The organism is Kitasatospora sp. NPDC048298, assembly GCF_043201465.1.
Lineage (GTDB): Bacteria > Actinomycetota > Actinomycetes > Streptomycetales > Streptomycetaceae > Kitasatospora.
In genome coordinates, this window is record NZ_JBICYZ010000074.1 from 1 (window position 1) to 47946 (window position 47946).

The 47946-nt window shown below is 72.6% G+C and carries 41 protein-coding genes and 4 pseudogenes; 23 read left to right on the forward strand and 22 right to left on the reverse strand.

Annotation, left to right across the window (positions count from 1 at the left end; translation table 11 throughout):
- Positions 1-176 precede the first annotated feature (176 nt).
- From ACGF0D_RS36355 to ACGF0D_RS36370, 4 genes are all read left to right on the forward strand, one after another.
- Complete coding sequence (locus ACGF0D_RS36355; protein ID WP_392923745.1) at positions 177-641, forward strand: SsgA family sporulation/cell division regulator; 465 nt, start codon at positions 177-179, stop codon at positions 639-641.
- Between the two features lie 26 nt (positions 642-667).
- Positions 668-1873, forward strand: coding sequence for an aromatic acid exporter family protein (locus ACGF0D_RS36360; protein ID WP_392884521.1), 1206 nt, complete (start codon positions 668-670; stop codon positions 1871-1873).
- Positions 1874-2116: 243 nt separating this feature from the next.
- A complete protein-coding gene (locus ACGF0D_RS36365) occupies positions 2117-2683 on the forward strand; it encodes a hypothetical protein (RefSeq protein WP_392923748.1) in 567 nt (188 codons plus the stop codon).
- Between the two features lie 141 nt (positions 2684-2824).
- A complete protein-coding gene (locus tag ACGF0D_RS36370) occupies positions 2825-3241 on the forward strand; it encodes a GNAT family N-acetyltransferase (RefSeq protein ID WP_392884523.1) in 417 nt (138 codons plus the stop codon).
- A 96-nt stretch (positions 3242-3337) separates the two neighbouring features.
- Here the strand turns inward: ACGF0D_RS36370 and ACGF0D_RS36375 are convergent, their stop codons facing one another.
- A complete protein-coding gene (locus ACGF0D_RS36375) occupies positions 3338-3688 on the reverse strand; it encodes a hypothetical protein (RefSeq protein ID WP_392923751.1) in 351 nt (116 codons plus the stop codon).
- 465 nt (positions 3689-4153) lie between these two features.
- Between ACGF0D_RS36375 and ACGF0D_RS36380 the strand changes: the two genes are divergently transcribed.
- From ACGF0D_RS36380 to ACGF0D_RS36400, 5 genes and pseudogenes are all read left to right on the forward strand, one after another.
- Positions 4154-4420: a hypothetical protein gene (locus ACGF0D_RS36380; RefSeq protein WP_392923754.1), complete on the forward strand. Its 267-nt coding sequence runs from the start codon at positions 4154-4156 to the stop codon at positions 4418-4420.
- The gene (locus ACGF0D_RS36385; protein WP_392923756.1) at positions 4375-4725 is read left to right on the forward strand and encodes an FAD-binding oxidoreductase; all 351 of its coding nucleotides are present in this window, start codon (positions 4375-4377) and stop codon (positions 4723-4725) included. Before ACGF0D_RS36380 ends, ACGF0D_RS36385 begins: the two co-directional genes overlap by 46 nt.
- Positions 4726-4888: 163 nt before the next feature.
- Complete coding sequence (locus ACGF0D_RS36390) at positions 4889-7063, forward strand: SdrD B-like domain-containing protein (protein WP_392923758.1); 2175 nt, start codon at positions 4889-4891, stop codon at positions 7061-7063.
- Between the two features lie 158 nt (positions 7064-7221).
- Positions 7222-7344 carry a hypothetical protein gene (locus tag ACGF0D_RS36395; RefSeq protein ID WP_392884527.1) on the forward strand — a complete coding sequence of 41 codons (123 nt, stop codon included), beginning with the start codon at positions 7222-7224 and terminating at the stop codon, positions 7342-7344.
- A gap of 13 nt (positions 7345-7357) precedes the next feature.
- Positions 7358-7606 (forward strand): annotated as a pseudogene (locus ACGF0D_RS36400) (SDR family NAD(P)-dependent oxidoreductase); the annotation flags it as partial.
- Positions 7607-7744: 138 nt separating this feature from the next.
- Here the strand turns inward: ACGF0D_RS36400 and ACGF0D_RS36405 are convergent.
- Both ACGF0D_RS36405 and ACGF0D_RS36410 read right to left on the reverse strand, forming a co-directional pair.
- Positions 7745-9811, reverse strand: a complete 2067-nt coding sequence (locus ACGF0D_RS36405; RefSeq protein WP_392923761.1) for a multicopper oxidase family protein — start codon at positions 9809-9811, stop codon at positions 7745-7747.
- A gap of 339 nt (positions 9812-10150) precedes the next feature.
- Complete coding sequence (locus ACGF0D_RS36410) at positions 10151-10525, reverse strand: transglycosylase SLT domain-containing protein (RefSeq protein WP_392923764.1); 375 nt, start codon at positions 10523-10525, stop codon at positions 10151-10153.
- 539 nt (positions 10526-11064) lie between these two features.
- Between ACGF0D_RS36410 and ACGF0D_RS36415 the strand changes: the two are divergent.
- The 4 genes and pseudogenes from ACGF0D_RS36415 to ACGF0D_RS36430 all read left to right on the forward strand — a co-directional run.
- Positions 11065-11184 (forward strand): annotated as a pseudogene (locus ACGF0D_RS36415) (hypothetical protein); the annotation flags it as partial.
- Positions 11185-11199: 15 nt separating this feature from the next.
- Positions 11200-11366, forward strand: a pseudogene (locus ACGF0D_RS36420) (cytochrome P450); the annotation flags it as partial.
- 201 nt (positions 11367-11567) lie between these two features.
- Complete coding sequence (locus tag ACGF0D_RS36425) at positions 11568-14150, forward strand: SpoIIE family protein phosphatase (protein ID WP_392923767.1); 2583 nt, start codon at positions 11568-11570, stop codon at positions 14148-14150.
- A gap of 274 nt (positions 14151-14424) precedes the next feature.
- A complete protein-coding gene (locus ACGF0D_RS36430; protein WP_392923770.1) occupies positions 14425-15432 on the forward strand; it encodes a PP2C family protein-serine/threonine phosphatase in 1008 nt (335 codons plus the stop codon).
- Between the two features lie 81 nt (positions 15433-15513).
- Here the strand turns inward: ACGF0D_RS36430 and ACGF0D_RS36435 are convergent, their stop codons facing one another.
- On the reverse strand, positions 15514-15819 hold the full coding sequence (locus tag ACGF0D_RS36435) for a YciI family protein (RefSeq protein WP_392884590.1): 306 nt from the start codon (positions 15817-15819) through the stop codon (positions 15514-15516).
- 101 nt (positions 15820-15920) lie between these two features.
- A pseudogene (locus tag ACGF0D_RS36440) lies at positions 15921-16310 on the reverse strand (alcohol dehydrogenase); the annotation flags it as partial.
- Positions 16311-16639: 329 nt separating this feature from the next.
- Between ACGF0D_RS36440 and ACGF0D_RS36445 the strand changes: the two are divergent.
- The gene (locus tag ACGF0D_RS36445) at positions 16640-17158 is read left to right on the forward strand and encodes an SgcJ/EcaC family oxidoreductase (protein ID WP_392884592.1); all 519 of its coding nucleotides are present in this window, start codon (positions 16640-16642) and stop codon (positions 17156-17158) included.
- A gap of 214 nt (positions 17159-17372) precedes the next feature.
- Here the strand turns inward: ACGF0D_RS36445 and ACGF0D_RS36450 are convergent, their stop codons facing one another.
- The 6 genes from ACGF0D_RS36450 to ACGF0D_RS36475 form a co-directional block, all read right to left on the reverse strand.
- Positions 17373-17747, reverse strand: a complete 375-nt coding sequence (locus tag ACGF0D_RS36450; protein ID WP_392923764.1) for a transglycosylase SLT domain-containing protein — start codon at positions 17745-17747, stop codon at positions 17373-17375.
- A 671-nt stretch (positions 17748-18418) separates the two neighbouring features.
- The gene (locus tag ACGF0D_RS36455) at positions 18419-19786 is read right to left on the reverse strand and encodes a Helicase associated domain protein (protein WP_392923773.1); all 1368 of its coding nucleotides are present in this window, start codon (positions 19784-19786) and stop codon (positions 18419-18421) included.
- Between the two features lie 388 nt (positions 19787-20174).
- Positions 20175-20912, reverse strand: a complete 738-nt coding sequence (locus ACGF0D_RS36460) for a VOC family protein (protein WP_392923776.1) — start codon at positions 20910-20912, stop codon at positions 20175-20177.
- 368 nt (positions 20913-21280) lie between these two features.
- On the reverse strand, positions 21281-21544 hold the full coding sequence (locus tag ACGF0D_RS36465; RefSeq protein ID WP_392883187.1) for a hypothetical protein: 264 nt from the start codon (positions 21542-21544) through the stop codon (positions 21281-21283).
- A 41-nt stretch (positions 21545-21585) separates the two neighbouring features.
- Positions 21586-22329 (reverse strand): response regulator, encoded by a 744-nt coding sequence (locus ACGF0D_RS36470; RefSeq protein ID WP_392923779.1) that lies wholly within the window; start codon positions 22327-22329, stop codon positions 21586-21588.
- On the reverse strand, positions 22326-23465 hold the full coding sequence (locus ACGF0D_RS36475) for a sensor histidine kinase (RefSeq protein ID WP_392923782.1): 1140 nt from the start codon (positions 23463-23465) through the stop codon (positions 22326-22328). The genes ACGF0D_RS36470 and ACGF0D_RS36475 overlap by 4 nt, the downstream gene beginning before the upstream one ends.
- A 167-nt stretch (positions 23466-23632) precedes the next feature.
- On the opposite strand from ACGF0D_RS36475, the gene ACGF0D_RS36480 reads away from it, so the two are divergent.
- From ACGF0D_RS36480 to ACGF0D_RS36505, 6 genes are all read left to right on the forward strand, one after another.
- Positions 23633-24823 carry an alpha/beta hydrolase family protein gene (locus ACGF0D_RS36480; RefSeq protein WP_392923785.1) on the forward strand — a complete coding sequence of 397 codons (1191 nt, stop codon included), beginning with the start codon at positions 23633-23635 and terminating at the stop codon, positions 24821-24823.
- A gap of 208 nt (positions 24824-25031) precedes the next feature.
- Positions 25032-25226: a hypothetical protein gene (locus ACGF0D_RS36485; protein WP_392923788.1), complete on the forward strand. Its 195-nt coding sequence runs from the start codon at positions 25032-25034 to the stop codon at positions 25224-25226.
- A 166-nt stretch (positions 25227-25392) separates the two neighbouring features.
- Positions 25393-25719: a hypothetical protein gene (locus ACGF0D_RS36490; protein ID WP_392923791.1), complete on the forward strand. Its 327-nt coding sequence runs from the start codon at positions 25393-25395 to the stop codon at positions 25717-25719.
- On the forward strand, positions 25716-27644 hold the full coding sequence (locus tag ACGF0D_RS36495) for a TOMM precursor leader peptide-binding protein (RefSeq protein WP_392923794.1): 1929 nt from the start codon (positions 25716-25718) through the stop codon (positions 27642-27644). The genes ACGF0D_RS36490 and ACGF0D_RS36495 overlap by 4 nt, the downstream gene beginning before the upstream one ends.
- 55 nt (positions 27645-27699) lie before the next feature.
- On the forward strand, positions 27700-29328 hold the full coding sequence (locus ACGF0D_RS36500; RefSeq protein ID WP_392923797.1) for a thiopeptide-type bacteriocin biosynthesis protein: 1629 nt from the start codon (positions 27700-27702) through the stop codon (positions 29326-29328).
- A 285-nt stretch (positions 29329-29613) separates the two neighbouring features.
- On the forward strand, positions 29614-32886 hold the full coding sequence (locus ACGF0D_RS36505) for a BTAD domain-containing putative transcriptional regulator (RefSeq protein ID WP_392923799.1): 3273 nt from the start codon (positions 29614-29616) through the stop codon (positions 32884-32886).
- Between the two features lie 64 nt (positions 32887-32950).
- Here the strand turns inward: ACGF0D_RS36505 and ACGF0D_RS36510 are convergent, their stop codons facing one another.
- From ACGF0D_RS36510 to ACGF0D_RS36535, 6 genes are all read right to left on the reverse strand, one after another.
- A complete protein-coding gene (locus ACGF0D_RS36510) occupies positions 32951-34582 on the reverse strand; it encodes an alpha/beta hydrolase (protein ID WP_392923802.1) in 1632 nt (543 codons plus the stop codon).
- A gap of 837 nt (positions 34583-35419) precedes the next feature.
- Entirely contained in the window at positions 35420-37777 is a 2358-nt protein-coding gene (locus tag ACGF0D_RS36515) for a Helicase associated domain protein (RefSeq protein ID WP_392923805.1), read from the reverse strand.
- Positions 37778-37815: 38 nt separating this feature from the next.
- Positions 37816-38253 carry a helix-turn-helix domain-containing protein gene (locus ACGF0D_RS36520; RefSeq protein WP_392883216.1) on the reverse strand — a complete coding sequence of 146 codons (438 nt, stop codon included), beginning with the start codon at positions 38251-38253 and terminating at the stop codon, positions 37816-37818.
- Entirely contained in the window at positions 38250-38957 is a 708-nt protein-coding gene (locus ACGF0D_RS36525) for a helix-turn-helix domain containing protein (RefSeq protein ID WP_392923808.1), read from the reverse strand. The genes ACGF0D_RS36520 and ACGF0D_RS36525 overlap by 4 nt, the downstream gene beginning before the upstream one ends.
- Positions 38954-41146, reverse strand: coding sequence for a hypothetical protein (locus tag ACGF0D_RS36530; protein WP_392923811.1), 2193 nt, complete (start codon positions 41144-41146; stop codon positions 38954-38956). The genes ACGF0D_RS36525 and ACGF0D_RS36530 overlap by 4 nt, the downstream gene beginning before the upstream one ends.
- 7 nt (positions 41147-41153) lie before the next feature.
- Entirely contained in the window at positions 41154-41489 is a 336-nt protein-coding gene (locus tag ACGF0D_RS36535) for a helix-turn-helix domain-containing protein (protein ID WP_392923814.1), read from the reverse strand.
- 222 nt (positions 41490-41711) lie between these two features.
- Between ACGF0D_RS36535 and ACGF0D_RS36540 the strand changes: the two genes are divergently transcribed.
- The gene (locus ACGF0D_RS36540) at positions 41712-42281 is read left to right on the forward strand and encodes a hypothetical protein (RefSeq protein ID WP_392923816.1); all 570 of its coding nucleotides are present in this window, start codon (positions 41712-41714) and stop codon (positions 42279-42281) included.
- A gap of 29 nt (positions 42282-42310) precedes the next feature.
- Positions 42311-42814 (forward strand): hypothetical protein, encoded by a 504-nt coding sequence (locus ACGF0D_RS36545; RefSeq protein ID WP_392923819.1) that lies wholly within the window; start codon positions 42311-42313, stop codon positions 42812-42814.
- A 325-nt stretch (positions 42815-43139) separates the two neighbouring features.
- On the opposite strand, the gene ACGF0D_RS36550 is transcribed toward ACGF0D_RS36545, so the two are convergent.
- The 4 genes from ACGF0D_RS36550 to ACGF0D_RS36565 are packed head-to-tail and all read right to left on the reverse strand — an operon-like array spanning position 43140 to position 46180.
- Positions 43140-44012 (reverse strand): glycosyltransferase, encoded by an 873-nt coding sequence (locus ACGF0D_RS36550; RefSeq protein ID WP_392923822.1) that lies wholly within the window; start codon positions 44010-44012, stop codon positions 43140-43142.
- 7 nt (positions 44013-44019) lie between these two features.
- Complete coding sequence (locus ACGF0D_RS36555) at positions 44020-44781, reverse strand: hypothetical protein (RefSeq protein ID WP_392923824.1); 762 nt, start codon at positions 44779-44781, stop codon at positions 44020-44022.
- Positions 44778-45536, reverse strand: a complete 759-nt coding sequence (locus ACGF0D_RS36560; protein ID WP_392923827.1) for a hypothetical protein — start codon at positions 45534-45536, stop codon at positions 44778-44780. Before ACGF0D_RS36560 ends, ACGF0D_RS36555 begins: the two co-directional genes overlap by 4 nt.
- The gene (locus ACGF0D_RS36565; protein ID WP_392923830.1) at positions 45533-46180 is read right to left on the reverse strand and encodes a 2OG-Fe(II) oxygenase; all 648 of its coding nucleotides are present in this window, start codon (positions 46178-46180) and stop codon (positions 45533-45535) included. Before ACGF0D_RS36565 ends, ACGF0D_RS36560 begins: the two co-directional genes overlap by 4 nt.
- 231 nt (positions 46181-46411) lie before the next feature.
- On the opposite strand from ACGF0D_RS36565, the gene ACGF0D_RS36570 reads away from it, so the two are divergent.
- Positions 46412-47176, forward strand: coding sequence for a sporulation protein (locus ACGF0D_RS36570; RefSeq protein ID WP_392883235.1), 765 nt, complete (start codon positions 46412-46414; stop codon positions 47174-47176).
- A gap of 148 nt (positions 47177-47324) precedes the next feature.
- On the opposite strand, the gene ACGF0D_RS36575 is transcribed toward ACGF0D_RS36570, so the two are convergent.
- On the reverse strand, positions 47325-47946 hold a 622-nt coding region (locus ACGF0D_RS36575; protein WP_392923832.1), incomplete at its 5' end, for an FG-GAP repeat domain-containing protein.

Genomic DNA, 47946 nt, shown 5'->3' on the forward strand with positions numbered 1-47946 from the left:
GCCCCCCCCCCCCCCCCCCCCCCCCCCCGCGCGCGGGCGGCCGGCCGCGCCCCCCCCCCGGCCCCCCCCCCCCCCCCCCCCACGCCCACGGCCGGGGCGCTCGCACCCGCCACCCAGGGGGCACTACCCACACAGGGAGTCATGCCGTGAACGGCTGTGCAGATCAAATGCTCGACATGGAACTCCTGCTTCCCTCGGGAGAACCGGTCACACTGCCGACCCTCCTGTCCTACCGCTCCTACGACCCGCTCGCCGTGCGCATCGTCTTCCACACCGACGCGGACGGCCGGGTCCCCTGGGTCTTCGCCCGCGACCTGTTGGCACAGGGCCTGCACAGACCGAGCGGGCAAGGGGACGTACAGGTCTGGCCGGGAGCAGTCGGCCATGAGGAGGTACTGAACCTCGCCCTCTCCTCGCCGGAGGGGACCGCCTGGCTCCGGGCCCCGCTCCACGTGGTGGCCGAGTGGCTGGAGCGCACCCACCGACTGGTACCCGCCGGGCGGGAAGCCGACGGGTACGACCTGGACGCCGAACTGTCGTACCTGCTGCCGGGCACCCGCCCAAGGCCCCTGCCCCGGCCTCGGCCGCTTCCGTTCAGCGGCCCGGCCGACCCCGGCGGGGCACACCGCCGCAGCAAGTGAGCAGCAGACGGAGCAGGAGCACAGAGATGAGAGCCCTGGCCTTCGCGCCGCGTCCGGCCGCCATCGTCCGGTGGCGGGAAGCACCGAGCCGCGCCCTGCGGCTGCCGCGCGTGCCCCGGTTGTCGCTCCCGGGATGGTCGACCACCGTCCTCACGCGCAGCGTCAAGGGACTCGTCGCGGCCCTCCTGGCCTGGCAGGCCGCCTCGTGGTGGCTCCCCGGGCAACAGCAGTACCTCGCCGTGGCCACCGCCCTGGTCATGGTCAACGCCCCGACCATCTACCGATCGGTGACGCAGGCCCTGCGCAGCGTGGCCGCCCGGGCCGGGGGGCTGTCACTGGCCGTGGCCGTCGTGTGGCTGCTCGGCCCGGCCGCGGGAAGCGTCGCCGCGATCCCTGCCATCGCACTGGTCGCCGGAGGCCGCAGGGGCTCCGACAGCCGCCTGCAGATCGCCTCGACGGCGACGCTCACCCTGGCGGCGGCGACGGCCGTCCCCGTGGGCCACGTCGTCACCCTGACCCTGGCCACCCTCACCGGTGCGGCCGCCGGCATCGCGGTCAACGCCCTCATCCTCCCGCCCGTGCACCTCCGCGCCTCCGACACCTCGGTACGCGAACTCGCCTCGGCCATGGGAGAACTGCTCGGCGACATGGGCCGCGGACTGCGTGAGCGGCAGCACACCGACCGCGCCCACCAGTGGCTGGAGCGGAGCAGGCACCTCGACGACCTGGCACTCCAGGCACAGGAGGACGTACGCCAGAGCCAGGAGAGCCTGCGCTGGAACACGCGGTGCATCGTCCACGGACAACAGAAGCCGACGGACCACGGCGAGGCGCTGCGCGCCCTGCACCGGGTCTCCTTCCAGGTCCGGGGCATCGCACGGACACTGGCCGACAGCGTCGACGACCACGCCGGTCACGGCCTGAACCGGCTCTTCCTCGACCGGTACGCGGCGACCCTGGAAACGGCGGAGCGGGCGATGGAGTCGTTCGCCGCCCCTGGGCATGCCGCCGGCCCCGATCTCGACAGCCTCTGCGGGCCGCTGCGCCGCGCGATCGACGACGCCACGACCTGGCACAGGACGATGACCGACGAGATCAGGCACGGCACGCTGGCCGAACCGGGTGCCTGGCACGTCTACGGATCACTGATCACCGACATCGAACGCCTGCTCGCCGATCTGGAACGCGCGAACCGACTCACCCCGACCACGCCCGGGCCCCGCCCGTCGTGAAGCGCCCGGCTTCCAAGCCGGTTCGCAGGCCGTCCGACCCATCGACACGGGCAGACCGGCGCGGATTCGTTCGTGCCCGTCCTGGCCCATCGCGACGACTTCGCTCCATCGCTTGACGCTCGAATCCGCGGCCCGTACGGTGGATTGTGTTGGTTGAAGGTTAAACAAAATGCGGCGGAGAGCTCCCTTTCTCCGGCCTGCGCCGAAAGCAGCCAGGCATCCGATAACCCCGAAGGAAGAAACATGAACCGCACGACCATGCGACGGACCGCCACCGCGACGATCTCCCTCTTCCTCGCCGGCGCCGCCGCCCTCGGCGTCTCCGGCCAGGCCATGGCCGCCACCGCCCCCGCCCCCGCGGCGGCCGCGGCCTCGCACTCGTCGTCGTCATCGGCCACCACCGTCGACAGCAGCCTGCGGATCGACTCCCTGCCCGCCCACCAAATCGGCACCGACCACCGCTCGTACGAGTTCACCGTCCGCTACGCCGACGACACCCGCCTCGCCCAGGCCCAGCAGATCCTCGTCCTCTCCCCCGAACACGGCCCCTACCTCCAGAGCGACGACATCCGCCTGGAGTGGTTCGACAACGCGACCCGGCGCTGGGAGCCCATGGACCTGGACTCGCAGACCGGCACCCTCTACACCCGGATCCCGCTCCCCGGCCGCATCCTCACCCACGACGGCGACACGGTCATCCGCTACCGGATCACCGTCCAGCGCGACCTGCCCACCGCACTGCGGCACCTGACCGTACAGCCCCGCGCCATCCTCTACACCGCACCGCAGACCACCGGGACCCAGGCATAACCGCAGGCGGCACCACACCCGCACGCCCACCACACCGACGCCCACGCCGCGAGCCCGCCGGCTCCGCTCGCGGACGCCGCCGACGCCGTGGCCGGTACGGCACCGGAGCCGGCGAGCCCGCCCGGCCGAGCAGCGGAGCCGGTGGAAATCGTCTTCACCGACACCCCGCACCGCACCGAGAGGGCGGCCATCTCGGACGCGCTGGACCGCTTCAACGTCGGCATCACGGGAATCGACGACCGGCGCCCCCTCGCCGTCCTGGTCCGCGAGCCCGGCGGCCACCGGATCCTCGGGGACCTGTCCGGCCGTACATCCCTCGGACTCCTGTTCATCGACCTCTTCTACCTGCCACCCGAGCTGCGCGGCCAAGGACTGGGCAGCCGGATCCTGCGCCGGGCCGAGGAGGAAGGGAGGGCGCGTGGGTGCAAGGCCGCCGTCCTGTACACCATCAGCTTCCAAGCCCCGGAGTTCTATCAGCGGCACGGCTGGCACCACCTGGGAGAAGTACCCTGCATTCCCTCCGGCACCAGCCGCATCCTCATGACCAAGGAACTCTGAGCCAGGGGCACTGGCCTTCGGCAAAGGCGCCGCCACCACCGGCCGTGCTGCCGGTGCTCTGCGGCCCGGCCCGGCGCCTTCGTGGCGGAGCCGGGATCAGGCGGGCGGGACGGTCCCGGCGGCAGGCAAGGCCAGGCCGTGCAGGCAGCTGCGGGCGTGTGACAGGGCCACAGCGGCGCAGCGCAGGTGGTGGTTGACGACGGGGATCAGGGTGCCGCGCAGGCGGTCGGCGGTGTGCAGTGCGGTAGCTGCCTGTTGCAGCAGGCCGCCGGTGCGGTGGACGGTGTGACCGCGGTCGCTGGTGCGGTACTCCTCGGCGAGGGCCTCGGCGGCGTGGGCGAGTTCGCCGACGCCGGGGTCGTCAACCGGTTCGGCGCCGAGAAACTCCAGCATGGACGCCAGTTCTGCCAGCCGGGCGTTGCGGCGTGTGTCCCACCACGTACTCACGTTGCGATCATGCACCACGAGGCGCCGCGGCAGGTGAGGAACGGGCCAATTTCCCCGCACCGGTGTGGAATCGGCCTGCGGAAGGTGCGTGACCGGTATCCCGCTTCCGGCGGCGGTTCGACCCGGGCCCTTGCGTTGTGAGGCGCGGCGCCGTCCGAAGGCCCGGGGACGTACGACGTGGGGCTGGGGGGTCAGGCGCAGGGTCGGCCGGCGGGGTTCGGGGCGGACGGCGACGATGCCCAGCGGGCGGGCGGCCCGGATTCCGAGGCGACAGAATTGCAGGAGGACGGCCGCTACGAGGTCGGTCCGGCCGGGCCGGTGCGCCCGTCCTCCGAATGGCCACGGGGGCGTGCCCCCGTGGCCCGGCACGGGCAGCGTGGCCGAGGAGCCCGGGTGGGGCGGCGACCGCCGAGCACCCGCGCCCACGAACCACGTTCCACCGCTCGCTTCCCACAGGAGTGTCCCGTGCTTTCGGACAAATCCCGGCCCGTCATCGCCGTCACGCTGCCGGTCGTCGCCGAGCACATCGGCGAGATCGCCAAGCGCTTCTACACCCACATGTTCGGCGAGCATCCCGAGCTCCTGGACGGCGTCTTCAACCGCGGCAACCCAGGTTCACGGCCACCAGCAGCAGGCACTGGCCGGCTCGGTGGCCTCGTTCGCCACGACGCTGGTGGAGACAGCGGATGCGGATGCCCGACGGGAAGCTCCAGCCGCGCCAGTACAGCCTGACCCGGGCCGACGACGGGGAGCACCGCCAGTTCTCGGTCAAGCGGGTGCGCGGCGAGGGCGCCGACCCCGATGGCGAAATGTCGACGCTGCTGCACGACTCGGTGAAGGTCGGCGACACCCTGACGCTGTCGCCGCCCTACGGCGACGTGGTGCTGGACGACGCAGGGCGACCGGTGGTGTTCGCCAGCGCGGGCATCGGGATCGCCCCGATGGCTGAACCCCGGATCCTGCCGGGACGGCCGGGCGGGCAAGCGAGTCGGGTGTCAGGGGCATCGCGCCATCTGGGATCGCATGCGAACTTGTGAGGCCGTCTCCGAACTTGATGCGATTTCCGGCCCGCTTTCCGTCACACACACCAGTGAACGTGCCCCGGATCGGGGGCGTGAACGAACCGGTTGCCGCTCTCCTGGGGGCTCTGTCCGGGTCGGGCATCTGCCCGCTGATCACGAGAGTGGGGCCCTGGTGGGGATGAGAACACGAAGGACGTGCGTCGCGCGGGCCGCGGTGCTCGCCGTCGCGCTGGCCGGCAGCGGGTTGCTGACGGCGCCGGCGGCGTTCCCGCAGAGCGGGGACGGGACGGTGACGGTCCGGGTGATCCGGGCCGTGGACGCCTCGGGTGCGTGGACGCCCGCGCTGGAACCGGGGCTGGCGGGCGTGAAGGTGACGCTCACCGGCGGGGACCGGGTCCACGTCGAGGGCACCACGGCGGCCGACGGGACGGTGACGCTGATACCACCACCGAGTCGGGAACACAGCGGCAAGTACCGGGTGCGGGTGGTGAATCCGAAGCCGGGCGTGCTGTTCCCCGCCTTCGCCTCGCGGCAGGGGCTGGAGGGCGCGCCGAACCAGCTGAGCTCGAACGAGGAGTTCGTCGACCTCTCCGACGGCAGGAACATCTCGTACACCACGGGGCTGTGGAGCCCCGGCGACTACTGCCAGAAGAACGCACCCCTGGTGACGACCTGCCAGAACACCACGTGGGGGGGCGGTGCGCAGCGCACGCTGGTGTCGTTCCCGTACGGTGCGCGCGGCCAGGACGGCGTGGACGTGAACGTCACGAACATCGCCACCGACGCGCAGACCGGCACGCTGTACGGCATCGCGTGGAACAAGGCCGACAGGCGGGTGTTCTCCTCGGCGGCGGCCAAGCGCACCACGGACTACGGCCCGGGTGGCTCCGGCGGGATCTACGTGACCGACCTGGCGCAGAAGAGGACCACGCTGTTCACCACCGTCCCGGACGCCGGAAGCACGGCACACGGGCCGGGGACGGACGACGCGTTCCTGGCGGTGCCGGGGAAGGAGAGTCTCGGCGGGCTCAAGGTGACGGACGACGGCAGGGACCTGTTCGTCGTCAACCTCAACGACCGTCAGCTGTACCGCTACGACGCCTCCGTGTCGACCGCGTCGGCGCCGAAGGCCGTCTACCCGATCCCGGACCCGGGCTGCCCCTCGGCGGGTGACTGGCGCCCCTTCGGTCTGGGCCTCCAGGACGGGACCGGCTACCTCGGCGGTGTCTGTTCGGGCGAGTCGACGGGCAAGGTGTCGGACCTGCGGGCGATCGTGCTGCCCTTCGACCTGGCCACCGGCGCGTTCCGCCGGGCCGTGCTGGACCAGCCGCTGGACTACCCGCGCCAGTCGACCGTCGGCTCGGGCCCGTGCGACGGCGCGGGCTGGTTTCCGTGGACGAACACCTACCCGACCACGCAGAACGGCCAGACCTGCTCCGGCTACCGTGCCCAGCCGGAGCCGGAGCTGGGCGAGGTCGGCTTCGAGACGGACGGCACGATGCTGCTGTCCTTTCGCGACCGCCTCGCCGACCGGGCGACGGGCCAGGCGGCGGCGGGCGCCGCGGTCGGTGAGGTGCTGTCGGGCGGTGACCTGAACAAGGCCTGCCTCGCGAACGGCACCTTCGTGATGGACACCGACAACGGTTGCGGGCTCTCCCCCAGGGGCACCCGCTTCTTCGACACCAGTCGGTTCGGCTTCCACCACAACGCGGACTACGCCGGGATGGCGCTGTCCAAGGTCGAGACCACCATCGGGACCTCCGGGTACGACCCCGACAACACGGCCTTCGGCTACGGGACGTCGTTCCTCCAGCGGGCGGACGGCAGGCCGGACCCGAAGCCCGGACTGCGGCTCAACCCGGCGGACGTGCCCGCGCCGTTCGGCAAGGGCGCCTCGATGGGCGATCTGGAGGTGCTCTGCGACCGGGCGCCGCTGCAGATCGGCAACCGGGTCTGGTACGACCCCGAGCGCACGGGCATCCAGAAGCCCGGCCAGCGCCCCGCGGCGGGCGTCACCGTCCACCTCTACGACGGGTCGGGCAAGCTCGTCGGAACGGAGAGGACGACCGCACGCGGCGAGTACTACTTCGACGACTCGAACGTGGACGGCGGCCTCAAGCCGCACACCAGGTACACGATCCGGCTGGACAACCCGTCCGACTACGCCGAGGGCGGCCCGCTGTACCGGTGGGTGCCCACCAGGCACGACGTCGGTGACGATCCCTTCATCAACTCCAAGGGCATCGCCCCGCCGGGGAAAAGGTATCCCGAGCGGGTGCTGACCACCGGCGGGCCGGGCGAGAACGACCACACCCTCGACTTCGGTTTCCGGCACTGCGGGTGTGGGCACTGACGCAGGTCGAGCACGACCGGGGCGGCAGGCTGCCGGCGGGCGTGACGCCCGGCGGCGGCCTGCGGCGCGCTGCCGGGGCCCGGCGCGGTCACCCTGCTGCCGATCGGGGTGGTCGCCGTCGCGGATTCGTCGACATCATGCCTGGTCGAGCAGTTCCGTTGTCCACTCTCTCTGCTCGGCGGTGTCAGCTGGTCCCCGGCATGGTCGACAAGGGCGGCGGCGCGATCGTCAACGTGAGTTCCGTCGCGGCCGACAAGGCCGTGGTCGGGGCCACCGCCTAACGGTTCGAGCAAGTCCGCGGTCAACCAGCTCACCCGGATCCGGGCGGCCGAGTACGGCCCGGCCGGCGTACGGGTCAACGCCGTCCTTCCGGGCGTGAGCGAGACCGAAGGCGTGCGGGCCTCGCTCGCCGATGAGGATCGCAGCGACCTCCTCGCCATGACCCCCGCCGGCCGGGGCGGCCTGCCCGGCGAGGTCGCCGAGGCCGTGGCCTTCCTCGTGTCCGACGCGGCCTCCTACGTCAACGGCGCCTTGCTCACCGTGGACGGCGGAGCGTCCGTCCGCTGGCCGTGTCCGCGTCTGACGGGTGCTCAGGAAACGCGCACCGCAGTCACCAGGGCAGCCGGTCGCAGGCTCCCGCTTCCTTCACCCCGCCGCCGAGTGATCACTACTGAAAGGACCTCAACGGCTGCGCTGATCAAGTACTTGCAACGGCCGCATCATTTCATTGTCCTCATGGTCGATGATGTGACAGTGCCAGACGTACCGTCCCGCAATGCCGAAGCGAACCTTGACGCGGGTGATATTTCCCGGCAATGCGATCACGGTGTCCTTGTATCCGCCTTCCCCCGGTTGCGGGGGTGACAGTTCTCCGCCCGTGATGGCTTGGCGGTCGAGGACCTGGAATCCGATCTGATGGATGTGGACAGGGTGCGCGTCGGGGGTGAAGTTGTACACTTCCCAGATTTCGGTGTCGTCCTTCACCGGTGTCTCGGTGACCGGGTCCGACCACAGGAGCGGGGTGGCCGAGCCACTTGGCGTAACTGTTCCGAGCGTGGCCATCGTGGGCGCTCCGGTGAAGTACGCGGAGTCCTCTTCGTTGAGTGACAGCTTCCGGACCGTCCGGCTCTCGGGAAGCGCCGGGATCGGAGGGAGCACGATCCGTGACGGCGGGACACTGGTGTCGGTGGACGTGAGGGGGACGACAGTGAATTTCATGACCTGCCCCGTGGTCGTGATATCCGCCGGCGTGAAGTCGGTGACCGGCGCGCCGCCGCCGTACGCCTCGTCCGGGCCTTCATTGATCAGGTAGAGCCCGGTGCCGACCGGGGTGCCGGTGAAGTCGACCACCACGTCGGCGCGTTCTGCGGGGGCCAACAGGAGTCGATCCGACTGGACCGGGGCCGGCAGGAATCCCTGGTCGTTTCCGATCTGCCAGAAGGGCAATGCGGGGCTGACGGGGCGGGGGGCTGTGGCGTCAGCCGCGATCTTCAGGATAAGAGTACGGGCGTTGCTCGCGTTGAGGATGCGCAGGCGGTACCGCCGCGGTTCCACGTCGAGTACCGGCCAGGTGTTCCCGTTGACGACCATCGTGGTGCCGAAGAACTCCGGGTTCCAGATCGGCGGAATATCGGTGTCGGGGATCCAGGGACCATCCGGCGGGGTGTCCCCGAAGTATCCGCGATTGCTGGGGAAGAAGATCGACCCGTCCGTATTGAAGGACTTGTCCTGAACCACCAGGGGGATTTCGTAGGGGTGAGCACCGTGCGCACCGCCTTGCCCCGGGGCCGGCCCGGGAAGTACTCCCGAGGGGAGATCGGCAGGTCCGCCTCGCAGCAGGTAGAAACCGGCAAGGCCCGCGTAGACATTCACCCGAGTCATGCCCAGGGTGTGGTCGTGGTACCAGAAAGTTGCGGGGCGCTGGTCATTGTCGTACGCGAATGTTGCCGACCCGGGGCGCCAGCGGACGCCGCAACGGTCGCGGAACTGCTCGGCAAACCGGTCGTAATAGGTGCCTACGCGGGCATAGTCGCGAGGGATGTCACGAGATGCCGGCAGGTACCAGGCTTCGGGGTATCCGTCACTCTCTTCTCGGCTGTACCCGCCGTGCAGATGGGTCACGATGGGCACCGGTCCCGTGTACGGCCCGGGAGTGGTCGAGAAGGTGGGCCGCGAATCACGTCCGGCCCTTCCGCCGGGAGGGTTCGCCCAGTGCAACGTGGGGTCCACAGCGCACAGATGGGGCAGATAGAGGCCGCGCGAGGTGACGAGGTCGTTGACCCATGTCACGGAGATCGGCCGATCCACACGGGCTTCGATGGTCAGGCCCGGCGTGTGGAACGACTGCTGGTGGCCCACGGCTCCGTAACCCCAGACCGTGGTGGCCGGCATCCCGCTCGGCAGCATTTGCTGTCGGAACTGACGGATCGCGATGCGGTAGGAGTCCCGGCCCTCGCTGGGCATTTCACCGAGAAGAAACAGCGGCATCCGGTACTTCGGTACGGACGACGGATCGAGCGCGCCTCCCGACGGCCGCGAAGGATGCGGATGGTGCCGACCGACTCGAAGAGCCCCCGGACCGGACGGAGAATTGACCGCGTAGGAATGCCCGTTCGCAAGTGCGCCGGCAAAACCCACGGCACCGACTGCCGCGACCGTGGTTCTGAGCAGCTTGCGTCGACTCGGCAGAGAATTCTCGGCGACATCAGCAGCCTGCGAATTCTCCAGAGGACCGGCATCCTTGATCACGCCCGAATGATATGCGCGGATATGGAGCACGGTGCCATTTCTGCCGGTCGACATGCCACACCCCTTAAAGTCCGATCATTGGACTATTGCCGCAGCGGCAGATCTTCCCTCCAGTGAAGGAACCTGATCTCCCCGCGCTTCGCGGAGCTATCAGCAGCGAGGGAAGCCGGTCTCGGGGATCCACTCGGAGGGTCCGTACGACCGCGAGAGGGCCCGTGCCACGCGGATCGCGCGGGCACGGGCCCTCTCGGATCATCCCAGTGGTCCCTGTCCGGCCCCCGGGGTGAGGGGGAGGGTGGTCAAGGTCGCGGGTGTGTTGCCGACGGCCGAGGGGTCGGCTTAGTACCAGTGGTGGGACTGCCAGAAGTTCCAGGCGGCGTTCGGGCTGCCGTACCGGGTGTTCATGTAGTCCAGCGCCCACTTGATCTGGGTGGTCGGGTTGGTCTTCCAGTCCGCACCCGCGGAGGCCATCTTGGAGGCCGGCAGCGCCTGGCCCAGTCCGTACGAACCCGAGCTCGGGTTGGTCGCCGTCACGTTCCAGCCCGACTCGTGGGAGATGATCTGGCTGAACGAGGCCAGCTGGTCCGCCGGCACGATCTGGGCGGCGAGGGCCTGCGGGGAGGCGTCCGCGGCCGAGGCGACCGCGGGGACCACGGCGGCACCCAGGGCCGTCACACCGGCGGCACCGGCAAGAATCGCGGCAGAGGTACGCATACGGAGCTTGAAAGCGGGCATGTAGAACCAGACCTCAATCGGGTTGGGCCGAGTCACTCCCCGTTTTCGGACCATGGCCGGACAGGGGCCGAACGGTCGCGGGGCGTGGCTTGGCGGTAGGCCGTTCACCGGCGGGACAGGTGCCGGTGTGGCTTGATGCAGCAATTGTTGCCAGGCGGGGCCGGTCACCGACAAGACCCCCTCGCTACGACCCACCGTCGTAGCCATGGGCGGACGGCACTGGTCCGCGGGGCGGGTTGCGCGGCCGGCCAACGTGCTGAGCTGCGCAGATGTCGCGGTCGGGCTCGCGGGCGGCGGCGGTGCACGGCCACTATCGTCCGTCGTGGACCTTTTCCGGCGTGAGCGGGCTCACGGTTTATGTCATGGTTTGTCCGGTTTGCCGGTCACTGACCGAACTGCCGCCGACGCTCTGAGTGCGGACGATCCCCCTCCGACCGAGACCGGCGTCACACGCGCGACCACTCCCCCGGCACAGCCGGCTCGATGCGCTCGCGCCCGGGCCGGAAGCCGGCGCCGACGCCGCACTGGTGCAGGGACAGCGGGACTTCTTCGGCGCGCACACCTACCGCCGGGTCGACCGGGACGGAATCCTCCACACCCGCTGGGAGGCCGAGGGCCGCCCGGAGGAACAGCGCTGATACGCCCCTCGACTGGTCCAGAAGATCGTCGACGATCTGATCGGCGCCATGCTCGCCGGCCCCGGGCCGGTGGACCCCGTCCCGGCGTTCGCGCTGCCCGTGCCGTCACTGGTGACTGCGCGCTGCTCGGTGTCCCGTACGCCGACCACGACTTCTTCCAGACCAACAGCAGGATCCTGGTCAGGCTCCTCCGGCTCCCTGCCCGGGTCCACGGCCTTCTCGGCTCGGCCCCACCCGGTGCGCGGCCCGGCCCGGGAATCGCGTATCCGGGCCATGGCCGCCCGCCGCGCCGCGTGTCGAGCCCGTCTGGCGGCCCTCCCGGCGGGCGGGGAGAATGGTGATCGCAAGGCTTGCCGCCGCGAGACGCGGAGTGGGTAACTGGTGTGAAGAGCTCCCCTCGCCCCGCCGAGTCCGCCACACCGCTCGCACCCGGGCCCGGCCCCGGTGAGAAGGGGCTCAGATCGGGCGCCCTGGGGCTGTTCTCCTCGGTGGCGATCGGGATCTCCTCGACCGCGCCCGCATACAGCCTGGCGGCGACGCTCGGAGTGATCGTGGCCGGGGTGGGACTGCAGGCCCCCATCATCACCATGCTGGCGTTCGTGCCGATGCTGCTGATCGCGTACGCCTACCGGGAACTGAACGCCGTCGACGCCGACTGCGGGACGACCTTCACCTGGGCCACCCGCGCATTCGGCCCACGAGCCGGCTGGATGGGCGGCTGGGGCCTGATCGTCGCCGACGTGATCGCGATGGCGAACCTGGCCGAGATCGCCGGCATCTACGGCTTCCGGCTGGTCGGGCTGGAGTCGCTGGCGACCAGCCGGATATGGACCACCGTGGCCGGGGTGGTCTGGATCGCCCTGATGACGGCGGTCTGCTACGTCGGCATCGAGGTGTCGGCGGCCGTGCAGCGCTGGCTGCTCTGCCTGGAGGTCGCGGTCCTGCTGCTTCTCGCCGTCACCGCCCTGGTCAAGGTCTACACCGACGGCCCGCCGACCGCGGCGCACGTCTCCGCCTCCTGGTTCAATCCGCTGAACGTCCCCTCCCCTCAGGCGCTGACCACCGGGGTGCTCGCCGCGGTGTTCATCTACTGGGGGTGGGACACCGCGCTCACCGTCAACGAGGAGACCGCGGACAGCCGGCACACCCCCGGGCGGGCCGCCGTGCTGTCCACCGTGCTGCTGCTGGGCATCTACGGTCTGGTCGCCACCTCGGCGCAGGCCTTCGCCGGAGTCGGCACCACGGGCATCGGGCTGGCCAACCCGGACAACTCCGGAGACGTTCTCTCCGGCCTCGGCGGGGCGGTGTTCGGCACCGCCGGGCTCGGCCACGCACTCACCAAACTGCTGATCCTGATGGTGCTGACCTCGGCGGTCGCCTCCACCCAGACCACCATCCTGCCGACCGCCCGCACCGTCTTCTCGATGGCCGCGCACAAGACCGTGCCGTCCGGCTTCGCCCGGCTGCACCGCCGGTTCCTGACCCCGACCTGGTCGACCGTCGGCATGGGGCTGGTGTCGATCGCCTTCCTGGTGCTGCTCACCTCGGTCAGCCGCAACGTGCTGGCCGACTCCATCGGCTCGGTGGGCCTGGCGATCGCCTTCTACTACGGTCTGACCGGCTTCGCCTGCGTCTGGTACTACCGCCGGGTACTCACCCGCAGCCGCCGGGACCTGCTGTTCAAGGGCGTGCTGCCCGGGATCGGCGGGCTGATCATGCTGTTCCTGTTCTGCTACGCCGCCTTCCACGTCTACGCCGCCTCTGGCTACGGCGCGACCTCCCTCCGGCTGCCGCTGTTCGGCCAGGTCGGCGGGGTGACCGTACTGGGGCTGGGCGCGCTGCTGATCGGCGCGGCGCTGATGCCGGTGGTCACCCGGGAGCACACCGCGGCGCTGCGGCTGCAACGCAGCCTTCTGCCGCATCGGCTGCCGGCGCTGAGCGCGGTCGAGTCGGCCAGCCGCTACCTGCCGGCCGACACCCGCTCCGGGGTGGGCGGGGACTGGTACGACGTCATCCCGCTGTCCGGCAGCCGGGTCGGCCTGGTGGTCGGCGAGGTACTCGGCCACGGTCTGCGGGCCGCCGCCGCGATGGGCCGGCTGCGCGTCGGCGTCCGGGTGCTGGCCCGGATGGACCTGGATCCGGACGAACTGCTCGCCCGCCTGGACGACGTGGTGCGCGAGGAGAACGGCCAGGGCAGCCCGCGCGGCGGCGGCGTGACCTGCCTGTACGCGGTGTACGACCCGGTCGACGGCCGGTGCAGCCTGGCCCGGGCAGGCCACGCGCCGCCCGTCGTGGCCGACCCGGCAGGCGGCGTCCGCTACGCGGAGCTGCCGGCCGGGCGGCCGCTGGGGCAGGGCGGCCCGCCGTTCCAGCACGCCGAGCTGAACCTGCCGGCCGGCAGCCTGATCGCCCTGTACACGGACGGCCTGGTGGAGGCCGTCGACGGCCGGCGCGGGCTCGCCGAGACGCTGGCCGGGCTGCACCGGCCGCTGGAGAGCCTGTGCGACGAGGCGCTGGCGACCCTGCTGCCCGGGCCGGTGGACGACGACGCCGTCCTGCTGCTGGTCCGCACCCGCCGGCTCGACGCCGGGCAAATCGCCGACTGGGAGCTGGTGCCCGACCCGGCGGCGGTCGCCCGGGCGCGTCGCCTGGCCACCGACCGGCTGGACGAATGGGGCCTGGCGGAGCTCGCGTTCACCACCGAGCTGATCGTCAGCGAGCTGGTCACCAACGCGATCCGGTACGCCCCCGGGCCGGTCCGGGTCCGGCTGATCCGGGACCGCAGCCTGATCTGCGAGGTCTCCGACACCGGGCACACCTCGCCGCACCTGCGTCAGGCCGCCCGGGACGACGAGGGCGGGCGCGGCCTGTACATCATCGCCCAGATCACCGAGCGCTGGGGCACCCGCTACACCGAGGACGGCAAGACCATCTGGACCGAGCAGGCCCTGCCCGACGAGGGCTGACGACCACGACCGGCCATCGGCGCTCCCCGGATCACGCCGAGCGCGTCCGGCTCCGGGGCGCGGGCCGCATCGGGCGGGCCGGAGGTGTCGACGCGGCACTGCCGGTCGATCCGGGAGAGGAGAGACGTTTAACTGTGGGGTGGGGGAAACGACGCGGCTGTGGGGACGAGTGGGACAGAAGGGCAGTCCGATGGCTGATGTCTCGAACACGAGGGCGTGGCGTTCGCCGCGGTTCCTGCCCAGGTGGTCGCGCCGGGTCACGATCGGTGGTTATGTGCTGATCGCGATCACGGTGACGCTGGATTTCGTCAGCGGGCCCGATGTCACGTTCGCCCCGATACTCGCCGCCCTCCCCGTCCTGGCCGGTGTGGGCACCCGCCGGGCCACCGTCCCGCTGACGGCCGGGGTGGTCGCCAGCGCGCTCGTCGTCGCCATGGCGGCCTACGACGCCGCCGTGCCCGCGGTCGTGATGGCGACCGTGGCGGCCGCAGTGGTCATGGTCACCTTCTTCAGCTGCGCCAACGTCGTGGTGGTGATGACCCAGGAGCGGGAACTGGCCAGGGTCCACACGGTCGCCGAGGCCGCGCAGCGTGCCCTGCTGCGCCTGGCGCCCCGGCGGATGGGGCCGCTGGCGGTCGCGGTGCGCTATGTGGCGGCGGAGGCCGAGGCACGGATCGGCGGGGATCTGTACGAGGTGATGCCGACCCCGTACGGGGTGCGGTTGTTCCTCGGCGACGTGTGCGGCAAGGGCTTGGCCGCGGTGGAGACTGCGGCCGACGTGCTGGGGGTGTTCCGTGAGGCCGCGCGGGCCGAGCCGGATCTGGCGGAGGTGGCCAGGCGGCTGGACTCGGCGCTCGTTCGTCGTCCGGCGAGCGAGGAGTTCGTCACGGCGGTTCTGGTCAGCATCCCCGACACGCCGGGACCGGCGGTCGTGGTCAACTGCGGACACCCGCCGCCGCTGCTCTGCCATGACGGTCAGGTCAGCACGGTCGAGCCGTCCGTCGACGCACCGCCGCTGGCGCTGCTCGGCCTGGTCGGCGGGGACTACCACGCCGAGTCGCTCGCCTTCGACCGCGGCGACCTGCTGCTGCTCTACACGGACGGCGTGTCCGAGGCCCGGGACGCGGCGAACCGGTTCTACCCGCTCGCCGAGCGCCTGGCCGCCCTGCCGCACGAGGAGCCGGACGCCCTGCTGGACGAACTGCTCCTGGACGTGCGGACGTACGTCGGCTCCGGGCTGACGGACGACGCGGCCCTGCTCGCCGTCCGCCGGGAGCGGTGACCGGTTCATCGACTCCATCGGAGCGAGCCCGCACACCCCCTCTCCCGGGTGCTGCCGCCACGAGGAGCACGGGCCGAGCGACTACCGGGACGGCGGCGGTTGGTGCCGGTACTCCTCCAGCGCCGGCGAAGTCCTCATCGCGAGGAAGTTCGTGACCGTGTACTCGGCCAGCCCTGCCACCGAGTACGGGTCGCTCCTGGTGATGTCCTCGATCTGCGTCCGGTCGACACCGACCGCCACGATGACCGCACCATCGCGGGGGTCCTTGGGGCCCGATGCGATGAAGACGCCGGATTCGTAGTTCGAGTCGAGCCAGGCGACGTGCTCGGGGTGGGCCGCTTCGATGCGCTCGAGCGGCGCGATGTAGGTCAGCTCAAGAATGAACATGATCAACATCATAGCGCTGGGTAACCAATCGGTCGCACAGAGGAAGATTGGGAGACGCGTCGACCAAGCCCTGTGACCCGGGGCGGCCTGACGGTCTCCCGTCACCCCGTTCCGGTGATGAGCACCATGCGGAAGCGGGCGGCACCGCGGAGCATCCTGTGGTACGCCTCGCCGACCCGGTCGAGCGGCACGGTCTCGATCATCGGGCGAACTCCCTGCAGGGCGCTGAACGCCATGGCGTCCCGGATGTCCCGCGCGCTGCCGGCCGGGTGGCCGCGGACGGTCCGGGCGCGCATGAGCAGCTGGACCGGGACGATCCCCAACGGCTCGGTGTCCGCGCCGATGACCACCGGTTCGCCCCGGTGGGACAGCCCGCCCACGGTCGCCGTGATGGCGGCGGAGTTCGAGGCGGTGGCCAGGACGACCCTGGCGCCGCCGAGGAACTGCAGCGCGTCCGCGACGGGCGGGCCGGCCGTGCCGTCGATGCGGTGTCTTCGCGACGGGCTGGGAGGGGTGGGCGTGCACGGCGAACGCGCGCAGCGCCTACCGGGCTTGGCGAACCTGACGCTCCGTCGGATCCACAACACCTCCGGCGCGGCCGCCTACGGCGCACGGGCTGCCGCCGGACGTCCTGGAGATGGCCGTGTGACGGCAGAAGAGCGACGACGGGCTTCGGCCTTCTCGTCTCCGAAGACGAGCGGATCGCAGAAGTCGATCAACGCGTGGCCGCTCCCCCGTCGCTTCGAGGTGCATGGGCAGCTCCGCCGAGAGACGCTGGGCGAGTCCGTCTGATGGACCACCGACGACACAGGAGGCGTTCATGAGACGCAAGTACTGTGCAGCGGTCGCCCTCACCGCCGCCGCTCTGTTCACGGGAACGGGGACGACGTACGGGACCGCAAGCGGCGCCCAGCCTCCCGCTACGCGCAGCGTCGTGGTGAGTGCCACCCAACTCCCCACCGAACAACAGATCGCCGCCCTGTTCGACAAGTGGAACGCGGCTCTGGCCACCGGCGACCCGAACCGTGTCGCGGACCTCTACGCTCCCGATGCCGTGTTGCTGCCGACCGTCTCCGACATCCGTACCAGTCGCGCCGGGATCGTCGACTACTTCACGAAGTTCCTGGCGAGCAAGCCCGTCGGAAAGATCCAGGAGCGGTTCATCACCGTCCTGGACGCCACGAGCGCCGTCGACACGGGTCTCTACCAGTTCACGCTGACCGACAAGAACGGCGACAAGTCCACGGTCGACGCCCGGTACACCTTCGTCTACGAGCTGCGTGGAGGCAGGTGGCTGATCCTCAACCACCACTCCTCGGCCCTGCCCTCTCCGGGCTGATCCGGCTGCCCGTCGAGCCCCCGGTCGGCCGCGAGGTCGGCCGGCCGCCCTTGCGGACGGTGTCGTCACCGATGCGCAGCGCCGCCACGCTGTCCGGACGTTCGGGAAACGGCACGAGGGCCTGTGGTCGCGCTCTCGCGCGGGCACAGGCCCTCGTGGGTCACTCCGGTGGTCCCTGTCCGGCCCCGGGGTGAGGGGAAGCCGACGGGTCGGCTTAGTACCAGTGGTGGGACTGCCAGAAGTTCCAGGCGGCGTTCGGGCTGCCGTACCGGGTGTTCATGTAGTCCAGCGCCCACTTGATCTGGGTGGTCGGATTGGTCTTCCAGTCCGCACCCGCGGAGGCCATCTTGGAGGCCGGCAGCGCCTGGCCCAGTCCGTACGAGCCCGAGCTCGGGTTGGTCGCCGTCACGTTCCAGCCCGACTCGTGGGAGATGATCTGGCTGAACGAGGCCAGCTGGTCCGCCGGCACGATCTGGGCGGCGAGGGCCTGCGGGGAGGCGTCCGCGGCCGAGGCGACCGCGGGGACCACGGCGGCACCCAGGGCCGTCACACCGGCGGCACCGGCAAGAATCGCGGCAGAGGTACGCATACGGAGCTTGAAAGCGGGCATGTAGAACCAGACCTCAATCGGGTTGGGCCGAGCCACTCCCCGTTTTCGGACCATGGCCGGACAGGGGCCGAACGGTCGCGGGGCGTGGCTTGGCGGTAGGCCGTTCACCGGCGGGACAGGTGCCGGTGTGGCTTGATGCAGCAATTGTTGCCAGGCGGGGCCGGTCACCGACAAGACCCCCTCGCTACGACCCACCGTCGTGGCCATGGGCGGACGGCGTTGACCCGAGGAGTGGACGCCCGCAGCGCGCCGGCCCCCGCCGACCCCTCGCAGCCTGAGCAAACACTCTCCGACCACTCGCTAAATAGTCCCAAAGTGGCGCAAAACGGACACCACTATCCGTCGTCGTACACCGCATTCCCGTGTGAGCGCACTCACCACACCGGCCCCGGCAACATGACCGACCGGCCCACCGCCACCACGCTGAGTCAACACCGGGCGGCCGCCATTGAGACCGCCACCACACCCGGCAGACACGACGGCAGGCGGTTGTCCCGCGCGCTGACCAGCACGGATGCGGGACAACCGGCACTGTCCCGAAGCAACCTCCGGGGCAATGCCCGGGGCAACGTCCGGAGCAACTCCCGGGGCAACCCCAGGCCCGGCCCGGCTGCGGCCAGGACGGCAGCGTCGATGCGGTGCGGTGCGGGTCAGCCGGTGACGGTCTCGGCGTGCCGGGTGAGCGCGTCCAGGAGCGCGGTCTGCTGCTCGGTCAGCTTGCCGCCGGTGCGGGCCGTCGCCTGCTTGCGCAGCCAGGTGCCGGGGCGGAAGGCGGGGTCGTCGCCGAGGCCGGTGCGGTTGGCGGGGCCGGTGAGGGTGCCGCCGGCGGCGAGGTAGGCGAGCAGGCGGCGGTAGGAGCGGTTCCAGTCCGGCTCCAGGCGCCACAGCTCATCGAGGGCGTCGAGCTTGGCGGCCTGGTCGGGGCTGAGGTTGTCGGCCTTGCGCTGGCGGCGCATCCACGCGCCGACCGCGTAGCCGTCGAGCTTCTCGGTGGCGGGGATCGCGAGGTGGCCGTGCTGGGTGGCGAAGGCCTTCGCGTAGGCGTGGCCGCGTTCCCAGGCATTGGCGTGCTTGGACCAGATCATGCCGAGCGCGTCCAGCTCGCTGACGCGGGCGGCGTCGAGCAGGTGCTGGCCGTTCAGGTGGCGCTGGCGGTCGAGCCAGGAGATCAGGGCCGCTTGCGCCGTCGTGTCGGTGGGGTCGAGGTGGCCGTGCTGGAGGTGGAAGGCGGCGGCGACGGCGTGCATGCGCTGCCACTCGACCGCGCGCGGGTTGAACGCGCGCAGCTTCACCGTCTGCAGGATCCGCGCCGCGTGGCGGCGGGCATCGATCCGCAGCCAGTCCACCGGCGACTCCACCACCGGCTGCTCCCCCTCGCCTCCGGCCTCGCCAGCCTCGGCGGCCGCGCCGTCCTCCGAGACCGTGGTGGTGAGCAGGGCCGGCTGGGCGCGGTGGGCGCGCAGCTCGGTGATCCGGCCGACCACCCGGGCGTCATGCGCCGCCAGGGCCCGCAGGACGCGCCAGATCGTGCGGAAGGAGGAGGCCTCGATCTCGGCGTCCGCCTCGGCCTTCACCGCCTCGCCTGCGTCGTGGACCTCGGCCGGGTCCGCGGCCGCCGTGTCGTCACCGACCACCGGGGTCGGCAGGTAGACCGGGATGACGACCCAGGAGACCTTGCCCTGCCGGTAGGACTGGCGCAGCGCCCGCCCGACCGCCTGCACGATGTCGATGACGGAGGACTTGGGGTCGGCGAAGCAGACGGCGTCGACGGCGGCGACGTCGATGCCCTCGGTCAGCAGCCGGCTGTTGCAGATGATGCAGCACTGCTCGCCGTCCTCGCCGGTGGAGGCCTTGAACTCGGCGAACGCGGCCCGGCGGTCCTTGAGCCGGTCGGTGCCGGCCACGGCGAGCGCCGTCAACCGCTCGGGCCGGTCCGCGTCCTTCAGCAGGGCGGCCGCCGCCGGCAGACCGTCGGCGAACTCCCGCGCCCCCGACACCCGGGAATGGAACGTGATCACCTGGCGCAGCTCCACGCCGCCACAGGCCTCGCTCGTCCAGCTCGCGACCGATCGCGAGAACGGCGTCGCGCAGGCGCAGCAGCGCGGCGCTCGTGCGGGCCGGCTCCCGGACCGGGGCGGGGTTGACCCGTCTCAACATTGTTTGACGAGTCTCAGCGAAGTTTGACCGTCCGGGCGGCCCGGCAGGTGATCTTGACGGGTGATGGGACGCGGGCCCTGGAGAGATCCTTGACGCTGGGCTCCGGCGCTTTCGGCCCGCTCGTGACCTTCCTGGCGTCCGACGAGGCGCGTTGGATCACCGGGGACGCCACCCCGTCTCTGGCGGCATTGCGCTGACCCCACGCCGTCTTCGCCGCTGACCCGAGCCGGACGGAGTCGTCGCTCGGGCTCAGCGAGGGCTGAGGAGGCAGAACTCGTTGCCCTCCGGGTCGACCAGAATCTTCCACGAGATCGAGGACTGGTCGATGCCAGGGTCGGTGGCGCCCAGGGCGCGCAGCCGGGATTCCTCTCCCGCCAGGTCGTCATCGAGGTAGGGAGCGACATCGAGGTGGACGCGATTCCACCCGCTCTTGATATCGGGAGTGCACACGAACTCCAGGTAGGGGCCGACGCCTTGGGTGGAGCGCAGGGAGGCGTGGTCGCCGGCGACCTCGTGCACCGTCCAGTCCGTCGCCTCGCCCCAGAACCGGGCCATCGCGCGCGGGTCGGCGCAGTCAACCACCACCGCGGCGATCGGCCCGGTGTCCCGGTAGATGGGGCGGGGTTCCAGGACGCAGAACTCGTTGCCCTCCGGGTCGGCCATGACCGTCCAGGGGACATCGCCCTGGCCCACATCAGCGAGGGTCGCGCCGAGGTCCTTCAGATGCGCGACCAACTCCGCCTGGTGGGCGGCCGAGGTGGTGGCCAGGTCGATGTGCACCCGGTTCTTCACCGTCTTGGGTTCGGGGCGGGTGATGATGTCGATGCAGACGGCCGTGGGGTCGGGGTAGTCGAAGCCCACGGGTTCGAGGTTCGTCACGCCGGGTGCCTCGCTGTCGACACCCCAGCCGAGTGCCTCCGCCCAGAACCGGCCGAGCACGGAGTCGTCCTGGGCCTTCATATTGATCTGCACGAGTCTTGTTGCCATGCCGCAAATCCTAGAACCGGGCCCAGAGCCAGAAGTACGCGGTCAAACTTCGCCGAGACGCCGTCAAAGTTCGGTGAGACAACCGAGCCGCCGTCAAACTTCGCTGAGACTGGTCAAACTTCGATGAGACGGGCCACACCGGACTCCTTCGCTCTTCGTTCTCGCTGTCCCAGGTCCAGACGCGATACGCCGTGACCTGGGGAAACGGGCTGGTACCGTCCTAGCGAACCGGACATAGCGGGCACGCTGGGACGGTGCTGGGACAGCGGTGTCCCAGGTCTGTCCCAGCCCCCGGGCGGCCAGGGGCCGGCCCGCCGCTGCCGACGGTATCCGCCCGCACCGCGGCCCGTGGGCCGTTCTGGTCGACATCACCCCGCCGCCCCGGCCCCGGCGACGAGCAGACCGCGGCGCAGCTGGCGGCCTGCGCCCGGGTGTGGGAGCAAGGCGGGCGAGGACGGGTCGGGCCGGGCGTGGGAGCGGTGCTGGAGGGCGTTCCCGCGGCTGCTGGTGGTCCTGGTCGGCACGGCGGCCGCCGGGGTGCGGTCGGCGGTGGCGGATCTGCGGCTGGCCGCCGAGGAGAACCCGGTCGTCGCCCCGCCCACCGGGTTCTCGGTGCCGTCGACGAAGCCCAACAGGTCGCGGTCGTCGAAGTAGCGGAAGCCGTGCGCGGAGTCTACGTACCGCCGGGGGTGTCCCCTTCGGGTCTGCCGTCCCCGCCGGTGGGGCGCCGGCCTGTGGACGGGAGGTTCCCACCTGCGGTGACCATGCCTGTCTCGTAGGCGATGACGACCATCTGGGCCCGGTCATGGGCGTGGAGCTTGGCCAGCAGCCGCCGGACATGTGTCTTGACGGTCGCGATGCTCAGCCCCAGGTGCTCGGCGATCGCGAGGTTGGGCAGTCCCCTGGCCACCAGGCGGAGGACTTCCCGTTCCCGTGGGGTCACGCCCGCCAGCTCCCGGGTGAGTCGCGGGCGCGGCTCGTGGCGTCCGGCGAACTCGCGGATCAGGCGGCGGGTGACCGCGGGCGCGAGCAGGGCGTCGCCGGAGGCGACCACCCGCAGGGCTGTCAGCAGGTCGGCGGGGAGGATGTCCTTCAGGAGGAACCCGCTGGCTCCGCCGCGCAGTGCCGCGTACACGTACTCGTCCAGGTCGAACGTGGTGAGGACCAGCACGCGGGTGCCGACGGCGTCCGGATCCGCGCAGATGCGCCGGGTGGCCTCCAGGCCGTCCATGCCCGGCATCCGGATGTCCATCAGCACGATGTCGGGCCGCAGCCGCAGGGCGAGTTCGACGGCCTGCTCGCCGCTGACGGCCTCGCCCGCGACGGTGAGGTCCGGCACGCTCTCGATGAGCAGGCGGAAGCCCGCCCGCAACAGCGCCTGGTCGTCGGCGATGAGAACCCGGACCGGCCGGTTCACCGTGCTGTCTCCGGTCCGCAGGGCAGCCGCGCATGTACCCGGAATCCGCCCGTCGCCAGGGGGCCGGCGGAGAGGGTCCCTCCGCACATGGCCGCCCGCTCCCGCATCCCGATGAGTCCGTGCCCGCCGCCAGGACGCCGGGACGGGATCCGGAACGGGATCCGTGACTGCGCGGCGTTGACGACCTCGATCTCGACCGCCTCGGGACCCGTCCGGGACAGGTTCACCCGGCAGTCCGCCGATCCCGCGTGCCTGACGGCATTGGTGAGGGCTTCCTGAACGATCCGGTAGACCGCCAGTTCCACACCCGGGGGGAGCGGTGGACCCGGGTCGACGGACAACTCCACGCGCGGGCCTGCGCCGTCCGCGAGCGCGGGCAGGTCCGCCAGGCCGGGGGCGGACCCCAACTCGGCTCCGTCACCGGGTGATCGCAGAACGCCGAGCATGCGGCGCATCTCGGTGAGCGCCGTCCGGCCCGCGGTCCCGACCAGTGCGAGGGTGTGCTCGGCCTCCTGCGGGTTGGTGGAGGCCACCGCACGGGCCACCTCGGCCCGTACCGCGATGACCGTCAGATGATGGGCCACCACGTCGTGGAGCTCGCGGGCGATCCGCAGGCGCTCGTCCGTCACGGCCTGCCGGGCGGCGAGTTCCGCGTACGACCGCTGCTCTCTCAGTGCGGTGCCCACCAGCCAGGGCAGGGTCATCATCAACGACGCGAAGACGACGCCCCCCGCGGCCCCGGAGACCGGGACCGGTCGCGGTACGAGGACCATGGCCGCCGCGACGGCGCCCAGCGAGCAGCCGAGCGCCGTCGCGGACCGGCGCCGCGGTTCCCGCGCCGCCACCGTGTACAGGGCGGCCCCGATGGGGACCCAGGACTCCTCCCATCCGGTGAACGCCAGGGCGAAGACCGCTCCGGCCAGGACCGTGTACAGAACCCGGACGGGCCATCTACGCCGTACCGCGACCGGCAGCCAGACCACCGCCGCCACGGCTCCCGCGCCCCAGCCACCGCTGCGCGTCTCGCTCGCGCCGAACGCCAGGGCGAGGAGCACGGCCGCGACCGTGTCCACGCCGTGCCACTGTCCGTCCCGCAGACGTCCGGCCACCAGCGGCCGTGACTGCCCATCGCCCATGCCGGCCACGCTATCCGAGCGGGGCCCGGGGCCTGTCAGCCCGGAGGACGTCATCTCGCAGGCTGAGTCATCCGCGCGGCCGATGCCCGTCGTACCCTCCTGGGCTGACACCGGGTTCCTCCCCGGGGGCGAAGCCGTCGGGCTCGTCGGGCGGAACAGTGGAACGCATGAATCGGAGAACACTGCTGTCCTCGTGCGCCGGACTGACCGCCGCCATGGCCCTGGGTCCGCTCGCGCCGCCGGCCGTCGCGCGCCCGGGGCAGGAGGAACCCGTGCGGTTCCGGCTGCCCGCCCCGAACGGGCCGTACCCGGTGGGTACGGTCGCGCTGCACCTGGCCGACACCACGCGGCCGGACCCCTGGGTGCCCTCCCGCCCCTGCCGTGAGCTGATGATCAGCATCTGGTACCCCGCCCGCGGCGGCGCGGCCCGCCCCACTGCTCCCTGGATGCCTCCGGCGGCGGCCGACCGGTACCTGGGCCTCCTCGGCCTGCCCGCCGGCCGGGTACGGCTGGGAGGCACCCACGGCCACGAGGGCGCTCCCGTCGGCGGCCCACCAGGCCCCCTGCCGGTCGTGCTCTACTCTCCCGGCGCCAACGCGTCACGGTCGTTCGGCACCGGCATCGTGGAAGACCTCGCCAGTCACGGCTTTCTGGTGGTCACCGTCGACCACACCCACGACGCGGCGGCGGTCGCCTTCCCCGGTGGACGCGTCGAGACGAATCCGCTGGGCGGGGTCAGCGACTACGCCAAGGCCCTCGCGGTCCGTACCGCCGACATCCGCTTCGTCCTGGACCGGCTCGCCGTCCTCCGCTCGGGCGGTCACCCCGGCGTCTGCCGCACCCCGCCGCCCACAGGCATGCGCGGGGCGCTCGACCTGCGGCGCGTCGGAATGTTCGGCCACTCCCTGGGCGGCGCCACCACCGCCGCGACGATGCTCACCGACGGGCGGATCACGGCGGGAGCGAGCCTCGACGGGGGCGCGGCGGGCCCGGTGGTGGACGCCGGCCTCGACCGTCCCTTCCTGGTCGTGGACACCCCGGGCAAGGGCAGCATGGAAAGCAACCCCGCCCTGCGTGCGTTCTGGTCTCATCTGCGCGGCTGGCGCCTGCATCTGACCGTACGGGGAGCCGCGCACCAGTCGTTCGGCGACGACGTGCTGATCCTGCCGCTGATCGCCCCTCTCCTGGGCATGTCACCGCCCGATCTGGAGGAAGAGGTCGGGACGATTCCCGGGCACCGGGCACAGGCGTTCCAACGCGCCTACCCGCGGGCCTTCTTCGACCTCCACCTCCGCGGCCAGGGGCGGCTGCTCGACGGTCCCTCCCCCGGCTTCCCCGAGGTCGACTACGCCCGGTGAACGCCTTTGGCGCCGGTCCCGGCCAGCGTCGCGGTCGCCGACCGAGGCCGCGGAACCGCTGCAGGCCTGCCAGCAGCCTGCCCGGTGTCTTGATCAGGTGATTCGGGAACGCTGAACATTCGGGTGACGGAGGCCGGTGCTCCGGAGATACTGCGGTCACGGGGGCCTGCCGGAATTCGGGCCGCAGACTCGCAGGGGAATCACGGGGATGAGGAAGAAGCTGCGCGTGAAGGGTGCCGCGCTGGCCGTCCTGGCCGGTGTGTTGGCGGCGGCCGCCGCCAACGCGGCGGGGCAAGAGCACTGGCCGAGCACCGGGGGCGTCGTGCAGGCGACGAACAACACCTGGACGAGTGAGGCGTTCTGGCCGGACTTTGAGGCGGGCACCCTGGACCTGCGGGCCTGACGTCGTCCTGGTGGGAAGGCGATCGCGCCCGGGATGTGGTGGTGACGGAAGCCCTCGACCACCCGGGTGTCGCGGGGACCGAGTTCGGCGTACGCAGTCGGGCCCGGCCAGTCGCCGTAGGCAGGGGTAAGGAGCCCGGGCCGTCGAGGCCGGGCCCGCCGACGCGGTGTCCGTCGCCGCCCTGGGCTCCCTCACCCGGCTGACGGTCCGTGACCTCGGCCTGTCCGCCGCCCACCACACCACTGCCGGCGGCGCCGTCGCCCCGCTGGCCGCCGCCGGGCAGCAGCTCCCCGCCTGGGTGGAGGAGGGCTGGACGATCCGCTGGCTCGCCGAACTCGCCGACCGGGAAGCGGACTTGCGGGCCGCACTGGAGTGCCTGACCGGTCTGCGCACCGCGCCCTGGAGGCCCGGCACCTGCGCCGCCCGCCCCCTGGCCGACGCCCTGGAGGGCTGCGGCTTCACCGTCCTCGTGCCCGCGGGACACGACCGATGACCGACCTGCCCGTCCTCGACCCCGACCAGGCCCTGGCGCACACGAGCGGCACCGCCGTCGTCCACCTCACCAGCTGGACCCTCGGCCTGGCCGAACGCCTCAGCCGCCACGCGCTGGCGCACCCCGTCCGCCTGGTGCCCGTGCGCGAGGACGGCGCGCTGACCGTCATCGGGCCTGTCCTCCACCGTGGTTCGCCCGCCTGCCTCAGCTGCACCGAGTACCAGCGCCTCGCCACCGCCGGCGGCCGGGTGCCCTGGCAGAGCCCGGTCCTGGCCCTCGCGGGCACCGGCACCCCGGCCTTCTCCGAGGCGGTGGTCGCCCTCGCGGCCGACCTGGCCGAGGCCGCCGCCGGGCCGGGCAGCAACGGGCCGGGCGGCGCCGGGCCGGGAAGCGACGGGTCCCCCGAGGCCGCGAGCCACGCCACCGTCCACCTGGTCCACGGCGACCGCGCCACCTGGTCCACCCACCGGGTCCGCCCGGTCGGCGGCTGCCCCGTCTGCCACCCGCTGCCCGAGGACACGCCCGACGCCGCCCGCCTGCCCCGCGAGCCCCTCCCCCTACCCGACCCCGCGGTACTGCGCGGCGCCAACGGCCGTACGACCGCCGAGCGGCTGCGGGCCGAACTCCACGACGAACGCTTCGGCCCGGTCCGCAGCCTCTACCGCACCGAGGACTCGGCCTTCGCCCTCACCACCGCCCTGGTCACCGACGGCCGCCTGGAGGACGACGGCGGATACGGGCGGGCGGTGGACTTCCGCTCCAGCGAGCGCGTGGCCCTGTTCGAGAGCGTGGAGCGCCTCGCGGGGATGCGGCCGCTCGGCCGCCGCGGCGCCCTGCGGTCCTCCTACGCCGACCTGGTGGCCGAGCACGGGACCGGAGCCGTCCTCGACCCCGTCCGGCTCGGCCTGCCCGACCCCGGCGACCACCCCGCACGCACCACCGTCCCGTACACCCCGGACCTGGTGCTCGACTGGGTGCACGGGTGGTCCCTCACCCACGACCGCCCGATCGCCGTCCCCGAGCACCTCGCCTACTGGGACCCGCCGGGCCGCGACCGCCCCCGCGTGGCGCACGAGACCTCCAACGGCTGCGGGCTGGGCAACAGCCCTCAGGAAGCCGCGCTCTACGGCCTGTTCGAGGTCGCCGAACGCGACGCCTTCCTGATGGCCTGGTACGCGCGCACCCCACTGCCCGCCGTCGCCGTCCCCACCGAGGACCGGGAGACGGCCGACCTCGCCGACCGCGCCCACCTGCTCGGCTACCGGCTCACCCTGCTCGACGCCACCGACGACCTCGGCATCCCCGCCGTGATCGCCGTCTGCCGCTACCGGGGCACGCACCCCGACGCCCCGCGCGTCCTGCTCGCCGCCGGCGCCCACCACGACCCGAGGACGGCGATCCGCTCCGCCGTCGCCGAGGTGGTCACCAACGTCCAGGACGCCCCCCGCCGCTCCACCGCCCCCGGCGGCGCACGCGACCCGCAGCGCCTGCGGGCGATGCTGGAGCGGCCGGAGCTGGTGGCCGTGCTGGACGACCACGTCGGCCTCAACACCCTGCCCGAGGCCCAGCCGCGCCTGGACTTCCTGTTCGCGGGCCCGCCCCCCGTGCCCTGGCAGGAGCGCTGGCCCGCCGCCCCCGAGCCGGTGAGCGACCTCACGGGGCTGCTGGAGCGGACGGTCGACCGACTCGCCGGGGAGGGCCTGGAAGTGGTGGTGGTCCGCCAGGACGAACCGGGGGTACGCGACCGGCTCGGACTGTACTGCGTCAAGGTGATCGTTCCCGGAACGCTCCCGATGACCTTCGGCGAGGCCAACCGGCGCACCCACGGCCTGCCGCGCCTGCTGGACGTCCCGTACCGCCTCGGCCGCACCCCGCGCCCGCTGCGCCACGACGAACTGCCGCTGCACCCGCACCCGTTCCCGTAGCCCCTCGGCCCGCCCTGTTCCGCCCCATTCCCCCCTGCCGTCCGGGAAGGACGCGATGACGACCCGACAGCCACCGGCCGCCCACTGGCACAGCCTGCACCTCACCCTGCCGCTGCCCGCGCACGGGACCGACGCCTTCGTCACGGCGGACCTCGCGCCGCTGATGGACGAACTCGCGGGCGAGGACTGGTTCTTCATCCGCTACGGCGAGGGCGGGCCGCACCTGCGCGTCCGCTTCCGGGGGGCGCACGCGCACCCCGGCGCCCTGGCCGGCGAGCTCACCCGGCTCGCGTCCCTGCACACTCCGCCCGACGGCCCGTGGACGGCCCGCCACGGGGAGGTCACCGCCGTCCCGTACGAACCCGAGACCGAACGCTACGGCGGTCCCGCGCTGCTGCCGATCGCCGAGGAACTCTTCACCCGCTCCACCCGCACGGCCGTCCACGCCCTGCGCTCCCTCGACGCCTCCCCCGGCGCCCGGCTGCCCCTCGCCCTGGACCTGGCGCACACCACCGCCCACGCCCTGGGACTCGACGAGTTGGCCGCCGCCCGCTGGCTGCGGCGCCACTCCGCCTCCTGGCGCTGGGTGACGGACTTCCGGCCGCTGCCCGGGCTCGCGGTGCACAGCAAGGTGAACGCGGTGTTCGCCCGGCAGCGGCAGGCCCTCGCGCGCAGGGCCGGGGCCCTGCGGAAGGCACTCGACGCCGGGACGGCCACGTCCTGGCTCGCCGACTGGTCGGCCGCCGTCGCCGACGCCGACGCCCGGATGCGGGCCACCGCGCCGGACGGGGCCGAGGAGCGGCTGCGCTGGGTGTGGGCCTCACAGCTGCACATGCTGTTCAACCGCCTGGGGATCGGGCCCGACGAGGAACGGGCCGTCTGCCGGCTCGCCGGCCGAACGCTCCTGGAGACCGACCGGCCCTTCACCTTCTTCCCCGACGACCGGCACGCCCCGGACCTCCAGTACCTGGAGGACAGCAAGTTCCAGGTCGGACGCCCCGAGGACACCGCGCTGCCGGACGTGCCGCCCGCCGAGCCCCCGCGGCCGTGGCCCGGCGACCTGCCCCTGCCCGCCGACCCGCTGCCGCCCGTCACCCTCGCCGACGCGCTGCGCACGCGCCGCTCCACGCGGGGCCGGCTGACCGGTCCGCTCACCGCCGGTCAACTGGGCGGCCTGCTCTGGGCCGCGTACGCGCCGGACGGCGGTTCGGGCCACCGCCCCTACCCCAGCTTGGGCGCCATGCACGCCGTCCGGGTCCGGCTGGTCGCCCTCGCCGTCGACGGCCTGCCCTCCGGCACCTACCAGTGCGTCCCGGCGCTGCGCTCCCTGCGCCCGATCGGCCCGGCGCCCGAACCGGACCAGCTCCGAGCGCTGTCCTACTACCTCACCCTCCCCGACTCGGACCCGCAGCACATCGCCGTCGACGAGGCCCCCGCCGTCCTCGCCCTGCACCTGGACCTCGCCCACCTGCGCCGCCGCTACGGCCTGCGTGCGCTGCGCCTCGGGCTCGTCGAGACCGGGCACCTGGCCCAGAACCTCCTCCTCACCGCCGCCGCCTTCGGCCTCGGCACCACCCCCCTCGGCGGCCTCTACGACGACCTCGCCCACGAACTCCTCGGCCTCGACGACCTGGACGAGCCGATCCAGTACCTGCTGCCGCTGGGCCGCCCGGCGACGGCCTGACGCGCCCTCGGGCGCGGCGTCGCCGTCGGGCGCCGCCCGGGACGCACCGGCACCGAGAAGATCACCAAGGACGACTTGGACGCCGTCCCCCCTCGACGAGTAGAACTGCCTGATCGGAACATGGGCCCACGCGTCGCCTGGCAGGTAGTGGAAGGCGTCGTCCATGGCGTCGGCAGGCGTCCTTCAGAACATGACCGGTCGCTTGGGCGCCCCGCGCTCGGTGCCGCCCGGACATCGGGATAATGATCTTGATTGATCGGTGGTGCTGAGCGAGGAGCGGGCGGGGTGCGGATCAAGGTTCTGGGGCCGCTGCAGGTCGTACGGGGTGGGGACAGGACGGCCTTCGAGATCGGCGGGGCCCGGCTCCGGCTGCTGCTGGTCCGGCTGGCGCTCGACCCCGGGCGCGTGGTCACCCGGGAGCGTCTGGTGGACGACCTCTGGGAGGACACCCCGCCGGAGGAACCGGCCGGCGCCCTGCAGTCCCTGGTCTCCCGGCTCCGCCGGGCTTTGGGCACCGACCGCCCCGTCATCGGCTCGCACCCTGCCGGGTACCTGCTCGACCTGCCCCGGGCGAGCGTGGACGCCTGGGACTTCGAGCGTCGGGCGGCGGCGGGGCGGACGGCGCTGGCGGCGGGCGGGTTCACCGAGGCGGTCGCGCTGCTGGGCGGGGCGCTGGAACTATGGCGCGGGGCACCGTTCGCGGACGCCGGGGGCGCCGGATTCACCGCCGCGCCGGCGGCCCGGCTGGCGGAGCTGCGGCTGTCGGCTGTCGAGGACTGGGCCGACGCCCTGCTCGCCCTCGGCGAGGCCGGCACTCTGCCGCGGCTGGTTGCCGAGCTCACCGGACTGTGCGTCACCCACCCGCTGCGCGAGCGGGCCGCCGTCCGGCTGATGCGCGCGCTCCACGCGGACGGGCAGCAGGCGGCGGCGCTGGAGGTGTTCGAGCGGACCCGGCGGGCGCTGGCCGAGGAACTGGGCGCCGACCCGTGCGCCGAACTGCGGGACGTCCACCTGTGGGTGTTGTCCGGCGCGCAGCCGCCGACGCCGGCTCCGGCCCCGGTTCTGCGCGGGTTCCCGACCGGGTGGGCAGCGCTGCCCACCTGGCTCACCGCTCTGGTCGGCCGCGACAAGGCCCTGACAGTGGTCCAGGAGCGTCTGCGTCGCTCCCGTCTGGTGACGCTGACCGGGCCGGGCGGCGTCGGCAAGACCCGGCTGGCGGTCGCGCTCGCGGCAGCCGCGCCGCCCGCGACGGACGTGCGGCTCGCCGAGCTCGCGGGTGCCGACGGCCCGGACGCGGCGGCCCGGGTCGTGCTGGCCGCCGTCTGCCACCCGGCGGAGGCCGGGGCGCTGGCGGGCGGCCTGCCCGCCGGCGATCAGTCCGGGGACCCCGTCGAGCGGATCGTCCGAGCCCTGGAGGGACGTGACGTCCTGCTCGTCCTGGACAACTGCGAGCACCTGATCGAGGACGCGGCCCTGCTGGCGCACCGCCTGCTGGCCGCCGCACCCCGGCTCACCGTGCTGGCCACCAGCCGCGAACCGCTCGGTGTCCCCGGCGAGGAGCTCTGGCCTGTGGCGCCGCTCGCCGTACCGGCGCCCGGCGCCACCGTGCAGGAGGCGCTCGCGCACCCGGCCGTCGCCCTGTTCGCCGAGCGGGCCGCCGCGGCCCGTCCCGGATTCGCGTTGGACCACGACACCGTCGAGCCGGTCGTCCGGATCTGCCGGGAACTGGACGGCCTGCCGCTGGCCCTCGAACTGGCGGCCGCCCGGCTGCGGGCCCTGAGCCCCGGCCAGGTCGCGGCCCGGCTGCACGACCGGCTCCGGCTGCTCGACCGGGGCCCCCGCACCGGCCCCGACCGCCACCGCACGCTGCGCGCCGTCGTCGCCTGGAGCTGGGAGCTGCTCGACGAGGACGAGCGAGTGCTGCTGCGACGGCTCTCGGTGTTCGCCGGCGGGATGACCCTCTCCGACGCGCACCTGGTCTGCGCGGGCGACTGGCCGCACGGGCCGGCGCCCGACCCGGTGACCGTCGAGGACCTGCTGACCTCCCTGGTCGACAAGTCCCTGGTCGACACGCCCCTGCTCGCATCCGCCGGCCGGGAGCCCGGGGCGGTGCGGTACCGACTGCTGGAGACGGTTCGCGCGTACGCCGCGGAACGGCTCGTCGAAGCCGGCGAGGACGGCCGAACCGGTGCCGCCCACCTGCGCTGTTTCGTCGGGCTCGCCGAGAACGTCGAACCCCTGCTGCGGACGGACGGCCAGATCGGCTGGCTGACCCGGCTGGACGCGGAGCAGGGCAACCTGAACGCGGCACTGGGCCGGGCGGTCGCCGTCGGCCCGCCGGAGCACGCGCTGCGACTGGCGGCCGCCCGGGCCTGGCCCTGGCTGATGCGCGGCCAGGGCCGTGAGGCCGGTGAGCGGACGGCGGCCGTTCTCGCCGCCCACGGCTTCACTCCGCCGCCCGGTCTGGAGCAGGCGCACGCCCGGTGCGTGATCCTGGCCCAGCTCACCTCCCCGCTCCGGGAGACCGGTGACGCCGTGATCCCGCCCGAGGCGATGGGCGCGGCACTGGTCACGGCACAGCAGGCCGATCACCCGGTCGCCCTGGCCGCCGCGCTGCTGCTCGCCATGGCGGGGCCGCCGGACGCGGTGGGTGCGACGGCGCAGCAGTACGCCGAGCACCCCGATCGATGGATGCGGGCCGCCGCCCGTCTGGTGCTCGGCCGGGTCGAGTTGAGCGCGGGCCGGATCGGGCACGCCGAGCGCTTCCTGCGGACCTCGGTCGACGGCTTCCGCGCCGTGGGCGACCGCTGGGGGCTGGCCCTGGCGCTGGTCACGCTCGCCGCACTGCTGTCCGTCACCGGCGCCGCCGAGGAGGCCCTCGCGGCGCTGACGGAGGCCGGTGAACGGGACGCCGAGATGGGCGGCTCCGGCGAGGCGCCGCTGTCGCTGCTGCTGTCGGGCCGGCTGCGGGCACGCTGCGGCGAACCGGCCGCGGCCCGGGCCGACCTGGAGCGCGCGCTGGCCACCGCCGAACACGCCAAGGACCCGCAACAGCAGGCCGCCGCCCACTACGCGCTCGGCGAACTCGCGCGGCGCGAGGGGGACTTGGAGGCGGCGCTGCACGGCCAGCATGAGGTGCTTCGGCGGCTGGAGCAGCTGCCCGCGACCGGGCCCGGCGCCCCGGCGCGGCTGCACCTGCTGGCCCTGCTGCATACCGGCCTGGCCCGCACCCAGCAGCGGCGCGGCGCGCCTGACGCGGCCGGCCCGCTGCACCGCCGTGCCCTGCAACTGGCCGCGGACAGCGGCGACCAGCCGGTGCGGGCGGACGTCCTGGAGGGGTTCGCCGAGTACTGCCTCGCGCGCGGCGAGGCAGCGCGCGGTGCGGCGGCGCTGGGCGCGGCATACGGCCTGCGCGGGGCCCACGACGCGGGCGACCCGGAACTGCGGGCCGTCCTGGAGGGCTGCTCCGAGGCCCTCGGGGAGGCCGGCTTCCGGGCCGCCTGGGAGCGTGGCAGGGCGCTGTCGCAGCCGGAGTCGCTGGCCCTGGAGGCGGGCTGACCAGCCCTTCGGAGGGCATCCGGCGCGCCGCCCCGGGTGGGTGGCGCGCCGAGCGGATGCGCGATCAGCCGGTGAACGGCGGTTTGGTCGGTACACAGACCGTACCGGGGGCGGGCAGAATGCCGTCGATCAGGTATCGGGTCTCGTACCGGGCGGCGCAGTCACTGGGGTTGGCCAGCACGGTGTGGCCGTAGCCGTCGACGGTCAGCAGCTGCGCGCGGGCGAGCGAGCGGGCCATCGCGCGGGACCCTTCGTACGGCATGGCCGGGTCACCGGTGTTGGCGACCACCAGCACCGGCCGGGCGGTCGGGTGGTTCCAGGGGCCGTCGTAGCGGTCGCGGTCCCGGGCGGGCCAGTCGGCGCAGCGCTCGTCGGTCCAGGCGAAGTACGGGCCGGCCTCGCCGGAGCGGGCCCGGGCGGACACGGCCAGGGCCGGGTAGTCGGCCCTGGCGGGTGGGTTGGCGCTGTCCGAGCAGACCACCGCGAGCGCCTGGTCCGGCGACTGGCGCAGGACGGGCGGCAGCGGAGTGCCCGGCGTGGAGGGGGCCTCGGTGGCGGCCCACAGCGTCTGGAGCCTGGTGCCGAGGTGGCTCCAGCCGGTGTCGGGAATGCCCGGGGCGGGGTTGGTGGCGTAGAGCGAGATGATCGTCGCTTCCAGGGCCGAGCCGGCGGTGTAGGTCATGCCGTCGACCGCGACCGGCCGGGTGTGCAGCCGCTGGAGCAGCTCGCCGTACCTGGCCCGGGTGGCCGCGGCCGTCCCGGCGGAGAAGGCGCAGGTCTGGGTGCCGGCTTGGCCGCACTGGTCGAGGAAGGCGTCCAGGACGCGGGAGGCGGCCACGTCGCTGCCGTTGCGCAGCAGGGTGCCCGTGGTGGTGGCCTGGTCTCCGCGGCCGGTCGACCAGGCCACCGGGTCCGGGGCACTGTCGAGGACCATGGCGCGCACCCGATCGGGGAACAGGTTGGCGTAGGTGGCGCCGAGGTAGCTGCCGTACGAGGTGCCCAGGTAGCTGAGCCGGCGGTCGCCGACCGCGCGGCGGAGCAGGTCCATGTCCCGGGCCACGTTGGCGGTGGAGATGTGCGGCAGCAGGTCGGGGTTGCGGGCCGCGCACTGCCGGGCGAGGCGCTGGTAGGCGTCGGCCCAGGTGTTCTGTTGCTCCGCGCCCTCGGGGTAGCCGGCGGCCGTGCCGGCCAGCAGGGCCTGCTCGTCGGCGGGGTTGTCGAAGCACTGGACGGGTGCGCTGGCGCCGGTGCCGCGCGGGTCGAAGCTGACGATGTCGAAGCGCTTGCGCACCTGTTCGGGGAACTGGCCGAGCATCAGGGGCAGGGCCAGGGTGCCGGCCACGGCCGGGCCGCCGGGGTTGTAGAAGAGCGAGCCGATCCGGTGGGCCTGGTCGTCCGCCGGGTGCCGGATGACGGCGAGGTCGATGCCGGCGCCGCGCGGGTCGTGGTGGTCGAGCGGGACCCGCGCGGTCGCGCATTCGAAACCGTCCGCGCACGTTGCCCAGGCCAGTCGCGGCGCTGGAGCGGTGTCCGGCGCGGCCACGGCGGTCGCCGGGCAGACGGCCGCCAGCAGCGCAGCCGCGGCGATGCCCGCGCCCAGCCTCCACGAGGCCGCCGGGCGTCGGACTACGGCGGGGGCGGCCTCGGGCCGGCGTGGGTCTGCCGCGGGGCCGGAGGAAGGGGAGGTGCAAGTCACGCGAGTGCCCTTTCGTCAACGGGCCGGACGGTCGTTCGCGCTCCTCGGTCGCGGCGCACCGTCCGGCACGTCGGACAGTTCCGCACCTCGCTGGCAGAGTGCTGGCATCCCGCTGGCAGCGGCTCAGGCACCGTTCGGCAGGGCGTGGGCACTTGCGGACGCCGGGAGGGCGCACCCAAGGGCTGTCCCGTTGCACCAGGGTGCCGGCATGATGATCTGCATGACCGCAGACCGAAAGGCCCATGCCGCGTAGACGGCCCGGCAGGCTCCGTGCCGACCAACGACATGACCCGCGCGCCTGGGGCGACCCGCCACCAGACCGCATCCCATGGCTCTCGACTCGCACCAGCCTGGCGGTACATCGGGTCGAGAGACGGTCGGCCGACTACTACGTGTACCCCGGTGCCACGGATCGGGCGTTGTGGCGGTATCGAGCGTTCTCCCTGTCACCGGGGCGCCGCCCCCTGTACCCGCAGGACGCGGAGTGCTCGTGCCGTGGGTGCTCCTTCGACGATGTGCGTCACGCGCGGGATGTCCTCGATGAGGTTCTGCGGGAGCTGCCTGCCCGTGCCCGCGAGGAGCTGGGACACCGAGTGGCTGTACTGGACTCTGCCTACGTCCAGCGCACTTTGCCGGATCCCTTTGCTGGTGAACGGCAGTGGCGCTCTGACCGTTGGTGGCGCCGCCGTCTCGCCGGCGGCAGGGAGGGGACGTGAGTCTTGCCCGGGGTGCCTACCGCGGTGAAAAGATCGCTGCCATGGCCAGCGTGATCACGGCATCGGAATCATCCTGGACAACCCCGCACTCCGCGGATCGTCGCAAGCTCGCCCTTCCGCTTCACAGGACGTGACAGGGGGTCTCGGCATGCCGCGTGAGCGCGTCCAGGAGCGCGGTTTGCTGGTCGGTCAGCTTGCCCTCGGTGCGGGCCTTGTCCTGCTTGCGCAGCCAGGCGCCGGGGCGGAAGGTGGGGTCGTCGCCGAGGCCGGTTCGGTTGGCGGGGCCGGTGAGGGTTCCGCCGGCGGCGAGGTAGGAGAGCAGGCGGCGGTAGGAGCGGTTCCAGTCCGGCTCCAGGCGCCACAGTTCGTCCAGCGCGTCGAGCTTGGTGACCTGGTCGGTGGTGAGGTTGTCGGCCTTGCGCTGGCGGCGCATCCACGCGCCCACCGCGTGGTCGTCCAGCTTCGCGGTCGCCGGGATCGCCAGGTGGCCGTGCTGGTGGTGGAACGCGGCGGCGTAGGCGTAGCCGCGTTCCCAGGCGTTGGCGTTCTTCGACCAGATCATGCCGAGCGCGTCCAGCTCGCTGACCCGGGCGGCGTCGAGCAGGCCCTGGCCGTTGAGGTGGCGCTGGCGGGTAAGCCAGGAGATCAGCTCGGCGTGCGCCGTCTTGTCGGTGGGGTCGAGGTGGCCGTGCTGGAGGTGGAACACGGCGGCGACGGCGTGCATCCGCTGCCACTCGACGGCGCGCGGGTTGAACACGCGCAGCTTGACGGTCTGGAGGATCCGCGCCGCGTGCCGGCGGGCATTGATCTTGAGCCACTCGATCGGCGACTCGATCGGGGCCGGCTGCTGCCCGCCCTCTTCGGCCTCGGCGCCCTGGCTCTCGGCCGGCTTGGCTGCCGTGGTGTGCGCGGTGCCTTGGGAGCGCTGGGCGCGCAACTCGGTGATCCGGCCGACCACCCGGGCGTCGTGTGCGGCGAGGGCGCGCAGGACCCGCCAGATCGTGCGGAAACCGGAGGCCTCGATCTCGGCGTCGGCCTCGGCCTTCACGGCCTCGCCGGCGTCGTGGACCTCGGCCGGGTGCGCGGTGGCGGTGTCGTCGCCGACCTCCGGCGTCGGTAGGTAGACCGGGATGATGACCCAGGACACCTTGCCCTCGCGGTAGGACTGGCGCAGCGCCCTCCCGACTGCCTGGACGATGTCGATGACGCTCGACTTCGGGTCCGCGAAGCAGATGGCATCCACGGCGGCGACGTCGATGCCCTCCGTCAGGAGTCGGCTGTTGCAGAGGATGCCGCACTCCTCGCCGTCCTCGCCGGTGTGGGCCTTGAACTCGGTGAACGCGGCGCGGCGGTCCGTGAGCCGGTCGGTGCCGGCCACCGCCTTCGCCCAGATCCGCTCCGGACGGTCCTTGTCCTCCAGCAGCTGGGAGGCGTCCAGCAGAGTACTCGCGAACTCCCGCGCCGCGGACACCCGGGAGTGGAAGGTGATGACGCGGCGCAGGCCGAGGTCGGCGACGGCGCGCAGCACCGCGATCTGCAGGGCCAGGCGCAGGAGTTCCTCGTTGCTGCGCTGGGAGCGGAGGTCGGCGACGGCCGGGAGGTTGAGGAGTTCGCGCAGGTCTTCGTCGGTGACGACGGGGACCAGGACGCGGTAGTCGGCGAGGTAGCCGTGCTCGATGCCCTGGCCGAGGGTCCAGGTGAACACGGTCCTGCCGTAGACCGTCTCGTCGTCCATGGAGCAGAGGGCGGGCAGCGCCTGGCCGTCGGCGTCGGCGAGGTCGGCCAGGCCGTCCTTCGCCCGCCGGTCGTCCGCGATCCGCGGGGTGGCGGTGAAGTACAGCCGGCGCGCGGCGGGGACCTGGGCGTCGTCGTGGACCGCGGCCCACGCCTTGCCCTCGGCCCCGGCCGTGCGGTGGGCCTCGTCGATGACGACCAGGTCCCACGCCGGCAGGCCGCACAGCCGGTGGGCCTGGACGATCCGCTCCAGGCTCGCGTAGGTGGCGTACACGGTGACCGGCTCGCCCGCCTTCTCCTTGGCGACCAGGTCGGCGATCCGCGGGGCCTGCGTGCTCACCTGGGCGTGGACGCGGCCGCCGGCCTCCGCGCTCTCCAGCGCCTCCTCCCGCGAGCACGCCGCCACCGCCAGCCCCCGGCGCCCGCCCCGCAGCGACCAGGACTCGGCGGTCTGCTCCAGCAACTCGATCGTCGGCACCAGCACCAGCACACGGCCCCGAGCGGCCAGGCGCCGGGCGCAGCCGGCCGCGATGAGGGTCTTGCCGGAGCCGGTCGCCGCGATGACGGTCGCGCGGCCGCCGTCCTTCACCTCGCGCACCGCGGCGGCCACCGCGTCCTTCTGGAACCAGTGCAGCGGCAGCGGGTTCAGGGCGGTGCCGAGCGGCTGCGCCGGGAGCAGCGGCTCGGCCTCGGCGCGCAGCCCGGCCGGCACGTTCTGCTCGGCGGTGGCGGTGGTGGTCTCCACGGCGGTGGCTCTCCTTCGTGTGCCGGGCGGTGTCGGGGTCAGTGCTCGTCGGGGTAGGCGTAGCGATGGAGGGCGTCAATGAGGCTCTCCACAAGGCCGCCAACCGGCGTGATCGTCCACTCGCTGTCGAAGCCGCCCTCGGTGAGGAGGACGTCCGCCAGGGCGTCAGTCAGTTTCTGGGCCTCCTTCTCGCTTGGGCGAACAACCGGGTCGAGCACCACGCGGCACTCCTGGGCGGCGCGGCGCAGCACGGCGAGCATCTCGTCGGGGCCCGTGAACCAGTCGAGGCGGTCCTCGGCCGTCGCGGTGGCATGCCGGGCGGCTCGGGAGAGCAGCCGGTGTGCGGTGCTCGGGGAGATACGCAGGTTCAAAGCGATCTGGCCGATGGTGTGGCCGCTGTCCTTCAGCGTGACGGCTTGGACGCGCAGCTCTTCTCGCCTGGTGGTGCCGGGGCGGCGGGTGTGTCCGGCGCTCATCGGTCCTCCTCGGGCACCCAGCCGCGGACTTCCAGGTAGGCGATGTCGGCGTCCTCGACGGCGCGGCCGGTCTCCACCAGCCACTCCTTCATGGCCTCGGTGACGTCGCCGTGGTGGTCCGCCACGCGCTGGGACCACTCGGCGGCGTCGAACCCGCCCGTGCTCGCAGAGCCGTAGGTGCGCTCCTCCGTGCCATCGGAGCGCGGGATGAAGCCGCGGCGGATACCGCCGGAGTCCTTCTCCGACCCTGCCGAGTAGACGTACTGGTCGGCCTTCATCCGGACGGTGAAGGCGAGGCGGCCGCCGGCCTGTCCGGTCTCGTGCACCACCGGGGCGAGGTGGCTCGCACCGGAGCGGATGGCCTGGCGTCCGGCGCGGCCGGCCATCGACCCACCGGCCTCGCCGACGGTGTCCTTGCCCCGCACCCGGGCCTTCTGCCCGGTCTTGGTACGGCGGCGCCTGATGTTCGCCTCCGCGATCCCGGACAGTGCCTCGGCGTCGCGCTCGCCTCCGCGCACCGCTCGGACCAGCTGGCGCAGCGCGCCCACCATGCTGGCGCCCTTTCCCTTGGTGAAGAACTGGGAGACGAGTGAGGCGTCGCGGCCGAGCATCCTGGCGACCTGACGTTTGGTGTAGCCCTGGTCGATCAGCTCCTGGGTCAGGCGCGCGGCCTCGTTGGGGTTGTTCGGGTCGGCCGAACTCACTGCTGCTCATCCCCCTTCTGGGCGAGTTCGGCGCGGCCCAGGCCGCGCAGCTTGAGGTACTGCTCCTGGCTGGTCGGGTGCTCGACGGGGCCGGTGAGGTGGCCCTTGAGGAGGTAGTCGCCGGGCTCCCCGCGGTAGGGCCAGGGCTGGCGCTCGGTCAGGGCGATGCCGTCGGTGCCGAAGTACACGACCGTGCCGGGCTTCGCGTGCAGGGCGCCGGCGTGGGCGATGATGTCCTTGCCCTGGCGGTACTTCATGTCCAGCAGCGCGGCACGGGCGCCGGACCAGACGTAGGCGGCCCATTCGGGGTGGGCGTAGGGGTCGCGGGAGAAGCCGGCCTGCCGCTGCCAGGTGACGACCTCGGCGTCCTGGCCGAGGATCTCCACCCCGGCGGGCAGCGCCTCGCCGATCGGGGTGGTGCCGGAGACCAGGCGGGGGCGCTGCGCGAAGCCGCCCAGGCCGAACAGCAGCACCGACCGGACGGCGCGGGAGGCGAGGTAGGCGGCCTGCCGCTGCCGCTCGTCGCCGTGCATCTTCGAGAGGTTGGTCAGGTCCGACCAGGCCGCCTTGAGGCGCTTGCCCCACTCGTCCAGGGGCTTGCCGTCCTCGAAGAGCAGGCCGCCGAGGATCTCGATCCGCCACGGTGCGATGTGGTTGGCGAGGGCGAGGTGGATCTCCGCGCCGCCCGCCCACGTCGTGAACGTCGCGCCGGGCTCCGACGGGTAGATCCAGGCGCGGTCACCGGTGACCGGGGCGGGGAGCAGGCCGACGTGGTTCCACCCGGCCGGGACGGTCACGCGCACGTTCCAGTGCGAGCAGGACATCAGGGCCTTGGTCTGCTCCTGCTCGGTCATCGCCGCGAACGCCCGCGCGGTGATGCGGCGTGGGGTGCCGACCGGTGACTTCCACAGGTGCTTGGCGTAGGCGAAGGTGCGGTCGTACTCCACCAGGGCGGGCAGCTGCTCCGGGACGCGGGGCGGCAGGATCAGCTCGGTGCGGCCCTGGCCGCCGGTCGCGTGCAGGAGGCCCCGGAGTTCCTCGCTGAGGACCGGGTAGCCGCCCGCCCACTTGCCGGTCGTCGGGATGGTGCGCGACCACAGGTCCCGGCCGGTCTGCGACGGCGAGCCCATCAACACGGCGTCGTCCCAGTGGCGGCGCAGCGCCTGCCACAACAGGGTGAAAGCCTGGCGGCAGGTGACGACGTCGGCGCCGTCCGGGTCGAACCACTCCCCCATCGAGCGGATCTCCGTGCTGCCGCCGTCCGGCGCAGCCGCGGGGGCGTAGCGGCCGACCGGCTGGCGCTGGTGGACGAAGTGTCCGGCCAGCTTGTCGCGGCCGGAGCCGACGGCGGTGGTCCACCGTTCCGACGGGGTGTTCAGCCACGCCGTGACGGCGTCCTTGAGCGTGCTGTAGCGCTCGGCGCCGTCGTGCCAGGGCGCGCCGGCGGTGATGTAGATCCGCTCGGTGCCGGGCGCGGTGGCGAGGACGGCGTCCAGGATCTCGCCCGGGGTGCGGGCGCCGAGGTCGAGCCGCACCACGCGGTCGCGCACCGCGAGGTCGCCGGTCGCGGCGTCCAGGAACACCGTGGAGCGGGCCTGCTGGACGAAGTTCGGGCGCTTGGAGAGCAGACCGGTCGTCACCGCTTCGAACCGCGCACCGGCCGGGCCCTCGGGGAGGGTGGGCAGCTCGCGCGGACCGGCCTCGACTGCCGGACGCGGCACGGCAGCGACCGGAGCGACCGAAGCCTCCGGTTCGACCGGCGCAACGGCTGCGGGAGCGGCGGAGGCGGGCTGCTCGGTGACGGCGGCGGGGCGGGTCAGCGCCGGAGCCACGGTGACGCTGGGCTCGGCGACCGGCACCGGCTCGGACTCGGCCACCGGCGCGGGCGCGGGCGCCGGCGCAACGGTGACGGCCTGGTCGCCGGCCTTGGCGGCGCGGACGGCTGCCGGGGTCGGGTCCAGCAGGGGGGCGATCCGCACGACGTCGCCGACCGACAGGCCCGAGGCCTTCGCGACGGCCGGCGCCTGGGCGCCTTCGTACCCCGCGAGCCCGGCCACGCGGCGCGAGCGCTGGGCGGTGAGCTTGTCCAGCTCCTTCTGCGCGGCCGCGACCTGCTTCTCAGCGGCCGCGATCCCGGTGCGCAGCTCGCGCAGACCGGCGAGCTCGGCGGTGTACGTCTTGCGGTCCATCAGGGTGTCACTTCCCTTCCGTGGCGTCGGTGCTGGTGCCGGTGTCGAGGGGGCGGGCCTGTCGGGCGAGAGTGAGCCAGCCGTCCGGGCCCTGGGTGCCGTGGATGTCGGCCAGGCCCGCGAGCAGGAAGGCGTAGGCGCCGCGTTTCGGGGCCCGCGGCTGAGCGGCGCCGTTCTCCCACTTGGCGAACGTCTCCCGCCTGGTCTTCAAGGCCTCGGCGACCTCGATCTGGGTCAGGCCGGCGGCCTTGCGCAGCCGCTCCCGCTCGGCCGGTTCCGGCAGGTCGCCGCCGTCCCGGGCCTTGGCCAGTAGCGCGTCCACCGCCGCGTAGATCTCGGACATCACATACCTCCTGACGAGATAGGCAGCATAGATCACCTCTTGATACGCATCACTTTTCGCCGCATGTTGGTAACACAATGACCGCATAGGCTTCGCCGGGCGCGCTGGAGCCGCGGTGCCTGCACGTCGCGTACGCCCTCGGATTCCGCGAGCATGACGGGGCGTCATCATCCGATTACCGATTCGCCGGACAGGAGTCCGCCGGCGGAGCAGGATGAGGCCATGCCTGCTGCTGACGACCCGGTCTTCGCGCTCCTGCGCGCCTCGTTGGACCCCACCTGCCACACGGCTGCCGTGCGCTCCGAGCACCCCGTGTGCCGTGTCGTGGCCGCCACCGCCCGCAAGGACGTCGCCGCCGGTGGCATGGAGAACATCTCGTTTCTCGCCGCCGGCGTCGCTTTCGCCGGCGCCGCCGTCACCGGCCTGTTCGCCGAGCACTACGACGTCGAACCGGCCAAGCTCATGCGGGACCTTCTGGCCACGGCCGCCGAGGACCGGAGGAAAGGACGCGGCGAGGACGTCCCGTGGCAGGACCAGGTGCCCGCTGTCCTCGGCGCCTTCTTCGACCCCGCCACCATCACCGAGGCTCCGGCGATCATGGCGCGCGTCTGGGTCGAGGGCGAGAACAGGTTCTACGACCTGCTCGTGGACCTCGCCGCGCTGACGGCCACCATGATGACTTCGCTGATCAACCTCAAGGCCTACACCCAGGAAGAGATCTTCGAGGAGATCGGCCGGATCCTCGACCTGACCGGCGATAACGACGATCCGTCACGACCGACGGACGACTGACTTCCTCGCCTGCCACGAGAAGGGCACACATGAGCGGCGACCACACCCCATCGGACCCCACCGGCGAGGACGACCAGAACCGGAACGGGCCCCGGCTCGACCCGCGGAGCGTCCTGGAACTCGCCGAGTTCCTCGGCATGGACGAGGAGACCGAGCAACTGCGCGGAGACCTGCGCACCGAGCGGATCCTGTCACGCCTCAAACGGGCCCTGGACCTGGCTGGCCTGCCGATCAGCACCGGACCGGGGGCGCCGGGCGTCCGGGTCCTCCCCGGCTGGGACAACGACATCTACCCGGCGGGCTCGGTCCGCGTCGCGTGGAACGAAGGCGCCGACCTCGACGCCATGATCGAGACCGCGAAGCCCGACAGCCCGGCCGACATCCTGTGCCAGGCGGTCACCTCCGCCATGGACAGGGCCCTGGACACCATCCTCCAGGCCGCGGGGCTTCGGACCATCGTCGATTCCCTCGACGGATTCGTCGTCGTGGCGGACACGATGACGATCCCGGGAGCGGAGGAACTCGGCCTGTAACAACGAAGGCCTGCGACGGGCCCGGTCACCGCGGACAGTGCGACCGGGATCCGCTGCCGACCGGGCGACCGCCTCCGTCTGAAGGTCGCGCACCCCGCTCCTCGGGGGCCGGGTCCCCGGACAGCCGGCTGATCTGCCGGTCGCCTTCGCCATGAGCGGTCCGCTCCGGCCGCTCTTCGTCCGGGGCCGTGGCGGTAGCCGCCGGGCGTCCGGGGGCTGGGGGCGATGGCGCTGTCCGTGCCGGGGCTCGGTGGCCGGGTCGCCGGTCGTGGATGGCACCCTTCGCGGCCGCGCGCCGGTCGGCCGGCGGCTGGTGGGTCCGGTCTCAGGAGGTGAAGGCCCGGGGTGCCCATTGGTCGAGGTAGTCGGCGATCGGTCGCAGTTCGGTCGTGAGGAGACGCTGCTGTGCCGCCGCCCACGGCTCGGCGAGGACGGTGGCGATCGCGCCGGGGAAGGTGGAGAAGCGGGCGCAGGCCAGGACGGTGGCCCGCAGGTGCGGGCCGGGCAGGTGGGCGAGCCCGGTGCGCAGGATGTTCTGGAGCCACGGTTGCTGTTCCGGCCGGTACGGCGGGAGTGTGCGGAAGCGGTGGGTGACGACGGCTTCGGGGATGCCGAGTGAGGGGCGTCCCGCGCGCCACCACCGCAGGGCCAGTTCGACGTCCTCCAGTCCGAATCCGCTGAAGGCCGCGAAGCCTCCCTCGGTGAGGAAGCGGTCGCGGACGACCGCCAGGCAGCCGCCCGGGAGGAGACCGACCTCGCCGGGCCCGGTCGCCGGGCGCCAGCGGTAGGTCAGCAGGGCGTCCACGAGTTCGGCGCCGCAGCCCACGAAGCGGCTGTCGGAGGCGTCCCGCACCGCGGGTCCGACGAGTGCGTCCGGCGTGTGGTCGAGCGCGGTCACGAGCGGTGTCAGCCAGCGGTCGTCCACCGCGCAGTGGGCGTCGAGGAAGACGAGGACCGGTTGGTCGGCGGCCCGCGCGCCGCGGTTGCGGGCCGCGGCCACGCCGACGTGGTCCCCGCGCAGGGTCCGCACCCACGGCGGCCAGGTGCGCTCGCAGCCGCCGTCCGTGCTGCCGTCGTCGACGAGGACGAGCTGGCGTGGCCGCACGCTCGCGCTCGCCACCGACCGGATGGTCTCGGCGACCCGGTCACCCTCCTGGTAGGCGCAGACGACGACGGAGACGGGCACCGAGGAGCGCATGCCGGCGTCACCGTTCCGGTGGGACGGCGGGTTGCGGAGCGGCGGCGGTGAGCTCGGGTGGCAGGCTGTCGGCCACCGAGGCGGGTGTCCGGGCCCGGCTCCAGAAGCTTCGGCACTCCGGCAGCAGACGGCCGTGCCGGGCGGTGTCCACCCAGGTGTACCGTTCCGGTTCCCGGGTCAGGGCGAAGCCGCGCAGCAGTGCGAACTCGCAGAACCTGCCGAACCCGGCGGCGTGCGCGTAGTCGCCGATCGACTGGCCGTGCGCGTCCCGGCAGTGGGCGCGGAGCCCGGCGTACACGTGCCGGGGGACGATCAGAGGCGGCGGCTCGGTCACGTCGGGCCGCACGTGTTCGCCGTAGAAGGCGGTCGGGCACTGCCGCCAGCCGTCCGACTCCGGCCGGGTGCCGCCCGAGTCGAAGGCCATCCGCGGCCGGCCGTGGTCGAACAGGCGGGCCGTCAGCTCACAGGGCGCCGTGAACACCTGGTCCGAGTCCAGGTGCAGGATCATGTCCGCGTCCGTGTAGCGGTCCGCGTGGAGCTTGGTGATCTGCTGGCCGAGGTAGTCGTCGCCGTAGTCGCGGCAGGTGGACAGGCGGGCGCCCGTCGACTCGATCGCCGACGGCTCCATGCGTTCGAGGCTCGACCGCGGTACGACCACGACGACCTGGCGGTGGCCCGAGGCGAACAGAGCGATGGACCGCAGCGCCAGGTCCAGCCACTGCCGGTCCCGGTGGTACGAGCGGATGAAGACGTCGATGACCGGGGTCACTCGACGGGCTCGTCTCCGATACCGATCGCGGGTCCCGGGGTGCCGGTGATTCCGCCGGGCGGCGACGTCATCAGGAGTTCGTCGAACCCGGGGAACACTTCGGCCCACCGCGTGTCGCCGGCCCAGTGCGGTGCGATGCCCGCCGCGAGTGAGAGGTGGAACCCCGTGAGCCGGGAGATCCGGGACCGGTCGAGGTTGAGGGCCAACACGTCGCCGAGACGGGTGGTGTCCAGGCCGAGTTCCTTCAGTACCGCGGGCGGGCTCGCCGAGTACGCCGTGAACTCGCTCCTGTCGGTCAGGACCCGGGCCTGCCGGGGTACGAAGCCGACGTCGGCGAGCTCACCGGAGACGACCGCCGACTGCTCGTTGACGAACAGGGACACCCAGTCCACGCCCGCGCCCGCCAGGTCCTCGAGGAGGAGCTTCGTCATCGCCGCCGCCAGCCCCACGTTGGTCGCGTCCCGTACGGAGAGGAACGCCGGGGTGAGCAACGCCTGGCCGTTGTCGCCGACCACTGCCACCGCCGTGCCGCGCAGGGTCCTCGCACCGATGCCGGACGGCGGCCACGGGCGCTCTTCGAAGGCCACGGCGGTCCTGGTGTGGGCTCTCGCCGTGAGCGGGACCAGGACCTCGTCGAGCAGGTGCCCGAGGCCGAGCTGTCTGAGGAACCGGGACAGCTCCGGCCGGTACTCGCCGAGGGGATCGGTGGTGATCCGCAGTTCCAGACGGTCGTTCAGCTCGTCGTGAAGGTTCATCGCTTCTCCTCGCTGGTGCTGCTGTCGTCCACGTCGTAGAGCCACGCCACCGCCGAGTACCGCACACCGGTGCGCACCGGGCGCACCTCGTGCAGCACGTCGGAGCGGAAGGTGACGATGGAGCCGGCTTCCAGCCGGACGTTCTCGGGCGCCACGGTGCCGTCGGGCCGCGGAACGTGGAGGACCAGCGCTCCGCCGTCGAAGGTCGGGAGGCCGTCGTGCGGTGTCGCGTCGTTCAGCAGGCAGACGATCGTCAGCCGGCGGCGGCGGACGACGGCCGGGTCCAGCGGGTCGTCGGAGCTGTCCCGGTGGGCGCGGAAGAGTCCGCGCTCGGCGTAACTGCAGAACTTCGGGCCGTCCAGGGCGACCCGTCGCCATCCCCCGTCCTGGATCGTCTTCCGTGCGACCTCCCGCATGGCGGTGACGACGGGCTTCGCCCGCTCGGGCGCCAGCAGGTGCTCCGAGCAGCTGCGCATGCTCAGGTCGACCACGTCGTTGCTGCGGCGCAGCACCGGGCCGGTGATGGCGGCGGACCGGGCCATGGCCTCGACGGCGGCGCGGCAGTCCTGTGGTGACAGTGCGTTGCGCCAGATTCTCGGCTGTACCTTGTTGCGCTCTTCACGGCTGGGAGTTCCGGTCCGCATCCTTCTCCCGCTCTCGGTCGGTCGTGCGACGGCTACGAGAAACCCGCCGACACGTTAACCAATGGTGATGGTGATCTCGCGGAAGGTGATCGCCCGGGGGGCTGCCGTGTCTCCGTCATCGGCTCACGCGTCCCTTCGGGGCCTGCCGTTGTGACGGCCGGTCCGCGGTAAAGCGCAGGCAAAGTAGGATCGGTGCGCTCGGTCCCCCGGTTCTGTGAGGAGTGCCCTCGGATGGTGTTCAAGCGGCTTCTCGGCGCCCTGGGCGTCGGTGGACCCACCGTTGACACGGTGCTGTCCACCCCGACCGTCCATCCCGGCGGCACCGTGCACGGCCAGGTCAACCTGGTCGGCGGCAGCCGGGACGCCGACATCAACGGCATCACGCTCTGCCTGGCCGCCCGGGTCGAGGTCGAGCACGAGGACGGCGAGAGCCACACCGTCAAGGAGTTCGCCCGGGCGCAGGTCTGCGGCCCGCTGCGGCTGGCCGCCGAGGAGCAGCGCGCCGTCCCGTTCGCCCTGCCCGTGCCGTGGGAGACGCCGCTGACCGCGATCGGGGGCCACCACCTGGCGGGCATGGTGCTCGGGGTCCGCACCGACGTGGACATCGCCGGCCAGCTGGACCGGGGGGACACCGATCCGCTCGCGGTGCAGCCGCTGCCGGTGCAGCAACGGGTGCTGGAGGCGCTGGCGGCGCTCGGCTTCCACTTCCAGCGGGCCGACCTGGAAGCCGGCCGGATCCACGGCACGGGCCAGACGCTGCCGTTCTACCAGGAGATCGAGTACAAGGCGGCGCCGCAGTTCGCCCGGCGTTGCAACGAGATCGAGCTGTCCTTCGTCACCGACCCGCACCGGGTCGAGGTGGTGCTGGAGTTCGACAAGCGCGGCATGTTCCGTGGCGGCGACTCGGTGCGCACGTTCGTGCTGGACCATGCGGCCGGGCAGCACGACCTGACGGGCACCGTGGACGGCTGGATCCGCGGCGTGCTGGGCCACTGACCGCGCGCCTCGCCCGAGGTGCCCGGCTGCCGAGGGTCCTCGGGAGGGCGACGGCGGCCGGGGCGGCGGGCGAGCGTGTCGTCCGCCGTCCCGGCCCCGGGAGAAGAGGGAGACATCGCGCGGCCACGGGGGTGGCGTGGTCGCGCACCTACCAGCCGTTGCCGATCTTCACTGGTGGGGTGTTGCTGTAGCCACGGCTGCTCTGGCCCGGGTACAGCCACAGATCACCACTGGCGTCATTACGGGCGACGATGTCCTGATGACCGTCGCGGTCCCAGTCGGCCACCCCGAACGGCGAGAAGCCTCCCCAGCCGTTGCCGATCTCCACACGCTGGAAGCTGCTGAAGCCGCGGGTGCTGTCGCCCGGGTACAGCCAGAGTTTCCCGCTGTCGTTGTCCCGGGCGACGATGTCCTGGTGGCCGTCGTTGTCCCAGTCGGCCACCCCGAGCGGCGAGTAGGGCAGCCAGCTGTTGCCGATCCTGACCGGTTGCGCGCTGCTGAAACCGCGGCTGCTCTGGCCCGGGTACAGCCACAGATCACCACTCGCGTCATTACGGGCGACGATGTCCTGATGACCGTCATGGTCCCAGTCAGCCACCCCGAACGGCGTGTAACCCTGCCAACCGCTGCCGATCCTGACCGGTTGCACGCTGCTGAAACCGCGGCTGCTGTCGCCCGGGTACAGCCACAGATCACCACTCGCGTCATTACGGGCGACGATGTCCTGATGACCGTCATGGTCCCAGTCAGCCACCCCGAACGGCGTGTAA

What these genes read in the sequence shown, in the direction of transcription:
- ACGF0D_RS36475 (WP_392923782.1), bottom strand. Translation starts at nt 23,465, where the DNA reads ATGGGCGATGGGCAGTCACGGCCGCTGGTGGCCGGACGTCTGCGGGAC.
- ACGF0D_RS36480 (WP_392923785.1), top strand. Translation starts at nt 23,633, where the DNA reads ATGAATCGGAGAACACTGCTGTCCTCGTGCGCCGGACTGACCGCCGCC.
- ACGF0D_RS36445 (WP_392884592.1), top strand. Translation starts at nt 16,640, where the DNA reads ATGAGACGCAAGTACTGTGCAGCGGTCGCCCTCACCGCCGCCGCTCTG.
- ACGF0D_RS36390 (WP_392923758.1), top strand. Translation starts at nt 4,889, where the DNA reads ATGAGAACACGAAGGACGTGCGTCGCGCGGGCCGCGGTGCTCGCCGTC.
- ACGF0D_RS36460 (WP_392923776.1), bottom strand. Translation starts at nt 20,912, where the DNA reads ATGGCAACAAGACTCGTGCAGATCAATATGAAGGCCCAGGACGACTCC.
- ACGF0D_RS36385 (WP_392923756.1), top strand. Translation starts at nt 4,375, where the DNA reads ATGCGGATGCCCGACGGGAAGCTCCAGCCGCGCCAGTACAGCCTGACC.
- ACGF0D_RS36495 (WP_392923794.1), top strand. Translation starts at nt 25,716, where the DNA reads ATGACCGACCTGCCCGTCCTCGACCCCGACCAGGCCCTGGCGCACACG.
- ACGF0D_RS36360 (WP_392884521.1), top strand. Translation starts at nt 668, where the DNA reads ATGAGAGCCCTGGCCTTCGCGCCGCGTCCGGCCGCCATCGTCCGGTGG.
- ACGF0D_RS36500 (WP_392923797.1), top strand. Translation starts at nt 27,700, where the DNA reads ATGACGACCCGACAGCCACCGGCCGCCCACTGGCACAGCCTGCACCTC.
- ACGF0D_RS36485 (WP_392923788.1), top strand. Translation starts at nt 25,032, where the DNA reads ATGAGGAAGAAGCTGCGCGTGAAGGGTGCCGCGCTGGCCGTCCTGGCC.
- ACGF0D_RS36550 (WP_392923822.1), bottom strand. Translation starts at nt 44,012, where the DNA reads ATGCGCTCCTCGGTGCCCGTCTCCGTCGTCGTCTGCGCCTACCAGGAG.
- ACGF0D_RS36355 (WP_392923745.1), top strand. Translation starts at nt 177, where the DNA reads ATGGAACTCCTGCTTCCCTCGGGAGAACCGGTCACACTGCCGACCCTC.
- ACGF0D_RS36410 (WP_392923764.1), bottom strand. Translation starts at nt 10,525, where the DNA reads ATGCGTACCTCTGCCGCGATTCTTGCCGGTGCCGCCGGTGTGACGGCC.
- ACGF0D_RS36365 (WP_392923748.1), top strand. Translation starts at nt 2,117, where the DNA reads ATGAACCGCACGACCATGCGACGGACCGCCACCGCGACGATCTCCCTC.
- ACGF0D_RS36535 (WP_392923814.1), bottom strand. Translation starts at nt 41,489, where the DNA reads ATGTCCGAGATCTACGCGGCGGTGGACGCGCTACTGGCCAAGGCCCGG.
- ACGF0D_RS36540 (WP_392923816.1), top strand. Translation starts at nt 41,712, where the DNA reads ATGCCTGCTGCTGACGACCCGGTCTTCGCGCTCCTGCGCGCCTCGTTG.
- ACGF0D_RS36570 (WP_392883235.1), top strand. Translation starts at nt 46,412, where the DNA reads ATGGTGTTCAAGCGGCTTCTCGGCGCCCTGGGCGTCGGTGGACCCACC.
- ACGF0D_RS36530 (WP_392923811.1), bottom strand. Translation starts at nt 41,146, where the DNA reads ATGGACCGCAAGACGTACACCGCCGAGCTCGCCGGTCTGCGCGAGCTG.
- ACGF0D_RS36520 (WP_392883216.1), bottom strand. Translation starts at nt 38,253, where the DNA reads ATGAGCGCCGGACACACCCGCCGCCCCGGCACCACCAGGCGAGAAGAG.
- ACGF0D_RS36560 (WP_392923827.1), bottom strand. Translation starts at nt 45,536, where the DNA reads ATGAACCTTCACGACGAGCTGAACGACCGTCTGGAACTGCGGATCACC.
- ACGF0D_RS36450 (WP_392923764.1), bottom strand. Translation starts at nt 17,747, where the DNA reads ATGCGTACCTCTGCCGCGATTCTTGCCGGTGCCGCCGGTGTGACGGCC.
- ACGF0D_RS36545 (WP_392923819.1), top strand. Translation starts at nt 42,311, where the DNA reads ATGAGCGGCGACCACACCCCATCGGACCCCACCGGCGAGGACGACCAG.
- ACGF0D_RS36435 (WP_392884590.1), bottom strand. Translation starts at nt 15,819, where the DNA reads ATGTTCATTCTTGAGCTGACCTACATCGCGCCGCTCGAGCGCATCGAA.
- ACGF0D_RS36565 (WP_392923830.1), bottom strand. Translation starts at nt 46,180, where the DNA reads ATGCGGACCGGAACTCCCAGCCGTGAAGAGCGCAACAAGGTACAGCCG.